This is a genomic window from Mycobacterium sp. GA-2829, assembly GCF_001499965.1.
Lineage (GTDB): Bacteria > Actinomycetota > Actinomycetes > Mycobacteriales > Mycobacteriaceae > Mycobacterium.
In genome coordinates this window covers 56,686-114,356 of sequence record NZ_LQIT01000013.1, presented here as the reverse complement: position 1 = coordinate 114,356, position 57,671 = coordinate 56,686, and the positions used below count along the sequence as shown (strand labels likewise).

The 57,671-nt window shown below is 67.6% G+C and carries 47 protein-coding genes and 1 tRNA gene (1 of these 48 running past the window's edge); 18 read left to right on the top strand and 30 right to left on the bottom strand.

Annotated features, from left to right (window positions below; translation table 11 throughout):
* The first annotated feature begins 7 nt into the window (after positions 1-7).
* Positions 8-2,818: an FAD-binding and (Fe-S)-binding domain-containing protein gene (locus AU194_RS10500; RefSeq protein WP_059089167.1), complete on the top strand. Its 2,811-nt coding sequence runs from the start codon at positions 8-10 to the stop codon at positions 2,816-2,818.
* Positions 2,819-2,885: 67 nt separating this feature from the next.
* Here the strand turns inward: AU194_RS10500 and AU194_RS10495 are convergent, their stop codons facing one another.
* The 10 genes from AU194_RS10495 to AU194_RS10450 form a co-directional block, all read right to left on the bottom strand.
* On the bottom strand, positions 2,886-4,274 hold the full coding sequence (locus AU194_RS10495; RefSeq protein WP_059089166.1) for a 2-oxoadipate dioxygenase/decarboxylase family protein: 1,389 nt from the start codon (positions 4,272-4,274) through the stop codon (positions 2,886-2,888).
* 26 nt (positions 4,275-4,300) lie between these two features.
* Positions 4,301-5,515, bottom strand: coding sequence for a CaiB/BaiF CoA-transferase family protein (locus AU194_RS10490; RefSeq protein ID WP_059089165.1), 1,215 nt, complete (start codon positions 5,513-5,515; stop codon positions 4,301-4,303).
* 62 nt (positions 5,516-5,577) lie between these two features.
* Positions 5,578-6,150, bottom strand: a complete 573-nt coding sequence (locus AU194_RS10485; protein ID WP_059089164.1) for a cysteine hydrolase family protein — start codon at positions 6,148-6,150, stop codon at positions 5,578-5,580.
* A 107-nt stretch (positions 6,151-6,257) separates the two neighbouring features.
* Positions 6,258-7,181 carry a 2-hydroxyacid dehydrogenase gene (locus tag AU194_RS10480; protein ID WP_059089163.1) on the bottom strand — a complete coding sequence of 308 codons (924 nt, stop codon included), beginning with the start codon at positions 7,179-7,181 and terminating at the stop codon, positions 6,258-6,260.
* Positions 7,178-8,368: a mandelate racemase/muconate lactonizing enzyme family protein gene (locus AU194_RS10475; protein ID WP_059089162.1), complete on the bottom strand. Its 1,191-nt coding sequence runs from the start codon at positions 8,366-8,368 to the stop codon at positions 7,178-7,180. The genes AU194_RS10480 and AU194_RS10475 overlap by 4 nt, the downstream gene beginning before the upstream one ends.
* Positions 8,368-9,132: a crotonase/enoyl-CoA hydratase family protein gene (locus tag AU194_RS10470; RefSeq protein WP_369804073.1), complete on the bottom strand. Its 765-nt coding sequence runs from the start codon at positions 9,130-9,132 to the stop codon at positions 8,368-8,370. Before AU194_RS10470 ends, AU194_RS10475 begins: the two co-directional genes overlap by 1 nt.
* Positions 9,133-9,137: 5 nt before the next feature.
* Positions 9,138-9,896 carry an SDR family oxidoreductase gene (locus AU194_RS10465; RefSeq protein WP_059089160.1) on the bottom strand — a complete coding sequence of 253 codons (759 nt, stop codon included), beginning with the start codon at positions 9,894-9,896 and terminating at the stop codon, positions 9,138-9,140.
* 32 nt (positions 9,897-9,928) lie between these two features.
* Positions 9,929-11,131 carry a thiolase family protein gene (locus tag AU194_RS10460; RefSeq protein ID WP_059089159.1) on the bottom strand — a complete coding sequence of 401 codons (1,203 nt, stop codon included), beginning with the start codon at positions 11,129-11,131 and terminating at the stop codon, positions 9,929-9,931.
* 106 nt (positions 11,132-11,237) lie between these two features.
* Positions 11,238-12,464 carry a CaiB/BaiF CoA-transferase family protein gene (locus tag AU194_RS10455; RefSeq protein WP_231743274.1) on the bottom strand — a complete coding sequence of 409 codons (1,227 nt, stop codon included), beginning with the start codon at positions 12,462-12,464 and terminating at the stop codon, positions 11,238-11,240.
* A 57-nt stretch (positions 12,465-12,521) separates the two neighbouring features.
* Positions 12,522-13,031 (bottom strand): MarR family winged helix-turn-helix transcriptional regulator, encoded by a 510-nt coding sequence (locus AU194_RS10450; protein WP_157575990.1) that lies wholly within the window; start codon positions 13,029-13,031, stop codon positions 12,522-12,524.
* A 167-nt stretch (positions 13,032-13,198) separates the two neighbouring features.
* On the opposite strand from AU194_RS10450, the gene AU194_RS10445 reads away from it, so the two are divergent.
* Together AU194_RS10445 and AU194_RS10440 are read left to right on the top strand one after the other, a co-directional pair.
* Positions 13,199-15,121 (top strand): GAF domain-containing protein, encoded by a 1,923-nt coding sequence (locus tag AU194_RS10445; protein ID WP_231743272.1) that lies wholly within the window; start codon positions 13,199-13,201, stop codon positions 15,119-15,121.
* A 221-nt stretch (positions 15,122-15,342) separates the two neighbouring features.
* A complete protein-coding gene (locus AU194_RS10440; protein ID WP_059089158.1) occupies positions 15,343-16,782 on the top strand; it encodes an MFS transporter in 1,440 nt (479 codons plus the stop codon).
* A 53-nt stretch (positions 16,783-16,835) separates the two neighbouring features.
* On the opposite strand, the gene AU194_RS10435 is transcribed toward AU194_RS10440, so the two are convergent.
* From AU194_RS10435 to AU194_RS10420, 4 genes are all read right to left on the bottom strand, one after another.
* Positions 16,836-17,321 carry a hypothetical protein gene (locus AU194_RS10435; RefSeq protein ID WP_157575989.1) on the bottom strand — a complete coding sequence of 162 codons (486 nt, stop codon included), beginning with the start codon at positions 17,319-17,321 and terminating at the stop codon, positions 16,836-16,838.
* Positions 17,322-17,367: 46 nt separating this feature from the next.
* Positions 17,368-18,834, bottom strand: a complete 1,467-nt coding sequence (locus tag AU194_RS10430; protein ID WP_197417582.1) for an MFS transporter — start codon at positions 18,832-18,834, stop codon at positions 17,368-17,370.
* Between the two features lie 64 nt (positions 18,835-18,898).
* Complete coding sequence (locus tag AU194_RS10425) at positions 18,899-19,396, bottom strand: flavin reductase family protein (RefSeq protein WP_059089155.1); 498 nt, start codon at positions 19,394-19,396, stop codon at positions 18,899-18,901.
* A complete protein-coding gene (locus AU194_RS10420) occupies positions 19,380-20,735 on the bottom strand; it encodes an NtaA/DmoA family FMN-dependent monooxygenase (protein ID WP_059089154.1) in 1,356 nt (451 codons plus the stop codon). Before AU194_RS10420 ends, AU194_RS10425 begins: the two co-directional genes overlap by 17 nt.
* A 111-nt stretch (positions 20,736-20,846) precedes the next feature.
* Between AU194_RS10420 and AU194_RS10415 the strand changes: the two genes are divergently transcribed.
* A complete protein-coding gene (locus AU194_RS10415) occupies positions 20,847-21,542 on the top strand; it encodes a FadR/GntR family transcriptional regulator (RefSeq protein ID WP_231743271.1) in 696 nt (231 codons plus the stop codon).
* 378 nt (positions 21,543-21,920) lie between these two features.
* Here the strand turns inward: AU194_RS10415 and AU194_RS32975 are convergent, their stop codons facing one another.
* The 4 genes from AU194_RS32975 to AU194_RS31745 form a co-directional block, all read right to left on the bottom strand.
* Entirely contained in the window at positions 21,921-22,178 is a 258-nt protein-coding gene (locus tag AU194_RS32975) for a DUF6527 family protein (RefSeq protein WP_369804072.1), read from the bottom strand.
* Between the two features lie 62 nt (positions 22,179-22,240).
* Positions 22,241-23,620 carry a ThiF family adenylyltransferase gene (locus AU194_RS10410; RefSeq protein WP_082698568.1) on the bottom strand — a complete coding sequence of 460 codons (1,380 nt, stop codon included), beginning with the start codon at positions 23,618-23,620 and terminating at the stop codon, positions 22,241-22,243.
* Positions 23,617-24,006 (bottom strand): E2/UBC family protein, encoded by a 390-nt coding sequence (locus AU194_RS10405; RefSeq protein ID WP_059089151.1) that lies wholly within the window; start codon positions 24,004-24,006, stop codon positions 23,617-23,619. The genes AU194_RS10410 and AU194_RS10405 overlap by 4 nt, the downstream gene beginning before the upstream one ends.
* A 67-nt stretch (positions 24,007-24,073) precedes the next feature.
* Positions 24,074-24,484 carry a hypothetical protein gene (locus tag AU194_RS31745; protein WP_157575988.1) on the bottom strand — a complete coding sequence of 137 codons (411 nt, stop codon included), beginning with the start codon at positions 24,482-24,484 and terminating at the stop codon, positions 24,074-24,076.
* A gap of 130 nt (positions 24,485-24,614) precedes the next feature.
* Here AU194_RS31745 and AU194_RS32195 point away from each other — a divergent pair, with 130 nt between their 5' ends.
* Together AU194_RS32195 and AU194_RS31105 are read left to right on the top strand one after the other, a co-directional pair.
* Positions 24,615-24,992, top strand: a complete 378-nt coding sequence (locus AU194_RS32195) for a hypothetical protein (protein ID WP_059089149.1) — start codon at positions 24,615-24,617, stop codon at positions 24,990-24,992.
* On the top strand, positions 24,989-26,125 hold the full coding sequence (locus AU194_RS31105; RefSeq protein ID WP_197417581.1) for an ImmA/IrrE family metallo-endopeptidase: 1,137 nt from the start codon (positions 24,989-24,991) through the stop codon (positions 26,123-26,125). Before AU194_RS32195 ends, AU194_RS31105 begins: the two co-directional genes overlap by 4 nt.
* Before the next feature lie 374 nt (positions 26,126-26,499).
* Here the strand turns inward: AU194_RS31105 and mobF are convergent, their stop codons facing one another.
* The gene (gene mobF, locus AU194_RS10390) at positions 26,500-29,283 is read right to left on the bottom strand and encodes a MobF family relaxase (protein ID WP_157575992.1); all 2,784 of its coding nucleotides are present in this window, start codon (positions 29,281-29,283) and stop codon (positions 26,500-26,502) included.
* A gap of 475 nt (positions 29,284-29,758) precedes the next feature.
* Here mobF and AU194_RS10385 point away from each other — a divergent pair, with 475 nt between their 5' ends.
* From AU194_RS10385 to AU194_RS31735, 7 genes are all read left to right on the top strand, one after another.
* The gene (locus AU194_RS10385) at positions 29,759-29,938 is read left to right on the top strand and encodes a helix-turn-helix domain-containing protein (RefSeq protein ID WP_157575987.1); all 180 of its coding nucleotides are present in this window, start codon (positions 29,759-29,761) and stop codon (positions 29,936-29,938) included.
* Positions 29,935-31,278 carry a site-specific integrase gene (locus AU194_RS10380; RefSeq protein ID WP_157575986.1) on the top strand — a complete coding sequence of 448 codons (1,344 nt, stop codon included), beginning with the start codon at positions 29,935-29,937 and terminating at the stop codon, positions 31,276-31,278. The genes AU194_RS10385 and AU194_RS10380 overlap by 4 nt, the downstream gene beginning before the upstream one ends.
* A gap of 35 nt (positions 31,279-31,313) precedes the next feature.
* A complete protein-coding gene (locus tag AU194_RS10375; protein ID WP_059089148.1) occupies positions 31,314-31,661 on the top strand; it encodes a type II toxin-antitoxin system RelE/ParE family toxin in 348 nt (115 codons plus the stop codon).
* Positions 31,662-31,667: 6 nt separating this feature from the next.
* On the top strand, positions 31,668-31,991 hold the full coding sequence (locus tag AU194_RS10370; RefSeq protein ID WP_059089147.1) for an XRE family transcriptional regulator: 324 nt from the start codon (positions 31,668-31,670) through the stop codon (positions 31,989-31,991).
* 652 nt (positions 31,992-32,643) lie between these two features.
* Positions 32,644-33,573, top strand: coding sequence for a DUF4062 domain-containing protein (locus AU194_RS10365; protein WP_059089146.1), 930 nt, complete (start codon positions 32,644-32,646; stop codon positions 33,571-33,573).
* A gap of 496 nt (positions 33,574-34,069) precedes the next feature.
* A complete protein-coding gene (locus AU194_RS31740) occupies positions 34,070-34,387 on the top strand; it encodes a hypothetical protein (protein ID WP_157575985.1) in 318 nt (105 codons plus the stop codon).
* A complete protein-coding gene (locus AU194_RS31735; RefSeq protein ID WP_157575984.1) occupies positions 34,384-34,626 on the top strand; it encodes a hypothetical protein in 243 nt (80 codons plus the stop codon). The genes AU194_RS31740 and AU194_RS31735 overlap by 4 nt, the downstream gene beginning before the upstream one ends.
* Before the next feature lie 864 nt (positions 34,627-35,490).
* Here AU194_RS31735 and AU194_RS10360 read toward each other — a convergent pair.
* The 5 genes from AU194_RS10360 to AU194_RS10340 all read right to left on the bottom strand — a co-directional run bounded on the left by AU194_RS10360 (position 35,491) and on the right by AU194_RS10340 (position 44,793).
* Positions 35,491-35,567: transfer RNA gene (locus AU194_RS10360), tRNA-Met, on the bottom strand.
* 134 nt (positions 35,568-35,701) lie between these two features.
* Positions 35,702-37,090 carry an FAD-binding oxidoreductase gene (locus AU194_RS10355; RefSeq protein WP_059089145.1) on the bottom strand — a complete coding sequence of 463 codons (1,389 nt, stop codon included), beginning with the start codon at positions 37,088-37,090 and terminating at the stop codon, positions 35,702-35,704.
* 101 nt (positions 37,091-37,191) lie between these two features.
* The gene (locus AU194_RS10350) at positions 37,192-40,617 is read right to left on the bottom strand and encodes a BTAD domain-containing putative transcriptional regulator (protein ID WP_059089183.1); all 3,426 of its coding nucleotides are present in this window, start codon (positions 40,615-40,617) and stop codon (positions 37,192-37,194) included.
* A gap of 43 nt (positions 40,618-40,660) precedes the next feature.
* Positions 40,661-43,678 (bottom strand): UPF0182 family protein, encoded by a 3,018-nt coding sequence (locus AU194_RS10345; protein WP_059089144.1) that lies wholly within the window; start codon positions 43,676-43,678, stop codon positions 40,661-40,663.
* An 86-nt stretch (positions 43,679-43,764) separates the two neighbouring features.
* Positions 43,765-44,793: a PDZ domain-containing protein gene (locus tag AU194_RS10340; protein WP_059089182.1), complete on the bottom strand. Its 1,029-nt coding sequence runs from the start codon at positions 44,791-44,793 to the stop codon at positions 43,765-43,767.
* Positions 44,794-44,884: 91 nt separating this feature from the next.
* Between AU194_RS10340 and AU194_RS10335 the strand changes: the two genes are divergently transcribed.
* A complete protein-coding gene (locus tag AU194_RS10335) occupies positions 44,885-46,288 on the top strand; it encodes a zinc-dependent metalloprotease (protein ID WP_059089143.1) in 1,404 nt (467 codons plus the stop codon).
* 4 nt (positions 46,289-46,292) lie between these two features.
* On the opposite strand, the gene AU194_RS10330 is transcribed toward AU194_RS10335, so the two are convergent.
* Positions 46,293-46,520: a hypothetical protein gene (locus AU194_RS10330; RefSeq protein WP_059089142.1), complete on the bottom strand. Its 228-nt coding sequence runs from the start codon at positions 46,518-46,520 to the stop codon at positions 46,293-46,295.
* 132 nt (positions 46,521-46,652) lie between these two features.
* Here AU194_RS10330 and AU194_RS10325 point away from each other — a divergent pair, with 132 nt between their 5' ends.
* Positions 46,653-47,504 (top strand): hypothetical protein, encoded by an 852-nt coding sequence (locus AU194_RS10325; protein ID WP_059089141.1) that lies wholly within the window; start codon positions 46,653-46,655, stop codon positions 47,502-47,504.
* A gap of 22 nt (positions 47,505-47,526) precedes the next feature.
* Complete coding sequence (locus AU194_RS10320) at positions 47,527-48,864, top strand: AarF/ABC1/UbiB kinase family protein (protein ID WP_059089140.1); 1,338 nt, start codon at positions 47,527-47,529, stop codon at positions 48,862-48,864.
* A gap of 19 nt (positions 48,865-48,883) precedes the next feature.
* Here the strand turns inward: AU194_RS10320 and AU194_RS10315 are convergent, their stop codons facing one another.
* Both AU194_RS10315 and AU194_RS10310 read right to left on the bottom strand, forming a co-directional pair.
* Positions 48,884-49,162, bottom strand: a complete 279-nt coding sequence (locus tag AU194_RS10315; protein ID WP_059089139.1) for a WhiB family transcriptional regulator — start codon at positions 49,160-49,162, stop codon at positions 48,884-48,886.
* Between the two features lie 460 nt (positions 49,163-49,622).
* Complete coding sequence (locus AU194_RS10310; RefSeq protein ID WP_197417580.1) at positions 49,623-51,743, bottom strand: ATP-dependent DNA helicase UvrD2; 2,121 nt, start codon at positions 51,741-51,743, stop codon at positions 49,623-49,625.
* 81 nt (positions 51,744-51,824) lie between these two features.
* On the opposite strand from AU194_RS10310, the gene AU194_RS10305 reads away from it, so the two are divergent.
* Positions 51,825-52,073, top strand: a complete 249-nt coding sequence (locus tag AU194_RS10305; protein WP_059089138.1) for a mycoredoxin — start codon at positions 51,825-51,827, stop codon at positions 52,071-52,073.
* Between the two features lie 4 nt (positions 52,074-52,077).
* On the opposite strand, the gene nudC is transcribed toward AU194_RS10305, so the two are convergent.
* Positions 52,078-53,013, bottom strand: coding sequence for an NAD(+) diphosphatase (nudC, locus tag AU194_RS10300; protein WP_059089137.1), 936 nt, complete (start codon positions 53,011-53,013; stop codon positions 52,078-52,080).
* Positions 53,010-54,104 (bottom strand): TrkA family potassium uptake protein, encoded by a 1,095-nt coding sequence (locus AU194_RS10295; RefSeq protein WP_059089136.1) that lies wholly within the window; start codon positions 54,102-54,104, stop codon positions 53,010-53,012. Before AU194_RS10295 ends, nudC begins: the two co-directional genes overlap by 4 nt.
* Positions 54,105-54,150: 46 nt before the next feature.
* Between AU194_RS10295 and AU194_RS10290 the strand changes: the two genes are divergently transcribed.
* Positions 54,151-54,546 (top strand): hypothetical protein, encoded by a 396-nt coding sequence (locus AU194_RS10290; RefSeq protein ID WP_059089135.1) that lies wholly within the window; start codon positions 54,151-54,153, stop codon positions 54,544-54,546.
* On the opposite strand, the gene AU194_RS10285 is transcribed toward AU194_RS10290, so the two are convergent.
* Positions 54,531-57,671 carry the 3' portion of an ATP-dependent DNA helicase gene (locus AU194_RS10285; RefSeq protein ID WP_059089134.1) on the bottom strand. The gene runs 123 nt beyond the window's last position, so the window shows 3,141 of its 3,264 coding nt (coding positions 124-3,264); its start codon lies beyond the right edge, outside the window; its stop codon occupies positions 54,531-54,533. The genes AU194_RS10290 and AU194_RS10285 overlap by 16 nt on opposite strands.

Here is a 57,671-nt window from a genome sequence, read left to right as displayed (position 1 = left end):
TCCTAGCATGCTACGGACTGAGGCGGTCGACTCCCTCGAGGCCGCACTACGCAGAGCAGGCATCGGTGACGTCCGCGTCGACGCCACCTCCCGCGCGGCGTACTCCTCAGACGCATCGCTGTACCGCGTCACCCCCAGAGCGGTCGTCTTCCCGGCCCATGCCGACGAGGTCGCCGCAGCGCTCTCCGTCTGCCGCGCCGAAGGTGTCCCGCTGACCGCACGCGGTGGTGGCACGTCGATCGCGGGCAACGCCGTCGGAGCAGGCATCGTGCTGGACTTCAGCCGGTACATGAACAACGTGGTCTCGATCGATCCGGATTCACGCACAGCCGTCGTCCAGCCCGGCGTCGTGCAGGCCGTCCTGCAGAAGGCCGCGGCCCCGCATCGCCTACGGTTCGGCCCCGACCCGTCCAGCCACACTCGCTGCACCATCGGCGGCATGATCGGCAACAACGCCTGCGGCTCGAGAGCTTTGGGCTACGGACGGACATCGGACAACGTCGCTGCCCTTCGCGTACTGACCGCATCGGGGGACGAACTGCGCTTGGGCCCGCAACGCCCAGCCTCTCCTCTGCTCGACGACCTCGAGTCCCTCGTCCGATCTGAGTTGGGGACTGTCAGAACGCAATTCGGCCGGTTCGGACGTCAGGTGTCGGGTTATGCGTTGGAAAACCTTCTGCCGGAGAACAAGTTCGACGTCACCCGCCTCATGGCCGGCAGCGAGGGAACGCTCGCCGTGTTGACCGAGGCCACCGTGAAGCTGGTCAACGAACCCGCCCATCGCATCCTGGTGGTACTGGGCTACCCCGACATCGCCACGGCAGGAGACGCCACCCCTGCCATCCTCGAACACCGTCCGACCGCATGTGAGGGAATCGATTCACGCATCGTCGATGTGGTCCGGGAACGCAAGGGCAACGCCGCCGTGCCGCCGCTTCCCGCCGGCGCCGCCTGGGTGTTCGTCGAGGTCGTCGGAGACACTCAGGCCGAGGCGATCGACCGGGCGCAACGTGTCGGAACCACCTGTGCAGCAATCGATCATCTGGTCGTGGTCGATACCTCCCGTGCCGCATCGCTGTGGCGGATCCGCGAAGACGGCGCCGGACTGTCAGCACGTAGTGTCCGCGGGCGTCCCGCGCACGCCGGCTGGGAGGACGCCGCCGTGCCGCCGGATCGGCTCGGCGACTACTTGCGTGACTTCGACGCCCTGATGAATGACTTCGATGTCACCGGGATGCCGTACGGGCACTTCGGCGACGGCTGCATGCATGTTCGCATCGATCTGCCGTTGGACCGCCCCGGCGGCGCACAGGTCTTCCGCGATTTCCTCTTTGCCGCAGCCCAGTTGGTCGCCGGGTACGGCGGTTCGCTGTCCGGCGAGCACGGTGACGGCCGGGCACGCTCGGAGCTCCTTCCGCTGATGTACTCCCCGGAGGCGTTGCGCCTGCAGGCCGCGGTCAAACATGCCTTTGACCCCGGAGACGTGCTGAACCCCGGTGTGATCGTTGATCCCGCTCCCCTGGATGCCGACCTGCGTGTCCCTGCCGCACGGCCGATCCGCCGGAACCTCGCGCTCGCCTACACCCATGACGGCGGCGACTTCAGCCAGGCCGTGCACCGGTGTACCGGCGTCGGGAAGTGCCGCGCCGACAACTCGGCTATCGGCGGAGTGATGTGCCCGTCGTATCAGGCCACCCGGGAGGAGAAGGACTCCACCCGCGGCCGCGCCCGACTATTGCAGGAGATGATCAACGGCACCGAGGTGACCGGCGGTTGGCGCTCCCCCGCGGTCCATGAGGCACTCGATCTGTGCTTGTCCTGCAAGGGATGCGCGTCGGACTGCCCCACCGGGGTGAACATGGCCGCCTACAAGGCTGAGGTGCTGCACCAGAGCTACAAGGGGCGGCTGCGGCCGGCGTCGCACTACTCACTGGGATGGCTGCCGCGCTGGGCGAAGCTGGCCGCCGTTGCCCCGCGCGCGGTCAATGCCCTCACGCGTCTCGGCGGCGCCGCAGCGCTCACCGCCGCCGGCGTCGACCGCCGCAGAAACATCCCACCGTTCGCGCCGCAGACCTTCCGGTCCTGGTTCGCCCAGAACGTCCCGGCTGACCACCCCGGCGACGACGTGGTGTTGTTCGTCGATTCGTTCACCAACTACTTCACTCCCGACGTCGGCATCGCAACCGTCCGGGTGCTGCAGGATGCCGGCTTCGCACCACGGCTCACCCGGAAGCAGCAGTGCTGCGGGCTCACCTGGATCTCGACCGGGCAGCTCGATGCGGCCAAACGCATCCTGGGCCGCACGGTGGAGGCGTTGCGCCCCTTCGCCGAACGCGGTGTGCCGGTGGTGGGGATGGAGCCGTCGTGTACGGCGGTGCTGCGCTCCGATGCCGCCGAACTCGTCGGGCCCACCGCCCAGGTGGTACAGAGCGCGACACACACACTCACCGAACTACTGACCGAACGAGGCTGGGAGCCGCCGTCATTGGCGGGCCAGCAGGTGGTCGCGCAGCCGCACTGTCACCACCATTCGGTGATGGGGTGGAGCCCGGATGCCCAGCTCCTGGCCGCCGCCGGCGCCGAGCTGACCAGACTCGGCGGATGCTGCGGCCTGGCAGGGAATTTCGGCGTCGAGAAGGGGCACTACGAGGTGTCGGTGGCAGTTGCCGAACAACAGTTGTTGCCCGCCGTGCGCAGCGCGGACCCGGACGCCGCGATTCTGGCCGACGGGTACTCGTGCCGGACGCAGCTTGCCGATCTCACCGATCGCCGCGGGGTGCACCTGGCTCAGCTGCTGGCTGCGCGGCTACCGAACTAAGAACGACGAATGGCCGGGCGGCCCCGCGCACCAGCGTCGGGACCGCCCGGCCAACCGCATTGACGCGTCAGCGCGCCTCCGAGGCCTCCAGCGCTGTGTGGGCCTCAGAGAGGTCCAGGCCCAGGGCAGCGCCACAGACGCGCAGCGAAGCCGCACTCTGGGCGGCGTACAGTTCCTCCGGCACCCCGACCTCCCGCTCGAGTGTGGCTGCCAGCCAGCCCATGTCGTAATCAGCGGCGGCGCGGTCGACGTCCATGCTGCCGTCACCGGTGAGGTTCGACTGGAAGATGCCGGCCGCGCTGCGGGGCAGGAAATCCTCGTAGACGATCGGGACCGCTTGCACCGTCCCTTCGGCGATCAGTCCCTCCAAGTCGGTGGCACCGGTCCGCTCCCCGACCACACGATAGGTGAAGTAGCCCAGGCCGGCGCGGCGCAGACCCGCTTCGTCCCTGGGGAAATCGGATGCCTCCCACACCGTCCGGCCTGCGTCCTGCCACGACAGCCCGGTCGCGGTCAGCTTGTCGGTCTCGGCCATCAACGCGTCGTAGCGCTGACGTCCCAACGGCGTCAAAGCGATTCCACGCTGCTCCACCTCACCGAAGCGCACCCGGGTGGTGCCATCGACAATGCTCCCGTCCGGTTCACGGAACGCCCGGACCTCGTCCAGCGCCCGGAATGACGTCTGCCGCAGGAGCACGTCGGGACCGTTCCAGCGGGGCGGGCCCTGGACCTTGTCGATCATCTGCAGGCCTCGTTCGGCCAATCGGCGGTAGAGCTCGTCGATGTCGAGGACACGCGGGGTGAGGTGGTTGATGTGGGTGCGGGTGACCCCGCCGATGTCGGCCGCGACAGCCGAGATCTCCGAGAGCTCCTGGTACCAGGCGCGGTCGGTGGGTTCGGAGGTGAGCTTGAAGGCGGCGGTCGCCTGGGTGACGAACCGGTCCGCGTCCGCCTCTTCCAGGCCTCCGTTCGCGGCGGCGGCGTCCGCCAACTGCAGCAGCTCCTCGCTGAAAAGCGTTCGGGCCTCGAGGAACTTCTGCAGCCGCGCCCGAAGATCCGCGGAGAAGAACCGGTCGTCGTCGACGGCCAGCATCGACGTGAAAACCCGGAACGGGTTGAGCTCCAACTCTTCCGGATCGACCGGACGGAAAGCGGTGGACACCACGGGAACCGGCACGTTGCCGGTGTCGCGCAGGTCGTAGAAACCTACCGGGCGCATCCCGAAACCGGCGAAGATCCGCCCGACCTGGCGCAACTCGGTGGGAGTACCGACGCGGATGGCGCCGTGACGTTCGGCGCTGACGCGCTGGTCGCCGCCGAGTTCCTCGTTGACCTCGTTGGTCACCTCCACCAGCGTGGTGTAGGCCGGCACCTCCCGCCCGTACATATCGGACAGGGCCGCGGCGAACCGGCTCCGCAGCCGTGCCACCGGCTGGAACGTGGTGCTCGTCGTCATCTGATGCTCCCTTTCGTCCTGTGCCGTCACGACCCGGTGCTGACCGGTGCTTGCGCACCGCCCTGAACCACGACTCCGGACTCGGTCAATGCGCTGATGCGGTCGTCGTCGATGCCGAATTCCCGCAGAACCTCGACACTTTCGCCACCGAGCTCGGGCGCCGGGGTGAAGTCGACCTCCGCACTGCGGTACTTCACGGCGCTGCCGCTGAGCAGGATCTCTTTCCCGCTGTTGGGGCTGGCCACCGGCACCAGCATCTTGCGGGCGATGAGGTGCTCGTTGGTCGGCAGGTCCTCCACCGGTACGTGCGGCGCGATCGCCACGCCCGTCTCGACCGCGAAGGCAACCCATTCCGACAAGGTCTTGGTGGCTGCGACCTTCTTCATCTCGGCCTGCAGCTCCGCGGACTCGGTGTACTCCAGCACCGCATCGGTGGCGAACGCTTCCAGGTCGGGCCGGTCCAACGCGCGACAGAACCGCTTCCACAGCCGCGCCTCCGGGATGGCGAAGAGAACCTGCTTGCCGTCCTTGGCGGCGTGTACCTGGAACCGCGGACCGTAGTCGGCGAATGTCGGGCCTCGGCGCCCGTTGTTGGCGTACTGGATGAGGTCGCGGTAGCCGAACACCACGGCCGAATCGAACTGGGCGACATCCAGATACTCGCCCTCGCCGGTGGCCTGCTTGCGGAACAGCGACCCCAGGATGGCGATCGCGGCGTTCAGTCCGGCCACGCGGGGGCTGATGGGGATGTGCGAATCCGGGAACGTCTGGATACCGTCACGTTCTTCCAGACCGACGACGCCGGCGGCCAGGTCCGCGCTGTATCCGTGCGCGGCCAGGTCCCGGTACGGCCCGTTCTGCCCGAATCCGCTCATCTCGCAGAAGATGATGCCGGGGTTGTCCGCCTTGATCGTCTCGTACCCGATCCCGAGCCGCTCGTAGGTACCGGGCTTCGCCGCCGCGATGATGACGTCGGCCTTTGCCGCGAGTTCGAGGTAGAGCTTGCGGCCCTCTTCGCTGGCGCCGTCCACACCCAGGCTGCGCTTGTTGCGGTTGGGGTCCAGGAACATGTCACCGCGGTCGTCGATGAACGGCGGGTTGTTGCGCAGGTAGTCCCCATGTGGCGGGAACTCCACCTTGATGACGTCGGCACCCAGCTTGGCCAGTTCGTACCCGGCGATGCCGCTGGGCAGCATTCGCCCGATCTCCAAGACGCGGACGCCGGCAAGATGATTGAGCATGACTCACTCCTAGTTGACGAGAAGTTGATCGAAGTCGACGAGCGCTCAGTCGCGCTCGCGTGTTACAGCGAATCCGTCCAGTCCTGGACGGTCATCACATCGGCGTTCGCGGGGAACACGCTGTCCATGAGCATGCGATGAACCTGCTCGTCCCCGTCGCCGCAGCCGTCGGACAGAACGACGAGCCGGTAGTCGAGATCCGCGGCGGCCCTGAGGGTGGAGAGCACCACACCCGATGTCGTCACGCCGGCCAGGACCAGTGTCGTCACGCCGCGGGAGCGCAGCACGATGTCGAGGTCGCTACCGGCGAAGGCGCTGACGCGCTTCTTGACGACGGTGATGTCGGAGTCCTCGGCCGCCAGCGCCGGATGGACTCCGGTCGCCGGGTTCGTCTCGGTGAGGTCGAAGGTCGGCGCGATCGCCGAGAACATGCGGTTGGACGCGGCGACGTCCGGGAAGCCCGGCCGAAAAGCCAACCGGACGTGGACGACGTCGACGCCGGCTCTGCGCGCTGCTGCGGCCGCCTCGCGCAGCCGGTCGAGCATGGCGTAGTCGCCGCCGAACTTCGGCACGAGGACTTCCATGAGGTCCATCAGCAGAAGCGCTGTTCGGCCCTGCGGGAGCTGGTCGGTCATTGCTGTCCTTTCGAGCATCGGGCGGCAATACCGCAATGCTGGTCTTCCAGTTTCGAATTATTCAGTACTGTACTATCGGCGGGAGTGCGGGGCGAATTCCTCGGGCGTCAGTACTCTCCGGCCATGGCGTTGATCGGCTGCTCGCCGACCGCGATTCGGGCCAGCTGCTCGCGCACCAAGCGGTAGACCCGCGGCCACATCGCCGAACTCGCGCCGCCCACGTGCGGTGAGATCAACAGTCCCGGAACGTCGTACAGCGGGCTGTCGGGTGTGAGCGGCTCCGGATCCGTGACATCCACAGCAGCGGTGATGCGCCGCGACCGCAGCGCATCGGCGAGGTCGATGGTGTCGACGACGGGACCGCGTGCGACGTTCACCAGGAGTGCCCCCTGCTTCATCCGAGCGAAGAACTTGGCGTCGACCATGCCGCGCGTCTCAGACGTCAGCGGAACGATCAGCACCACGACGTCGGCGTCGGGGAGCAGGTCGGGCAGGTCAACCATCGTGTGGATACCGTCACGGGCGCTGCGCGCCACCCGGACCACCTCACATTCGAACGGGGTGAGCCGAGCTTCGATGGCCCTTCCGATCGAGCCGTACCCGATGAGCAGAACCCGCTTGTCGGCCAACGCCGGACGCCACACCGAATTCCAGGCACGGTTGTCCTGATCACGCACGAATCCCGGAATGCCACGCAGGGACGACAGAATCAGGGTGACCGCGAGTTCGGCGGTGGAGGTGTCGTGAATGCCCCGTCCGTTGCACAGTGTCACCCCCGCCGGTACGGCACTGCGGATGCTGTCGACGCCGGCGGTCAAAGTCTGCACGATCCGCAGCGAGGTCATCTGGCTGATCGCGTTGCGCACGCGCGAGCCCATGATGAAGGGCGGCACGAACACCTCGACCTCGCTGATCGATTCCGGCAGGCCCGCCTTGAGATCCACCTGTTCGACCCGGAGTTGTTCGGGGGTGTCCCCCAGGTTGGACGGATCAAACGGCAGCCATACCAACGGCTTGTCTCGGTGGCTCATGAGCCGTCCATCACCCCGGGCGCCAGTTGCACGCCCAGGCCCGGACCGCTGCCGGGCAGCACCTGACCGTTCTCCAGGCGCGGGCACACCGAGAAGAGGTCGCGGCTCCACGTGACGTACTCCATGGGTCCGGGCACCTGCAGGCCGGCCATCAGCGAATACGACACCTCGGGGAACAGGTGCGGTGAGACCGCCCGACCACTCGCGAGTGCGCCCTGACCGGCGATGAGCCAGCCGGTGACCCCACCCATCCGCTGCAGATCCGGCATGAAGACGGCGAGGTCGCCGGTGGTGACCGCGCGGATACCCTCCTCGGGCCCGTACCAGGATTCCCCACCGGCCAGACGTAGGTCGGGGCAGGCCGCGCCGACCTCCCGCAGCCCCTCCCAGTCGTGCGAACGTAGTGGCTCCTCGAGCCAGCCGAGGCGGTAATCCGCAAGGCGGGCAGCGGCTTTGACCGCCCGCTCGCGATCCCAGCCCTGGTTCGCATCGACGAGCAGCGTCACCGAATCCGGCAGCTGCGAGAGGACGGCCTCCACCCGCCGCAGATCCTCGTCGAGTTCCGGACTGCCGAGTCTGAGTTTGATGGTCGTGAACCCATCGTCGAGCATGTCGGCGACACCGTCCGCCAGTTCCCCGAGATCGTCGCCCAGCCAGAGCCGATCACTACCGTAGGCCTCGACTGCGGTTGCTGTTCCGCCGAGCATGTCGGTCAGCGGTGCGTCCAGGACGTGCCCGAGGGCATCCCAGCATGCGGTGTCCAGAATCGACAGGCCGATCATCGAGATCCCGGCGTGACCGACGAACGCCAGTGAGCGATACAGGTTCTGCCACAAGGTGACCGGGTCGGCCACGCTCGCCCCCTCAAGACCCGTCTTGGCCAGCCCCTGCGCCATGGTGCTGACCGCGGCGGCGTGCTCGGGGGTGAACGCGAAGGCATGTCCAACCCCGGTGGATCCATCGCCGGTGCAGATCCGGCACACGACGTGGTACATGTCCTCGGACAGGTAGTTCGCGGTGTTGACCGGATGCGCCAGCGTGGACCGCCTGACGCGCACATCGACGGACTCGATGCGAGCGGCCCGGTGCGGTGCCCCGGCGCTCGTGAACGGTGCGGCGACGAGATCGGCGAACGTGGACTGGTAGACGTCGACGGTGGTTGCACTCGGCAACGGCATGCTCGCCATCAGCGATCGGCCCAAACCGGTACGCGCTTCTCGAGGAATGCGCGCGACCCTTCTTGAGCATCCGCCGACTTCCGGACGGGGTCGACGATCTCTTCCTGACGCTCGAACCGCTGATCGATTGGCCAGGAGGGTGATTCGTTGATCACCTTCTTCGACGCCTTGAGCGACATGGGCGCGTTGGCCGCGACCTCGCGGGCCAGTTCCATCGCCGCGTCGAGTGCGCGACCGGGCTCGGCGAGCCTGTTGACCAGGTAAGTTGCCTTGGCTTCCTCGGCGCTGAAGTGGCGCCCGGTCAGGGTCAGTTCCATCGCGAGGTGGTAGGGCACGCGGGCCGGAAGGCGCATCAGACCGCCGGCATTGGCGGTCAGGCCGCGCTTGACCTCGGGCAGTCCGAAGACCGCCTCGGTCGAGGCCACCACCAGGTCGCAGGCCAGGACGATCTCGAATCCGCCCGCCAAGGCGTACCCTTCGACCGCGGCCACCAACGGCTTGGCGGGCGGCTTCGCGGTGAAGCCGGCGAAGCCGTAGCCCTCCACGTTCGGCCGTTCCCCGGCGCGGAAAGCCTTGAGGTCCATGCCCGAACAGAACACTCCCCCGGCGCCGGTGATGACCCCGACCCGCAACTCGGGATCGGCATCGAGGGTGGTGAGCGCGGTGTGGATCTCCTGCGCGAGCGCGGCGTTCATCGCGTTGCGCACGCGGGGACGGTTCATGGTCAAGACCATGACCGGGCCTTCCCGCGTGACCGACAACAGGCTTTCGATATCCGTCATCGGGCCGCCATCCGCAGGCCGCCGTCCAACCTGATCACCTCACCGTTGAGCATCGGATTGGACACCACGTAGGCGGCCAGGTCGCCGAACTCCTCGGGCCTGCCGAGCCGTTGCGGGTAGGCCGCGGGCGCGTGCATCTTCGCCTTCTGCTCGTCGCTGAACCGGCTCAGGATGGGGGTGTCGAACACGCCGGGAGCGATCGTGACGACCCGGATGCCGTGGCGCGCCAGATCTCTCGCGGCCACCAGGGTCATCCCCACGATGCCGGCCTTCGCCGACGAGTAGGCGATCTGGCCGATCTGCCCCTCGAAGGCGGCGGCACTGGCGGTGAGCACGCAGACGCCGCGGCCGTTCGGGGTCTCGGGCAGCGCGGCCATCCGCGCTGCGGCCTGGCTGAGCACGTTGTATGTACCGACCAGGTTGAGATTCACGATCTTCGTATAGTCCTCGAGGCTGCCGGGCGCGCCGTCGCGGCCGACGACGCGCACGGAGCCACCCTTGCCGGCGCAGTGGACCAGAGCCCGTAACTCGCCGAGGGTTTCGGCGCGGTCGAGGGCGGTCCCGATCGCGTCGGGCTGGGTGATGTCGGCGGCCACGAACTCGCCGCCGATCTCGGCGGCGACCTTCTCGCCCAGTTCCTCGTTGAGGTCGACGACGACCACGCGGGCACCCTGTGCGGCGAGCTTTCTCGCCGTAGCTGCGCCGAGGCCCGATGCGGCCCCGGTGACCAGTGCGGCTTTGCCGTTCACATCCATGATTGCTTCCTACCTGTCTGCGTTCTCGCGGCTCATACCCGCTCGATGATGGTTGCGGTCGCCATTCCGCCTGCGGCACACATGAGTTGGAGACCGAACTGCTGGTCGTTGTCCTCCAGGCCGTGCACCATGGTGGTCATCAGCCGGGCGCCGGAGGCACCGAGCGGATGCCCCAGCGCGATGGCGCCGCCGCGGGGGTTGAGTTTGTCGGCGTCGAATTTGAACTCCGAGTGCCAGGCCAGCGGCACCGAGGCGAAGGCCTCGTTGAGTTCGATGTGGCCGATGTCGGCCAGGTCCAGTCCGGAATTTTCGAAGATCTTGCGGGTGGCCGGTATCGGGCCGGTGAGCATGAGCAGCGGATCGTCGCCGACGGCGGCGGTGGCGACGATCCTGGCCCGCGGCTGCACGCCCAGGGCATCGGCGGCGCGCGCCGACATCATCAGCACGGCGCTGGCGCCGTCGGAGATCTGCGAGGAGTTGCCCGCCGTGACTTTCCAGTCCTGCTCGGGGAACCGCTGCCGGTACGTGTCGGTGTCGAAGGCCACCTTGAGATCGGCGAGCCGTTCGACGGTGGTCTGCGGCCGGATGGTCTCGTCGGCCTCCACGACACCACCGGGTGTGGTCACCGCGACGATCTCACGTCCGAACAGCCCCTGCTCCCGGGCAGCTGCGGCCCGCCGGTGCGATTCCGCCGAGTACTCGTCGAGGTCACGGCGCGACAGGCCGTAGCGCGTCGCGACGAGTTCGGCGCCGACACCCTGCGGGATGAGCCCGGGTGCGTACCGGTTCCGGACGCCCGGCCCGGAGAAGTCTCCGCCCGCCCGCGACGATCCCATGGGCACCCGGCTCATCGATTCCACACCGGCGGCGATGACGATATCGGCTGCACCACAGGCGATTTGATACGACGCCAGGTGGATCGCCTCTTGACTCGAGGAGCACTTGCGGTCGATCGTCACCGACGGGACATGCTCGGGGTAGCCGGCCGACAGCCAGGCCATCCGCCCCGGCGTGCCGGACTGCTCGCTGCCCTGGGTGACACATCCGACGATGACGTCCTGGACCGCGCCGGGATCGACGCTGGGGAACTGGTCCAGCAGTCCGCGCAGCACCTGCGCCAACAGGTCGGCCGGGTGGACCTCGCTCAACGCCCCACCGGCCTTGCCGCGACCGATGGCCGATCGCACACAACCGACGATCAGCGCGTCACGGGCCGCGTGGTCATCTACTGACATGGTTGGTCCTTCGTTCGAGAGAAATGCTCATCGGCATGACTGAGCAACCGACGGGGTGTGCACGCCCGGTCGGCAATGGCTGGTGGAGGTCGGTGGGACGTCGCGCTCAGGCGATGATGCGGTTCGCCTTCAATTCGGCGATGGCCGTCTCGTCCAGGCCCAGGTCCCCGGTGAGGATCGCCGTGGTGTGCTCACCGAAGGACGGCGCATCCGGACGGCTGGTCATCTGAGCATGCTCCCCGAAGCGGGCCATCGGACCCGGTCCCATCAGCGGTCCCAGTTCCCTTGACAGGAAAGGGATCACCGACCCGCGCTGACGGAAGTGCTCACCCTCGACGATGTCGGTCGCGTTGTTCACCGGACCCGAGGCCACCTCGAACTCGGTCAGCAGCTTCAGGATCACGTCGCGGGTCTGGGTCTTGGCCCAGTCGGCCAGGATCTCGTTGAGTTCCTCGTCGTTGGCCACCCGGGCTTCGTTGGTCGCGAAGCGCGGATCCTGGGTCAGGTCGGACCGGCCCATCGCGTCGAAGAGCCGGATCGCATTGCTCTGCGACGAACCGGCGATGGCCACCCACTTGCCGTCGGCGGTCTCGTAGATACCGCGCGGCGAGGCCCGCACGCCGGTGTTGCCGGCTCGCTCCTGGACCTCCCCCAGAGAGGAGTAGGCCAGGATCATGTCGGCGAGCATGCCCATCATCGGCTCGTACAGCGCGACGTCGACGTCATCGCCCTTACCCGTGACCTCGCGGCTGCGCAGCGCGGCCGAGACGGCGAAGGCGCCGGCCAGTCCGGCCGTGTGATCGCAGAGACCGAACGGGGCGCTGGTGGGCGGGGTCTGGGGCCAGCCGTTGACATAGGCGAATCCGGAGACCGCCTCGGCGACGGTACCGAACCCGGGGCGCGCACTGTCGGGGCCGGTCTGCCCGAAGCCCGAGATGTGCAGCACCACAAGGCCGGGATTGGCCCGGCGCAGGGTCTGGGAGTCCAAGCCCCACTTGGCGAAACGACCGGGCCGGAAGGCCTCGATCAGCACGTCGAAGTGCTGGCTGAGCTCCGCGAGCAACTCCCGGCCGCGCGGTGTGCGCAGGTTGATCCCGATCGACTTCTTACCCGAGTTGGCCCCGAGGAAGGCCATCGCGGTGTCGCCCTTCATGGGCAGCCAGCTGCGGCTGGCATCGGGTTTCTCGACGTCTTCGACCTTGACGACCTCCGCGCCCAGGTCGCCGAGCAGGCGGCCTGCGAACGGTGCGGCGAGGTTGCTGGCGACCTCGAGTACTCGGATACCCGCCAGCGGTCCTGGCCCGGCGTGCGTATCCAGTGCTTCCTTATCCACGGTGTGGCCTTTCACTTCGGTGCTGGTGTTGCGTGATTCTTGGGTTGCGGCTGGTGTCTAGGCCACGTCACCGCGTTCGCCGGTGGCGTCCTCCGGGAGCGCGGCGGGCTCGAGGTGAGCCAGCAGGTGCTCCCCGATCGCCACCATCTGGGTCCGCATCTCCGGGCTCAGCAGGTCGAGGAAGTTCTCGCGCACGCTGCGGGCGTACTGGGGCGCGGCGGCCTCCGCCCGCGCGAGTCCGGCGTCGGTGAGCACCGCCAGCCAGCCGCGACGATCGCCGGCGGGGACCTCGCGGCGGACCAGGCCCTCCTGTTCGAGCCGGCCGACCGCATGGGTGATCCGGCTGGCCTTCGAGTGGGTGACCTCGGCAAGCCGGCTCATGCGCATGGACCGTCCCGGCTCGCGACGCAGACGCCACAGGATGTCGAAATAGCTTCTCGGCAGCCCACTGTTGGATTCCAACTCGGCGTTGAGATGGGTGCTCAGTGCATCGAATGTCCGGTTGAACGCGCGATAGACCCGAAGCTCGTCGTCATCGAGCCAGTTCAGCTTCTTGTCGTCAACCACGGAATGTACGGTACTAAATAGTTCAGTGTTGTACTAGTGCTGGGAGGCCCCCAATTTCCGATTGGTTCAGGGCCACCGGCCGAGAGGCTGTTCAACCAGGGAGACGCCGTGGACCATGAGATGTGTGGGGTCGCCGACGACGGCGAGTCGCGGCAGGAGGAACGACATTGAGTCCACTTGTTGATTCGGCGACCGACCTCGTGCACCTGGCGTCCCACATCGCGCGCATCACCGCGCGCCCCGGCGCGACTGCGGACACCGTCGGTCGCGTCATCGCCGACATCCTCAGCCCCTACCTCCCGCAGCGCGTGGAACCCAACGACCCCGCCTTCCGGTCGGCCGTGCAGGCGCTGCTGCAGGAGACCTCCGCCGACCACCGCGCCCGTCAGGACCAGTACCGCGACCTGCTCGACGTCGTCGCGGACATGTCGGCCATCGATCAGTCCACGCGCTTGCACCGGCACGTCGCCGAGCAGGCCCGCCGACTCCTGCACGCCGACGTGACCTACCTCTGGCTGTCGACACCCGAGGGTGAGCACGCCTACCTCGGGGCAGCATCCGGAGAACTGACCAGTGAGCTGCGCGACCTGCGCATTCCGGCCCGAGAGGCCATGACCGGAAAGGTCATCGAGACAGGGCTGCCGTTGATCGTCGCCCGATATCTGGACGATGACGCGTTCACCCATCACACGAAGCTCGACCAGGCTGTGCGCGAGGAGCGGATCACCGCCGCCGCCGCGGTGCCGCTACCGACCGGGCCGCGCATCATCGGCGCGCTCATCGCCGCGAACCGGGACGAACGCACCTTCAGCCTCAGCGATGTCGAACTGCTGCGGATACTCGGGGCGCATGCCGCGCTGGCAATCGACCGGGTGGCGGTGGCCGAGGAGCGCGACCAGGCGTTGATGTCCTTGCAGTCGGACAACCTCGAGCTCACCCGCGGACAGGCGGCGTCGGTTCAGGTGCACAACACGCTGGCCCGAGTCCTGTTGACCGGCACCCAACTCAGCGACCTGGTCACCGGGCTCGTCGAGATCATCGAGGGTCAACTCGCGGTGTTCGACCGCGACGTTCGCATGCTCGCCGAGGCCGGCGGCTTCACCCCTACCGAGCACACCGACGAGCTCGTTCGCTCGGCCGCCGCCACCCACCTGACGCAGACCACGTCCGAACTCGCCGCGGTACCGGTCACCACCACCACAGGTCTGCACGGTGTGCTGTGCCTCCGCGCGCCGGCCGGCGTCACCCGCTCGGACATCCAGGTGATCGAGCGGGCCGTGGTCACCGCGGCCATCCTGCTGCTGCGTGCCGAAGCCGAGGCCGGTGCGGCGGGCTTTCGCCGTGACGACTTCATCAACGACCTCGTCTCCGGCAAGGAGAACCCCGCGCACCTGATGCAGCGGGCGGCGAAGCTGAAGTTCGATGTGCGGTCGCCGTACACCATCCACGTCGTGCGGGCCGATCTCCAGGATCGGCGGATCGCGTCGCTGGCCCACGAGGCGGCCAGGCCCAAGAACGGCCTCGCCGGGCTGTGCCATCGGATGCAGCCCGACGAGCGGCCGTCGGCGGTGGTGCTCCTCCCTGGCGAAGACGCCCGGAAGAACTCGCTGGCTCTCGCCGAGGCGATGCGGCGCGCGTCCGACGCCGAGGTGTCCGTCGCCGGTGCGGGCCCGGTTCGCGGCGGCTCCGACGTCCGCCGATTCTTCGAGGAGGCGCACGCCTGCAGCGACGCCATGCTCCGGCTGAGCGGCTACCGGTTGTCGGGCACCATGGACGACCTCGGGTTCCTCGGCCTGGTGCTCGGCCGGGACAAGAACATCCATGCGTTCGTGGAGGGCGCGCTGGCACCCGTCGTGAATTACGACGCCGAGCACCGCACCGAGCTGCTGCACACGCTCGACGCGCTGTTGTCGACCGATGGCGGGCCGACCGCCGCGGCCGAGCTGCTGCATGTCCACGTCAGCACGGTCAAACAACGGATGCAGCGGCTGCAACGGCTACTCGGTGACGATTGGCGCAGCGTGGACCGCACCCTGGAACTCCGGCTTGCCATGAAACTCCACCGCATCGGTGTGGGGGCGAGCTCGTAGAAGAGCGCATCCCCGGCGGACCGAAACAGGGATCAACTGTGTCTTGCGCGGACATAGAGCGCGGTGGGTTACGTCCATAACCTCACTGTGGTGTACCTCACCAACATCTTGACTCTGTGCCACGCAGCGTTGCTGGGCACGAGGCCACGCGCCGCTTTCCAGGACCGATTTCCTGTTGACGTCCTCGCGGGAACATCATTGATCGATCGGAGGAACGAGGCATGACCACCAAACCCCACGTCGCGGCCCGCGGCGGAACGAGCGCACTGTCGACGTTGATCGTCGTCGTGGCGTCCGTGTTCGCTTACAAGGGGTTGGAATCCGTGCTGTCGCCCGTGGTTCCGATCATCCAGGAGTCCCTCGACGCCACCGAGGCGCAGATCGCCTGGGTGCTCACCGCGGTGCTGCTGACCGGCGCGGTCACCACCCCGTTGATCGGCAAGTTGGCCGACATCCGGGACAAGAAGACCGTGTTGCTCTGGGTGCTGGCGATCATCGCGCTCGGCGTGGTGATCTCGGGGCTGTCGGTGAACGTGCTGATGCTCACCGTCGGCCAATTGTTGCAGGGCATCGGCCTCGGCGTCGTTCCGTTGGCCTTCGCCATCATCCGCGACACACAGACCGAAGAGCGCGCCAAATCCGGCAACGGCGCCGTCATCGCGTTCATCTATGCCGCAACCGCTTTCGCGATGGTCGGCTCGGGCATCCTGGTCAGCTGGCTGCCGTGGCGCTGGGTGTTCTGCATTCCACTGGTGCTGATCGCCATCATCTTCGTCGCGTCGTGGAAGGTGCTGCCGTCCTGCCCGCCGGTGCACCATGGCAAGGTCGACTGGACCGGCGCCGTAGTGCTCGGCGCGAGCCTGTCGGTCATCCTCGTCGCCATCACCGAGGCGCCGACGCTGGGCTGGACGTCGATGAAGTTCGGCGCGGCCGTGCTGCTCGGCTTGGCCCTGCTGGGAGTCTTCTGCGTCGTCGAACTTCGCACTCGTGAGCCGCTGGTCGACCTTCGGGTGCTCGCGACCCGGCCGCTGGCGGTGGCCTGCCTGGTCTACGTGCTCGGCGGTTTCGGGGTCAACATGATGTTCCTCGCCATGCCCATGCTGGCCCAGCAGCCCGCCTCGACCGGATACGGGCTGGGCGCCACGGCATTCACGACCAGCCTCATCCTGCTCCCCATCGGTTTGGCGGGCGCTGTCGCGGCTCCGGTCACCAGCTGGCTCGACGCTCGCATCGGCAGCCGGGCAACCCTGATTGCGGCGGTGCTGACCAACGGTTCGTCGTTCGTCGTGCTGTGGTTCGCCGGCGGCAGCGTGGCAGTGGTCGTGATCGCCTCGATCTTGATCGGCGCGTCAGGCGGCGTCTGCCTCACTCAGGCGATGAACGTGGTGACGCTGCTGGCCCCGGCCGACCAGGTCGGCGCGTTCAGCGGACTGGCCTTCGTCGTCAAGGCGGTCGGCGGCACCCTCGGGGTGCAGCTGTGCGGCAGTCTGCTGTCCACCGGCAGCGACGGCGGCTCCCCCGCCTGGTCGTCGTTCACCAACGTGTTCATCGTCGGCATCGGCCTCACCGTCCTGGTGGCAGCCTCCTGCCTGCTGCTGCCGCGAACGTTGGGAGCCAAGGCCGCACCTGTCGACAACAAGGAGCGGGTGGCCGCCGAATAGCGCTCAGCCAGAGAGAGATCCGCCCCGGGCACATCTGCCCGGGGCGGCTTTCTTTACGGCCGGACAGCGCCCGCGGACGCCGCCGTCACTAGACCCAGCCCGGTGGCGATCTCATCGGCGAGGTCGCTCGACCGATCTGCCGGCAGCGGCAGCAGCATCGCCCCGTCGGCGATTCCACACGTGTGCAGATCGGTGATGAGACCGCGGAGACCGGCGGCCGTGCCGACGTAGAGCAGCGACGGCAACACTCCGACCGTCGATACCGCGTCCAGTCGGGCGAAGGCACTGCGGGCTTGGGCCGCCGTATCGGCGACCAGCGCGTAGACGTCGACGACGACCGGCACCGGATCAGTTCCGACCGGGCGGGCGCGCTCGCGGGCATCCACCGCCCGTCGACCCGCGGCGCGCAGATCGCCGGCCTCCACACGTACGCACCTCGCGGGCAGGCTTTCCACGTCGATGGACGTGTCGAACGCCGACCTGGCGATCCACGCCCGCGGTTCAGCGGAGGTGTCACCGGACGGTGTGGGTGACAACATGATCAACGGAAACCCGCTCCTACCGGTCGATTTCATTGCCGTCCTCCTATGGGGATACTGCGTCGGCCTTCTCACCAGCGCCTGAAGTTGCAGATGGTTCGTCCGTACGCCGGGGGCGCATCAGCGACACCAGCGTGGCGGCCAATCCGAGCCCGGCGGCCACCAGCAGGGCCACCCGGAACGCGGCGGTGAAGATCTCGGCGGAGCTGTCCGCGACATCGGACAGGGTGCCGCTGTAGGCTGCGCGTCGTTCGACGTCATCGAGTGGCGCCGCGACGATGGCCAGGAAGACTGCGGTGCTGAGCGTGTAACCCACGTTCTGGATGCACTGGCGGGCGCCGTTGGCGAGGGCCCGCGAGTCAGGGGTCACCGACCCGAGGATGTCGTCCGTGTTCGGCGCCATGAAGAGCCCGACGCCGGCACCCACCACGCCCATGCAGACCGGCAGCCATATCTGGGTGGTCAATGAGAACGTCAGCCCCACAAGGCCGATGGTGACAAGCGCCGCGCCGGTCGTGGCGACGACGCGGGCCGGGAATCGAGCGCCCAACATACCGGAGATGGGCGTGGCGGCCGTCATCGCCAAGGCCAATGCGAGAACCTGCAGACCGGTCTCTGCGGCCGAAAGCCCGCGGGCCGCCTGCAGATACAGCGACATCAGGGCGACGACGGCGTAGTAGCTCATCCCCAGGAAGAACACCGACCCGTAGGCCGGCCCGCGAACAGGGTGCCGAAACAGCCGGAGGTCCAACAGCGGATGCGCGCAACGATGTTGCGAGACAATGAACAGCGGCGTGGTCATCGCGAAGATGATCATGCTGACCGACGCCAGAGGGTGGGTCCACCCGAGCAGGCCACCCTCCGTGACTCCGATCACGAGGCCGCCGAGGAGGCAGGACACGAGCAGCGCACCGATCCAGTCGAATCGCTGCTGTTGCTGCGGTTTTGGTGATGATGGGACCGCGCCCACGGCCAGTAGCAGGCTGAGCACACCCAGTGGCACGTTGAACCAGAACACCGACCGCCACCCGAGCGAGCTGGCGAGCAGGCCACCCACTCCGGGTCCGAGCACCTGACACAACGATCCGAGCGTGAAGTTGACACCGATGGCGGCCGCCAGCCTTTCCCGTGGCACGGCAGCCGCCACCAGGGCGACGATGTTGCACATCATGGCGGCCGCACCGAGTGCCTGCAGACAGCGCAGGGCGATCAGCACCTCGATGGTCGGGGCGAACCCGCACAGCAAGCTGGCCACGGTGAGGGTGCCGAGGCCGGTGAGGTACATGCGGCCGTGACCCCATACATCCGAGATCCGGCCGAGGATCAACACCATCACGGTGAAGACCACCAGGTAGGACAGCAGTGTCCAGGATGCGGCACCAGGCGATGCGTCGAAGTGCCGCGCGATGGTCGGTAAGGCGACCTGGATCGTGGCGATGTTGACGCCGGCCAAGGCCGAAGCCGCGCCGGCCGCCACCAGCAACCTGACGTTCGTCTTCGGGGGACCGGCCACCGGCGTCATCGCACGTGTCGCATCCAGGGGTGACCCTGCTCAGCGGCAACGGGTTTCAGTGTGTTCATACCGGGCTCAACGACCGGAACGAACCGTACTCCCCCTTCAGGAAGACCAACGGGTCCGAGCCGGTGAGCACGTTCAGATCGTCGACGCGACCGATCACGATGTGGTGGTCCCCGGCTTCGTGGACCACCTCGACGGTGCAGTCGACATACGCGACGGCACCCGTGATGATCGGGTTGCCGGCTTTCGATGGGCGCCAGTCGACTCCGTCGAACTTGTCCGTCTTGCGGGCGGCGATCAGTCGGCAGACGTCCTGCTGCTCGGCGCTGAGCACGTTCACGCAGAACCGGTCGCCGGACTCGCGGAGGGCACGCCAGGAACTCGACGACCGGTCCGGCAGAAAGGCAACCAGCGCCGGCTGCAACGACACGGAGGTGAATGAGCCGACGGTCATGCCGACGGGGTGGTGACCGCTCATCGCGGTCACCACCACCACCCCGGTTGGGAACTGACCGAGTACGCGGCGGAAGACGTCGGGATCAACCGACGGCGACATGTTCGCGCTCCGACTGCTCGGCGTCCCAGGCACCTGGGCGCTCGAGTCCGAGGTGGCTGCGCAGAGTCGAGCCTTCGTACTCCTCGCGGAAGTAGCCGCGCGACACCAGTTCCGGGACCAGCAGTTCGGTCACCAGATCGAATCCGCCTGGCATGAACGGGGTGTTGATGTTGAAACCGTCGCAGGCGTGGTTGTCGTACCACTCGATCATCCGGTCGGCGACCTGCGCGGGCGTGCCGGTGATGGCCTGGTGACCGTGGCTGCGGGCGTTGACATGGATCAGGTCGCGCAGTGTGTACCCCTCGTCCAGGACGAGTTTCTTCGTGTTCTCGTACCGGCTGCGGCTCTGCACCTTCGGTCCGACGAACCACTCCGCAGGGATCTTCTCGTCGAGGTCGAGTTCGCTCAGATCCATCTCGAGGCGTTCGCCGATGTTGATGCGGCCGAGGTCGGTGTTGACGTAGGAGGCCAGATCCGCCTCCAATTCGCGTGCCTCGGCCTCGGTTTCGCCCAGGATGGGCACGATGCCCGCGATGATCTTGACGGTGCGGGGATCGCGACCGAACGAGCGTGCCTTGTCCTTGAACATGTCGTAGAAGGCGACCGAGGCGCCGAATTCGGGCTGCTGGGTGTAGATCGCATCGGCATATTTGGCGCCGACGTTGGTGCCGGCGTCCGATGATCCGGCCTGCACGATGATCGGCCGGCCCTGCGGTGAGCGGGGGGTGTTGAGCGGGCCTTCGACCGAGTAGAACTCGCCCTTGTGGTTGATGGCGCGAATCTTGGTGGGGTCTGCCCACATACCGCGTGCCCGGTCGTTGACGACGGCGTCGTCGCTCCAGCTGTCCCACAGCGCGAACGCGACGTCGAGGAACTCGGCCATCTGCCGGTAGCGATCCTCCCCCGAGGGCATGGTGTCCAACCCGAAGTTCCGCTGCCCCATGCTCGAAGAGACGGCGTTGAAGCCGACCCGGCCGCCCGAGAGCTTGTCCAGCCCGGCGAACTGGCGGGCCACCGAGAAGGGCGGGAGGAAGGTGGTGGACGCGGTGCCGACCATGCCGACGTGGCTGGTGACCGCCGACAGTGCGGCCATCACGGTGACCGGCTCGTAGTGACTGGCGATCGTCGGGTCACTGCCAGGGAGCGGTCCCGCGCCGGCGATGTCCCCGAAGAACACCATGTCGAACTTGGCCGCCTCGGCCTTGCGCACCAGCTCCTTGATCAGACCGAACTCGCCCCACCCCTCCATCCGGCTGCCAGGGCGCCGCCAGCTGTCGTAGTGGTATCCGGCGACCGCCAGTAGGGCCGACAGCACCATGTTCTCGGATCGCTTGGCCATTGTGTTCCTTTCGACGAGCTTCAGCGCTCAAAATCAACAATCCATATATATAGATTGTTGGTTTTTCAGTCAAGGGGCTGGGGTGGGGCGACTGTCGTTACGATGCGGGGTATGGCGTTGGCAGGTGGCAAGGCGGCACGGGTCGTCGCAGGTCAGATCGTGCGCGACATCACCGCGGAGAAATTGGCCCGGCTCCCGGCCGAGTCCGCACTGCTGACCCGGTACGGCGTCAGTCGACCGTCACTACGTGAGGCGATGCGGCTGCTGGAGATGTACGGGGTCATCACGCTGAAGCCCGGTCCCGGTGGGGGCGCGGTCGTCAATCAGGTTGCGAGCCAGGAGTTTGCGACGAGCACGTCGCTGTACTTCCACCTGCTCGGGCTGACCGTCGGCGACCTCCTGCAGACCCGGCTCAACCTGGAGCCGCTGATGGCGCGCATGGCCGCCCAGAAGGTCAAGGACGGCGGCGTGTGGCAGTACACCGAATCGGACGCCACCCCGGATGACGGTTCGCGCGTGCAGCGATCCGAATTCCATCTAGCGATCGCCGAGCTCGCGGGTGACCCGATCCTCGTGTTGTTCGCACATGCGCTACGCGACATCACGGTTCACGCGTTGACCGAGGACAGACTGCGGACGGTGACGATGAGCGATCTCACCGTGTCGCACGAGGAGATCGAGGCCGCGATCGCCGCCGGCCAACCCGCCAAGGCCGAAAGACTGATGCGGACCCACACGCAGGACTTCATCGAACTGCTTCGGATGCACGTTCCGCACCTGCTCAAGCAGGTCATCGACTGGGGCTGATCTGGCGGCGCTCGGTGCGGGCGCGGGGCGACTCGGAATGGCGCGCACTCCCATCCGATCCCGCGAAGTCCTTGAATAGGAACGTTCCAAAAGTGTCGGGCATAAAACGGCCCGCGGAGTGATCTCCGGGGGCCGTTTTACCGGGTAGCGGAAACACGATTCGAACGTGCGACCTCTGGGTTATGAGCTGGCTTCCGGGGATTTCTCGAGACTCGCTAAGTCTCATTTGCGCAGGTCAGAGGTCGGCTCGTATCGCCTCGTTGCACCGATTTCGGGGGGTTTCGCAGAGTTTTGTTCCCAAGTCCGTTCCCAAATGGGGTTTGCTGGAGCATGGTCGAGCCAGCAAATAAGTCATCGCGGGTGGTGTCCGGCCGCGGGCTAGCGAACCCAGTGCACGCGCCCGCGTCGGATGACGTAGTGACACCGGTACGTTCCGTGGCGCTCGTCGACGCTGGGAGTCAGCGACAGGGGGGCTTCAGCAAGGATCTTCCACGCAGGCCAGGCGTGGCGGTTCAGCGGCACCAACACTCGGTGGCGCCGCGCGCAGGGGCAGTCGAAGACGAGCCATTTTGGGTGTTCGGCGCTGCCGACCAGCACTGCCCGGCGGGGGTGTAGCTGGGCCGGGACGTCGCTCATGCGCGCCACGATCAGATTCACCGCCCACCGCCGCCAGGGTGGCCAGATCCTTCGGATTCGGTTCAGGATGCCCATCCCAAACCCCAGTAGCGGGCGGTGTCGCCGAAGTTTGATGGTGTGCGCGTGCCGCAGTAACAGTCCGGGGTGGGATGTTGGTGGTTGGTCGAGATGGCGCGGTCGTGGATGCGGAGGAGGATTTCGCTTGGGCGGGACTCGACGCCGTAGCCGACGAGTCTTTCGAGGAGCTCGTTGACCGCTGCGGCGGCCACTGCGGTGGTGAAGGCCACCACCGCAGGTTCGGTGCCGCCCAAGTCAGGGACGTACCCGTCGCGGCGGCGCCGCTGGTATTCCTCGGGTGACATCTCCTCGGCCGCGGCTACCTCCGGGCGCACGCGGCCCCGGCACAGCAGGCAGGCTGAGCGGGAGTCCAGGATAGTGACGCGTCCGGTGATGTCGTCGACCCGGCCAGCGCCGTCGGAGCTGATCTTGACCCCGCAGTCGATCACCAACGTCAGGTACGCGTAGGCGAACCGGGATAGCCGCATCCGCCCTGCTTCGTCGTCGGTGCAGCCGAACACCACGTCGGCGCCTACGATGCGCTCGGCGATCTCGCGCTGGCATACCGATCCCTCGATGCACTCGACGACCGCGTCGGGGGCGATGTCACGCAGGTGATTTCCGAGCACCTCGACCTTGAACCGGTCGACGTCGCGCAATGTCGACCCGTAGACCCGGGTGGTGTTGGTGTCGCAGAGTTTGTCGGGGTCGACGAGGACGAAGTTGCGGACACCGAGGCGCACCAGCTGCTCGGCCACCGCCGAGCCGGTGCCTCCACAGCCGATGAGCGCGACGCGCAGATCGCCGAGCACGCGTGGGATGTCGGGGCCGAAGGCTCGGACATGCCGGTCGTGCAGGGAAGGCAGCGGGGGGTACCGGACGTCGTCGGCGCGGAGCACTTCGAAGCGGTCAGCCGGAATGACGATCCGATCGATGTTAGTAGTCGTGGTCCCTTCCAGCCGGCCGGTGAAGCTCAGCTGTCCTGCTCGCATCGAGGTGATCAGCGAGCCGTAGAGCCCGCTTTCACTGCGGGTGGTGAACACTGGCATCAGCTGCTCATCGACGCGCCGGTCGTGCGGACTCGGCCGCGGACTGGCCGCCTCACCAGGGTGTGTGTGCACCCAGATCGGCACGCACCGGTGAGTCTCGGCGTCCTTCAGTGCAGGCATATAACCCTCCGAGCCAACTACCAAGGACCGGTCGTCGCGGTGCCGGTAGGCCTGTTCGGCGGCCGGGTGCAACTCGACGCCCAGCAGTCGTAAGCCTCCGTCGGCCAACCACGCTGGCCGCGCCAACAACACCGCGGCGGTCTCCACCGGCTGCCTGGTCATCCCGCGAAGCTCGGCAACCACATCCGGGTGCAGCACCAACGTTGTTGTAGTCATGCCGCCGACCTTGCAGCTTTGGCCAACTCGTTGCGCAACAGCGCCATGAAGGTGTGCAGGCCATCCACGCCCGCGCGCCACATCCCTGGTTCGAGGTGACGCGACCACCGCTGCCAGCTGCGTCCGCAGTAGATCTCGGTAACTTCAGTGCCGGGTATCGCGAGCCCACCGCTGGTGGTCAGCGCCGGAGTGACCCACCACATATCCGGGGCGGCGTCGGGGTAGAGCGCCGCCAGCCGGAGCATGACGTCGACGCTCGGTTCATTGAGTCCAGCAGGCAGCGGGAACGCGCCCAACAGCACGCAGAGCATCCCGCCGTCCTCGAACACACGGTAGGAGATCCCCTCAGCGCTCAAATACTCGTGATCAGAGTCGGGCAAATTCATCGGCGCGGCCCCGCCGAGTGTCCGGGGTTGACCGACGACGGCGCGCTGAAGAACCGCATCCCGGCGGTCAGTTCCACCACTTCGCCCGGAACGATCTTGACGTCCTGGGCGTCGGCGACATCCAGCCACAAGTCCCGGTCGGCGCCGATCGGGGGCATGGGCAGTTCGCGCAGCTGCTGATCGTCATCGGGCCGGCGGGCACCGAGTAGGCCGTGCGGTCGATGTGGATGGTGATAGTGCGCGGCTGGGTAAACAGGCGCATGCCGGGCGTCACCGGGATCGCGACCCCTTCGGCGAGCAGACGGTCGGGTGCGTCGACGACATCGAGCCACAACTGCTGGTCGCTGCTCAGCGGGGGCCGCGGCAGCCGGCGCAGGTCAGCGGTAGTGACGACCTTCTCGGCGTGCAGCTGGTACTGCCGGCCGTCGATGTACACGGGAACCGAGTGGGGATGGCGGGCGGGGGATGGTGACGTCATGAGAGAACCTTTTCTGGTCATGTTAGGCCTCTGAACAGCTCAAACTGCGCTAGGCTTAACGTGCTTTGTTAAGAACAAGGCCAACGGTAGCACGATTAGCGGATGGATTCTTTACCAAAATGGTTCAGAAATGAAGGTGGCGTGGTCCCAGCCGGAACTGGCAGCCCTCTGTCGATCCGAATCGGCGTTGCGCACCGCCTGGCCGCAGCAGGCCGACGACGTCATGGTGATGCTGACGATGATCTCCTCGGCCACCACGCTCAATGCGCTGAGCCACCTGCGCAGTCTGCGAGTCAATGTGGCGCTCGCAGACGAGCCCGGGTATGCGCCCGTGTTGAGCGTGCAGTACAACGAGGTCCAGATGAGAGGAACACTGGTGAATACACATGGCAAGCCATTGATCATGCACGCAGTGGCCGCCGCGCCGTACTGGCGAGACGTCGACTGCATCCGCGTCGAGTCGATGACCATCGTGTCGCAGGGCTCACGACGGCGGGTCGGATCATGACCGTTCCGCGCCGACCCTTTCCGAACAGCACTGACCAGCCTGCCGATTTCGAACCCGACTGGGCCAAGCCGCCCGGCGAGATCATCCTGACCGAATTGAAGGCAAGAGGACTCACGCAAGCCGAATTCGCGGTTAGAACCAGCCTGAGCGCGAAGCATATCAATCAACTTATCAAGGGAATAACCACCCTTTCGCCGGAAGTAGCAGTAGCTTTAGAGCGCACTCTCGATATACCGGTCGATTTCTGGCTAAAGGCCGAGGCAAGATGGCGTTCGCGCCAAATACGCGTCAATTCCCGTGCGCGACTGACTGAGTACGCGGACTGGTTTGAAAAATTTCCCCAACCGGTACTAATCGCGCAGCGCTTAATTTCACATGCAGATTCCCTCGAAGTGCGAGTAGAGAAATTACTACGGTTCTTCGGCGTCACTGATACCGAAGCCTTCAATACCGTCTGGTTGCGCCGCCAGGTCAACTTCAAACGAAGTCAACGGTTTGACGTAGATCCATACGCAACAGCGTTGTGGGTACGGTTGGCAGAACGCGCCGCCGAAAGCCGCGCACCGCAAGCAAATAAGTATGACCAGCGACGACTACGTGCCGTTCTGCCGAGTATCCCTCCGCTCACCCGCTCTTCTATGCCTGAAGCTTTTTTGGCCATTCGCAAAGAATTGGAGTCGGCCGGAGTCCTCTTGGTATATATGCCAGAAATCGCTGATACACGAATATGCGGAGCGTCCCGATGGCTTCAGACTGGGCACCCAATCATTGCTTTGACAAATCGCAATAAGCGTATTGACAGCTTCTGGTTCTACCTAGCCCATGAAATCGGACACATACTTCTGCACCCCGGGCGCGAAACATTCATCGACCAACTCGATAAGTCGTTAGACGATGATAAAGATGAACTGGAAACCGCAGCAGATTCTTTTGCGCAACGATTTTACATTCCAGAGTCTGAGCAGCCGCGGCTCAACCACATGTCGGTGGGAGAATTGGAATACTTCGCCGACGAACTGAAGGTCGCCCCAAGCATTGTGGCGGGCCAGTATGGACGTCTGCACAACAAATGGGCCGCGGTCAGCAAGATGCGACCTACGATCCGTTTGGACGCAATGCTTTCCGACTTATAACCTAACCGTGGCGATCTCTGCAACGATTCGCGAAGTCATGACTCACCTGTTGACAGCGGCTCGACGTTGCCGACCCTGAAACGTCTGTGCACTGGGGCACTCAGATCGCCGGATAGCTTCGCCACATGCCTACATTTGGTGCTGCAGCGATCGACCGGCTCAATCATTACCGAGTAGCCTTTCGGCGATCAGTACGCCGTCTGATGGTTACACGATAGTGCCGCCATCCGCGGTTGTGATATCTGCGTCAACTTCATTGGGCGCCAGCACGGGGTTGCGGCGCCCAATACAGCTGAGGCTCCATTCGACGGTTGATCCTTCCCCGCGCACGCCACCCCGGCCAACCCCGACAATCCAGCGTTCTCCCCCGCGGGTCAGAATTCCAACCCGCTACTGGTCGACCGACCACGAGCCACGGTGTGGCCCTGTGACCGTTGCGACCGCGCGTCGGACAACGTCTTTTGTTTCGTGTCCAGAACTTCCTTGGTAGCAACATGACGCTGCAGAAGTTTGACAACGGAACAGGGCAACTCGCCAGCGGGGGTCTGCGCAGCAACGCTGAGTGCGGTCGCTGGACGGTCAGATTTAGCCACGGCGATGCCGGACAGCAGTTCTGCGGCCTGGCCGCTGTCGTCGCGACGCACAACCGGCATCCCGGCGTCGTCGGCGACGGGGCTGTGGTGGGTTTCGTTGCCGCGTCCGTAGAGATAGGTGGTGTTGGTGTCGCGGCCGCGGGTCATTGCCACGTAGAGCAGGGCGCGGGTGGTGTTCTCGCCGAGAACGGCATGGCTGGTGTCGGCTGTGACTCCTTGGGAGCTGTGCACGGTGACGGCGTAGCCGAGGTTGACATGCTCGCGCACGTAACCGGCTTCGAACGCTGTGCGCGCGCCGTCGTCGAGACGCTCGGCGGCCAGCCGGTTTGTGCTCGGATCGACGGCGGCGACGCGCCAGCGGTTCCCGTTACGCACCGGCCGATCCCGAACCGGAATATTGCCGACGCGGTGCAATGAAATCGAGGCATCGTTGGCGCGGGTCACGATCACATCGCCGACACCGATGCGGTGCCCCCGAGCGCCCACCACGGTTTCGGTACCGGCGCTGTGGTGGTCGCGGTGCAGGCGTTCGTTGAGGGCGTCGGCCATCTCGGTAGTGCTGCACACCAGCAGGGGGTCCTTGCCCGCGGCCAAGTCGGCGCGGTAGCCCACCAGCGCATCTATGGCCATGGTGATTTGATCTCCGCTGCGCAAGCGGTCATGAAGTAGATACCAGTCGATGGCGCGCCGCACCTGGGCGGGGTTGCCGTCGCGCAGCGCAAGTGATGCGGTGCGCTCGGCTGGGTCGCGCATCCGCCACACCTCCGAAAGCTTCTGCGTCCACGGCAGGTCATCGCAGAGTTGTGCGAACATCCCGCCACGCGCCTTGACCGGCGCGAGTTGATGCGCATCTCCCACCAGGACGGTCTTGGCGCCCGCGGCGGTGGTGGCGGTCAACAGCCGGCGCAGGTCATCGGTGCCCACCATCCCGGCCTCGTCCACGACGACGAGCGTCGATGGGGCGAGTTCTAATTCGTTACGCTGCAGCATCAATAACGCTTTGGCGATGGTGTAACCCGTGTCGCCGGCGCCTTCGCGAACGGCGACGTCGACGGCCTTGCCCGTCGGTGCGAGCACCACCACCGTTCCACCATGGCGGCGCTTCACCGCGGTATTAAGGGAACGGAGCGACGTCGTCTTACCCGCCCCGGCCGGCGCCGACAACGGTTGAACAAGCCACGGCGAGCGACCAATGTTCTCCACCGCGCGCTTCTGATCCGGCGAAAGACCGGCAGTGTCTTCCTCTTTCACCCACAACAGCGAGCGATCGTTCCGGGCGTCCACCAGGTCAAGGACCGCGCGCTCTTCGGCGAGGATCCGATCGAGGGTGAACCGCTCGTGGCCCTCCCGCTGATGCGCCGCCCGCGGGGCGGTCAGCCTGATCCCCACCTCGTCGACCGCGGCCTCGACCAATTCGCGTGGCGACTGGTCAGTGTCCACGGGCAGCTGTGCCCCGACGATTTCTACGAGGTCGGCGCGGGTGAAAGCCGCCTTCTCGACCTTCTCCGCAGCCGCGGCCAGGCGCACACGGTCGAACGGCGTCCGCGCGGCCGCACGCCGCGCCGCGCGCGCCGCCTCGAACGCTGCACGGTCCAGTTGAAGGCCCCTCGCATCCGCGCGCCACTGCTCCACCAGCTGCCCCCAGGCCAATTCCTCGGGCTTACTCGGACGGGTCGCCTTCTGTGCGGCGGCCAGCTGCGCCGCCGACAACGGCCCCTCGACGACCGTGAGGTTGCCGGCGGCCCACTCCCGCAAGGCGGTCGATCGACGCGACCACGCCGTGATGGTGTCGCAGTCCACCCCGGCCAACTCCGCCATCCCCGTGGATGGGTCGACCGGCGCCCACTCGAACACCATGGAACGGTTCAGCTCCCGACGCAGGGTGGCTTGGTAGATCACTCCCGCGGCCCGGGCCTCGTGATACAGCGAGGTCCCGTCGATCGACACCAACTGCCCGTCGGCGCGGGCTTGCCGGTTGGGGACGATGACGTGGGTGTGCAGATGCGGGTCCCCGCACCGCGAGGTCTCATGCTGATACGCGACCGCCACCAGACCGGGCAGCCGCACCAGATCCTTCTCGCCGGTTCGCGGGTTGTGCACCCGCGTGTAGCCCGCGTGCATCGACAGATACTCCATCGCCTCACGCAGCGCGGTGTCATGCGCATCGGCCATCGCCTTCATCACGACATCATCAACGCGCAACGCCCGCACCAACGACACACTCTTGGGCGCACAGAAGGTCAGATCAAAGCCATGCACCCCGCGCTCCCCGAACGCCCGACCGCGCGCACCGCTCGGGGCGACCCCGTCATCGAGCCAGCGCGCCACCACCCCCGCGTCAGCCTCCCCGCCCGCGCGCTGGGCGTCGGTCAACCCGACCAACGCCGCCGCGCGGCGCGTGTCGCCGGCGCACAACCACACCGGAGTGCGGGTCTCGTGTTCGGAGTAGTACTCCCCCAGCCCACCGCCGGATCGGGCGCGGTTTTTGGACGCGCGCTCGGCGGCCTGGGCGGTGTCGATGTAGTAGTTGATCGACCACCGCTTCAACTTGGCGATCGTCAACACCGTCTCGCCCCTCCCGCCGGTGCCTGCGGCACGTGCTGCGCCACAGCCATTCTCGCACCTTGTGCAAATGTGCCATGCAGAAATTTGGGGGTGTCGGGGATGTGAGACGAGGTGGAGAGCCTGGGATAAGAGTAAGGGAGGCAGCGTGTTTGGAGACGCAACGGTATGCATGGTGATGCGGTTGACTGAAAGTGAGGCGATGGCGGGAAGGGGAGGATAGTGTGTAGTAAATCCGGGGGTGTGAAAAGCATTGCGACATTGAGCATTGCGTGACTCGTCGTGAGTCGATGCGCGAAAACTCTGCACAAACCTGTCGGTACCGCGAATTACAGTGATGTTGGGTGCCTGATGAACCTCAGCGCAGCCGAGCAGAACAGTCCGCGATGTGACGTCGGGGCGACAATTCCACACACGCGCTGCAGCACGTCGCACGAGCCGTAGCCCCACACAACTCCAGTGGAGGGTGGTGATCAAAATGGAAGACAACCCGTTCAAGGGACTCCCCCTGCTGCTCTCAGTGCCGCACGCCGCGCAGCTGCTGGGGATCAGCCGAGCAGCGGCGTATCGCCTTGTGAACTCCGGCGAGTTGCCGGTTCGCCGGCTGGGCGGCCGCGTCTATGTCGTGACCGCACGCCTGCGGGACATCGGGTCATGAAGGGCTCTGTGTATCACCGGGGCGCGAAGTGGTACTACAAATTCCGCTCCCCGCAACGCGATCCCGCCACCGGCGCCTATCCCTGGATCACCAAGGGCGGCTTCGACACCGAGCGAGAGGCGTGGAAGGCCTGCCGTGACGCGATGCGCGACGCGGACCGCGGCCGCATCGTCAAACCCTCCACCCGCACCGTCGGCGAGTTCCTCACCGAGTGGCTCACTGCGGTCGAACCCACACTCGACGCCACCACCTGGCGCAGCTGGAGCGACTACGCGCGGTGGTACGTCATCCCGCACATCGGCGGCGAGCGCCTCCAACGACTCGACGAACCCACCTTGCTGAAGCTCTACGCGAAGCTTCTCGCCGAGGGACGCGTCAAACGCGACAACGACTCGGTGATGTACGCGTACTGGTCGAAGCGCGTCGCGCGCGGTGCCGAGCCCACACCGCGTGCGGTGTCCGAGGCCTGCGGCACCTCGATTCACGCCGCCCGCGCCGCGGTGCGCCGCTACCGCTCCGGGATCGTGCCAGAACCGACGCCGCGAGGTCTCGCACCCAAGACGGTCCGCAACGTACATGCGTTTCTGCATCGTGCTCTGGTCGATGCGGTCGCGTGGAAGTTCCTCACCGACAACCCCGCAAGCAATGTGAAGCCGCCACGACGGCCGCGTACCCGCCGCCAGGTGTGGCGGCCGGAGGAGATTCAGACCTTCCTCGCGTCGGTGCGCCACGACCGGTTCGGCGCGCTCTTCCTGCTGGAGCTCACGACGGGTATCCGGCGCGGCCAGATCTGCGGGCTGCGGTGGTCGGCGGTCGACCTCGACGCCGGCCACATCGCGGTCCACGACAACCGCGTAGTGGTCGGCGGCCAGGCCCGCGACAAAGCGGGCGGCAAGACGCGCAACGCCGATAAGACCATCTCGATTGACCGCGCCACCGTGGCTGCACTGCGCCGTTGGCGTGAGGTCCAGGACGGCGAGCGGGCGTTCTTCGGGACCGACTATCACCCCGGCGGTTACGTGTTCACCTACGAAGACGGTCGGCCGTTGCACCCGGACTCGATCCGGCAGCGGTTCGACCGCCTGTCGGCCGCAGCGGGCCTGTCCCGCATCACCTTTCACGACCTGCGCCACTCGTACGCCACCGGCGCCCTGCGGGCCGGGGTCAATCCGAAGATCATCAGCGAACGCATCGGCCACGCCAACGTCGGCTTCTTCCTCGAGACGTATGCCCACGTGCTGGAGAACGACGACCGGGAGGCCGCCGAGCAGGCGGCCGGGTTCCTGATCGGTGACGCGTGGGCCGACGACGAGGACGCCGACCCGACAGACCTCGATTGACGGGACCCGCCGAATATAATGCTGGGGTTATACTAATGGCGTGGGTGGTGCTCCTGCTGGAGGAGGTCGAACGGTGGTACTTCACGCTGGACGACGACACGATGACGGCGGTAACCGGGGCCATCGACTTACTCGAGGCGGAGGGGCCCGCCTTGGGCCGGCCCACGGCGGACCGGGTGAACGGCTCGAAGTTCCACAACATGAAGGAGCTGCGTCCCGCTGGGACCAGCGTCCGCATCCTGTTCGTCTTCGACCCGCAACGCCAGGCGATCCTGCTGCTCGGCGGGGACAAGGCCGGGAACTGGCGAAGCTGGTACGACGAGAACATCCCGATCGCGGACGAGCGTTACACCAGATGGCTGGCGATCGGTTGCCGGAGGTGAGTAGCCATGGCGCGCAACTGGCGTGAGATCCGGGCCGAAGCGGTGGAACAACGTCGCGTGGACCCGGCGCGCGCAGACTCGGCCCGCAAGGAGATGCACGAAGCCGTCCAGGCCTACCGTCTCGCGGAGATTCGGAAGGCACACGGTCACGCTCGCCAGGCCGATGTCGCGGCGCTCATGGGTGTCTCGCAGGCGCGGGTGTCGCAACTGGAGAGTGGCGACCTGGCGCACACGGAGCTGGGCACGCTGCAGTCCTACGTTGCCGCCCTTGGTGGTCAGCTGCGGGTTATCGCTGAATTCAGCGGGAAGAGCGTCGAGTTGTCGACGTGACCCGCGGCGGTTTGCCCGTCAGGAGCACCGAAGACATCAACTAGCGAGCACGTCTCCATTACCAGTTGCGCGGGTTAACTTCATACGACGCCGCATTGGGGGTTCTCGTCGGCAGCGATCGGGCAACGCTCGCCTATGACGCAACACGGGATGCAACAACTGACGGGCTCAATGAGAGCTTCGCGCGTCGAAGGATCCTGGCTTCCACTGATGCTGGCAGCCAGCCTGAGATAGTCGCCACAACCTGTCGCCGTCGCTCATCGCGAACTACTGAGTCGAGCAAGCGCTCCCTTAGATGAGTCCAGCTGTCTCGGAATCGAAAAGGCCATCACCCCAACGGGAAGTCCGGAGATCGGCGCCAGGGCTGCACCGACGAAGCGGCGTCTTAATAGTGTGCGCGATGAGGCCGACGCGATGACGTGCAGCCATCTCCAATGCAGTCCGTGCACAGCCGGCTGCCCAGTTCGCTTCCGAGCACGATCTCTTCCAGCCTCGCATCTCGGGCGCCGACGCGGAGCTGCTCGAAGGGGTCCTCGTCGGCAGCAAGGGCACTGACGCCACCTTCTCGAAGCTCCCTCGGTCGCACAGATATCGAGAGACACGCCCAACGACACGGCGAGAAGTATCGTACGACCGCTAATAGGGTCATTGTGTGAAGAAGCGGTATCAGGTGTTCGTAAGTTCGACGTATAAAGACCTCACGGAAGAGCGCGCGACGGTCATACAGATGATCCTCAACCTGAACCACTTCCCAGCCGGCATGGAAATGTTCCCAGCCGCGAACGAGGACCAGTGGAAGCTCATAGAGCGAGTCATCGATGAGAGCGACTATTACGTTGTCGTGGTAGGAGGTCGATACGGTGAAATGGACGAGGTTTCGGGCATAAGTTTCACCGAGCGCGAGTACGACTACGCCGTGAGTACTGGCACTCCAGTGCTCGGCTTCTTGCATAGAGAGCCTGAGACGTTACCGGCTTTGAAGACTGATCAGAACGACGACGCCCGAAAGAAGCTGACGGCCTTCCGAGAAAAGGTGGAGGGGTTGCCAGTCAAATATTTCACTAGTGCAGCTGAGCTCGGCGGCCAAGTCGCAGTCAGTTTGATGAACCTTATGGACTTGCAGCCAGCCGTCGGGTGGGTACGCGGCGACACCGTGCTTAGCCAGGACGCCGAGAAAGAAATCCTGACGCTGCGAGCCCAGCTGGCCGAAGCGCGGGAGAAGTCACAGACTCTTGTGGCCGAGAAAACTCACGCGATGGACCCGACCAAACTCGCGCAGGGCGAGGACCTGGTTGGCTTCCCGATACGGGTGTACTCCAAAGCTTGGAATGACGATTCAGATATGTGGATCTGGCCGGAGACCACATGGAATGACGTGCTGGCCGCTATCGGCCCGGCCATGTTCGATGAAGCGACTGAACAAGAGATAGAGGAGAGATTCGAGGTTTGCCTCTTCCAGAGCAAGATGAGTGAGAAGGACCGCCGAGCGGTCAGAGGTGTAACCAACCGACAGATTCAGTGTCAGCAGAAGGACTTTGAAACGGTCCTCGTTCACTTCAGAACGCTTGGCATCGTCGAGTAGGGCACGAAGAAGCGCGTTCCGAGCGACACAAACCGGTACCTCCGCCTGACACCTCTTGGCCGGGAGAAACTGGCAGCCCTAAAAGCGGTCACGAAGGACGAGAACGCTGACGAATCGTCCTCAGACACGCCAGCGCCAACCCAGAAAGCCGTCGAGAAGGCAGCCAAGAAAGCGTCCCCGAGGAACGCCACCAAGAAGGCAACCTGATTCGGGAGTGCCTGGTCCACCGCGTATCGTGCTCTAGTTGCGTGCTTGCCGGTGCCTTTGCTGCGGCGAACCTACGTCGCGCTGATCTCTAGTTGTTGTGGCTATTGGCGGTTATTCTCCAGTTGAAGCGCCAAGGCTGCGGTTCCATTAACCTCAACTCTCTTGCGCCCGCGATGCTGATGCGCATGCAAGGATGTGGGCCCAACTGGGACCTCAACACGCCTGACCGGGGTTATCCTCAGCAGCGGCGACGCGCTCCGCCATTGGCGGTCGAGAGGGGACCATTCAGGTGTGGAATTCGGAACTCATTCAGTTCGGGATTGCTGCTCTAGGCGCGGTCGTTGCCTTGGTGGCGAGCGATTCCGTTCGCAAGTTGATTCGCGCGATCTTCTCAAGGCCGAGAAAAACGTCGGTCCTACTGCAGAACGCTAAGGGAGATTCTGTAGAAGAGATCGTCGTCGACCCAAAACTCGACCGTGACCAGCTCAATGCATGGATACTTGGCTATCTTGCGTCGGCAAAGACTGAAGATGGCAACGAGGGAACGAACTCTAACCCCACCCCCCATCGCAAAGACGACGGAGATCCGAAGGGAGGCATTAAGTGACGGCGCCTCCTCCGTCGGGAGACGCGCTTCCGCGGGTTACCCCCGTCTCGCCATTTTTCAAATTGGTGTTCCTAGTCATCGTCTCGCTGACCATCGCGCTTCTCGGAGTCAACGTTGCTCTAGCGCTGTTCGTCGATAATCCGAACGATGCAACCAAAGATGTTATCGCGAGCTGTTCGAACCTCAGCAAAGCCGGTTTTGGAGCCATCTTCGGCCTCGTCGGAGGCAAGCTCGCTTAACGCTTCGGTTGACCGCCGACTTTTAACCTGCAGCATCGCCCCGGCGAACCTTGCTAACTCTCAGAAGTGCAAATGACGGCGGATTGACCTGCGCTGCCGTCGTGCTATGGGTGTCCAGAATGTCGTGCTATGGGTGTCCAGAATGTAACGTATGATCTGGTCATCGAAGTGCTGCGCACCCTTTGCCTAAGGTTCTAGGGCCATCGTATTTCGCTGAACAGCAAAAGGTGGTTCATGTCGGCATCTCCAGTCAAATATGGCACGCAATTGCACGTCTGGCTCATTAGTCCCGAACTGACACCCGCCGCTCATGGCTGTGCTGGCTCGACTTGAATCAGCCGGGGTAATCCCACGGCGCGCGACCGCTTGCCAACGGGCTTTACCGCGTGTACGCACCGGTCGAGCGCGTCCGCACGTTCACCGAGAGCGGCGGCGCGCCGTGAAAACAGTCAGGCACGACTGCGAGACCCTTGTCGGTGGTTCGCCGCGACACGGATGTCTCCACCAGCTCGGGGCGTTCGAGCGTTGTCGACGCCGCACCCTATTGGCGAACTGGCGGCGCTCCTGACTAGTGACCGGTTCTCGCAGTGTGCGCGACCGCAAGCGCCGACGCAAACCAGAAGCAACTGGAGGAACGCCAGCCAAAACTGGAATCCACCAACCAGCGCTTAGTGGTCAGAAGACAACTGCGTCCGCGCGGAAGCTACCGCGGCCGACCCAGTGCTTTTCGCCGGCCGGCAACCGCTAACCCTCGCGCGTTCCCAATCCGTTCCCATCAAGGTCTTTGCGTTGGGAATGTTCCCAAAAGTGTTCCCATCGGGCATGAAAACGGCCCCCGGAGTGGTCTCCGGGGGCCGTTTTACCTGGTAGCGGGGACAGGATTCGAACCTGCGACCTCTGGGTTATGAGCCCAGCGAGCTACCGAGCTGCTCCACCCCGCGTTGGTGAACATGAGGTTACCCAAGCACGCCTCGGTATTCCAAATCGGGCGTCTACCAGCACTTTGAGCGCCTCACCCGACCGCGAACGTGCGCAGACGCAGGTCGCAGAACGCGCACGTTCGCCGACGGCGAAATCAGGTGCGGACCACCTGGCCCGTGCGGAACACCCCCGCCGGGTCGTACCGCTCCGCCAACGCCGCCAGCCAGTGCCTGACGTCCTCGGTGTACACCCGCGCCGCCCGGCCCGGATCCGTCGACGGCGCGAAGTTCGGCAGCTGCCCACCGGTCGACCACGGCGCCAGCGTTCGCATCACCGCCGCGGCATGCGCCGGCACCACCTCGGCGATCTCCGGCACCAGCGCCCCGATCGTCGTCAGCGCGAACGCCGCATCCCGGTGGCACAGCGCACTGCGATGCTGCGGCTCCCGCGCCAACGCACCCCCGAGGTGGCGCACCTCCACAATCACCTGCACCGACTCCGAACCCGGCCCCGCGACGCCCACCAGCGCCTCGGCGGCCGCCGGATCGAAACTGTGCAGCAGCGAGTGGTCCTCGTACACCGGCATCGGGTCGACCGGATCGGCATGCACCGCCCCGATCGCCGCATACGGCAGCACCCCGACCGTGTCCATCACCGCCGGCGCGACCGCCCGCATCGGCGCCAGGATCCGCTCGGCCTCGGCGAAATCACCGACCGCGGCGTAACGCACCGCCACCGTCAACCGGCCCGCCAGCGGCTCGGGCACGCCCGGCAGCGGCGGAAGCTGTTGCAGTGCAACGGAGGTGTTCACCGTCTCCGGCAACCCACCGCACCACTCCGCCCACGCCCGCAGCACCGCCGCCGCGTCAGCGCCATCGAAAAACACTGCCCCGCCGTAGAACTCGGGAATCGGCAGCAGGTCGAACTCCACCGACGTGACGATGCCCAGCGTCGCCTTCCCCCCGCGCAGACCCCAGAACAGATCGGCGTGCTCCTCGGGCGTCACCCGCAGCACTTCCCCTGTGCCGGTGACCAATTCGAACGCCCGCACATAGTCCGATCCGGCGCCGACCGTCCGCACCAGCGGCCCGATCCCGCCACCGGTCAGGAATCCCACCACCCCGACACCGGGGGCCGATCCGAGCACCGGCGCCAGGCCATACGGGCAGGCGGCGTCGAGTACCTGCTGCCACCGCACCCCGGCGCCGACCCGCGCGCGACGGTTCATCGCGTCCACCGCGCACGCCGTCATGCCCGACGTGACGATCAGGACCGTGTCCCCGTCCACCCCGATCGCGCCGTGCCCGGTGGACTGCACGGCCACCCGCAGCCCACGGGCCGCGGCGAACCGGACCGTCGCGGCGACGTCGGGGGTCGAGGTGGCCAGCACCACCGCGGCGGGGCGCACCGCGGCGGCGACGTTCCACGGGGTGCACCGCTCGTAGCCGGCCTCCCCCGGCAGGGCCACCGGTGCGGCGACGTGGTCGCGGATGTCGGCCACGGGGTCGGCCAGCTCGTCGCGGGCGACGTCGGTCAGAGTCATCGAAGTCCTTTCACAACGCTGTGCGTGATGTCGGGCCACAGCGTGCGGCACCGCGCTTGGCGTCGGCTTGGTGCGCTGGCCAAGGGGGCTCCAAGCCCCGCTCAGGTGAGCTTGCGGGCCAGGTCGGCGACACCGCGCATGCCCAACGCCTCGGCGTCCGCGGCGACCGCGCGGGCCATCGCCGCCCGCTCCGGCCCATCCGTGGCCAGTTCGCACCGCAGCAGACGGCACCGCAGCAGCGTCGGCGCGGCGCCGGTGCGGGTGGCGATCGCCTCGGCCTCGGCGAGGTCGGCCAGCGCGCGCTCGGCGTCCCCGGTCAGCGCGTACAGCCGCGCGGTGGCCAGCGCCACCGGACCCACCACGCCGACCTGCCCGATCACCGCGATGCGGTCGGTGAACGGGATCAACTCGGCCAGCAGCGTCGGTGCGTATTCGGCGAACCCGTAGTCGCACGCCAGGTGGGCCAGCAAGGTGGTGTGCCCGAGGGTGGTCCACACATGCTCGCGGTGCGCTTTGACCGCCCACGCCTGCAGTCGCACGGCCGCCTGGGCGCGCGCCTCGTCGCCGGACTCGACGGTCAGCAGCGCGGTGTGCACCAGGCCGACCATCCCCTGTCCCCCGCTCTCGGTGTCGGCGCGCAGGCCCGGCCACCCCGGAGCGACCGGTTCGCCCTTCTCGCGGATCAGCGTCACCGCGGCCACCAGACCGCTGCCCGCCTCGTACAGTTCGGTCTGCTCGTGGACCTCCGCCGCGATCCGGTGGTGGCGTTCGGCTTCGGCAAAGTCCCCGCGCCACACCGCCAGCACCGCCTCCATCCAGCGCAGCTGTGCGCGCAGCACCGGCAGCCGCAGCTCTTCGCTCCCCGAAATGCCCTCGCGCAGATGCTTTTCCACCAGGCCGATCTCGGTCAAGTTCGCCGCGGCCATCGTCGCCACCGAGTGCGCGATGACGGTGTCCTCGCGGGATCGGCTGTGCCCCAACTCATCGAGCTCGTCGACCCACTCCAGCGTCCGGTGACTGTAGGCGGCCACCCCGGAGTAGGTGATCAACCGACCCATCAGGACGTCGGCGATGATGTCGCGGTCACCGGTGACGGCGGCCAACTTCGCGGCCCGTTCCAGATGGCCGGCCGAGACCCCCGCGTCGGGGTGGTAGCAGTGCCCGACAGCCAGCGCCGCCCGCACCCGCGCCCCGGCCGCCGGGTCGCTCTCGGCCAGTACCGCGGCCCGCTCCAACAGCGAAAGTAGTTCTCCCGGATCATGACCGGGCGCCAACCACGGCCAGCCCCCGCTGGCCCGCAGCAGCGCGCTCGCCAACCGCCCGGTCGTCGCGGCGCGCCCGGTGCGCACCGCATCTCGCAGCTGTGCGGCGACGGTCTCGAGGACCAGCCGGCCCCGGCCCGCGCGCGAATGTGCCTCCAGCAGGGCCACGGTCAGCCCGTCGCGCTCCTCCTCCGACCGCGCCGCCGCGGGCAGCCGATCGTAGGCGTCCAGGGCGGCCTGCCACCACGCCGCCGCGATGTCCGAACTCCACCGCGCGGTGGCGTCCTCGGCCGCCAGCCGGCACGCCTGCACCACCGCGGCGGCGTCGACGAGCGGTTGTGCGGCGATGAGGTGCTGGGCCCGGCGGGTCAGCGCGCCCTCGGCGGTACTGCCGTCGAGCACGTCGGCGATCTTGGCGTGCAGCCGTTGCCGGCGCAGCGGCGGGATTCCGGCGATGAGATGGTCGCGCAGCAGTCCGTGCGCGAACGTGTAGCCGTCGCCGGTGTGCGCGGCGATGACGATCCGCTCGTCGGCCGCGGCGTCGAGGTGGTCGGCCAGGGTGTCGACGTCCATCCCGGTCGCGCGCGCGAGGACCGGCACGGCGTCGGAGTCCAGGGCGTCGCCGATGACCGCTGCGATGCGCAGTACCTGTACGACGTCGGGCTCGAGCCCCGCCAGTCGGCGGTCCAGCACCGATTTCACCGCGACCGGGATCTCGCTGCCCACCCGGTCGGCCTTCGGCAGCCGCGCGTATTCGGACACGAAGAACGGGTTGCCGCCGGTGCGATGGGCCAGCAACGCCGCCTCGTCGTCGGACACCGGATCGTCGGCGACCTGATTCGCCAGTGCGACAACGTCTTCGGTGGACAGCGCGGGGACGGCCACGTGCCGGTTACGGACGCCTCGGGCGACGGTGGTCATCAGCCGGGACACCTCGGCGCTGTGGTCGCCGTCGCGGACGGTCAGGATCATCGCCACCGGCCGGTCCCGCAGGGCGCCCGCGATGTAGGCCAGACACGCCGCCGACGTGGTGTCGGCCCACTGCACGTCGTCGATCACCACCGCGAGGGTGCGCGGATTCGACTCCAGCAGCGTCTGAATGCGTTCGTAGACACGGAATCTCACGGTGTCCGGGTCGGTGTCCTGCGGCACCCTCCCCACCTCGTCGGGATCGGCGCCCAGCGCCCGCACCAACTGCCGCATCGGCCACCACGGCGGCGTGCCGCGCTCGTCGGGGCAGCTGACCCACACCATGTCGCCGCCGTCGGCGACCACCCGCTCAGCGATCTCCTCGGCCAACCGGGTCTTGCCGATCCCTGCCGGACCCGACAGCACCAGCCACCGCGACGAGCCCGCCGCGACATCGGCGAGCACGTCTGCGGCCAACGACAATTCGCGGTCACGCCCGATCAGGGCGCCGCGCCGCGGCACCCCCGGCCGCGGCTCCGGTTCGAACGCGGGTGCGGCGGGGGTGGCCACCTCACCGGCGCCGGTCCACTCCGGGGAGCGGGGCCAGGCCGCCAACTCGGGTGCCTGCCGCAGCATCGCGGTCTGCAGATCGCGCACCTCGCGGCCGGGCTGCACGCCGAGTTCGTCGTCGAGCAGGGTGGCGTGGCGGGTGTAGACGTCGAGCGCGTCGGTCACCCGGCCGGCCCGGTACAGCGTGAGCATGTGCAGCCAGCACCCGCGGTCGGCCAGCGGTGCGGCCGAGCGCAATTCGGCCGCAGCCGTCAACGCCTGCGGCACCCGGCCCAGCGCGAGTAGTGCGGTGATCCGCGCGTCGAGACAGTCCGACCGCAGCTGATCGGCCCTGGCCGCCTCGTCGGCCACCCACGGTTCGTCGGCCATATCCGCCAGCAACGGTCCGCGCCAGCAGGCCAGCGCCTCGTCGGTCGCGGCGAGCGCGTCGGCCCACTCCCCGCCGTCCACGGCGGCCGCCGCCTTCGCGCACGCGGCAGCAAACAGCGCGAGGTCGAGCTGACCGGGTTCGACGTCGAGGTAGTAGCCGGGCGGCTGCCGCACGATCGGCGACGCCACATGGCCGTGGCTGCCGTCGCGCAGGGCGCGGCGCAGGTTGGAGATGTAGGCCTGCAGGCTGGCCGTCGCGCTCCCCGGGGCGTCGTCACCCCAGACCGCGTCGATCAGCCGGTCGACCGACACCACCCGCCCGGCCGCGAGCAGCAGCACGGCCAGCACCGCGCGCTGCTTCGGCGGGCCGATGTCGACCGGGCAGTCCGCATGCACAACCTGCAGCGGTCCCAGCAAGCGAAACTGCACCCGACGAGCTTAAGGGCAGTTCCGCTTCGGCTCAGCGCGTCTCGCGGTACTTGTTCATCGCGTCGTCCAGCCGCTGCAGCGCCTCGCCGTAATCAGCGAAGTTGCCGGTGCGCTGGGCGTCCTGCAGACCGCTCATCGCCTCCTGCACCTCCTGCAGCGCCGAGGCCTTGGCCTCCGAGAGCTGCTGCGGTCCCGAGGGACCCGGGACGGCGGCCGCCGGCGGCGGGGCCGGCGCGCGACCGGCCTGATTGCCGCCGGGGGTCTGGGCGGCGGGCTGCTGACCGTCGGCGGGTGCCTGCGGGGCGGCCTGACCGTCGGGCAGGTTGGCCGGCGCCGGGCCGACCGCCGTGGCGTCCGCGCCGGGACCGAACAGATCGGTCAGCGCGTCACGCACCGTCGGGCCGTACCCGACCTGGTCGTTGTAGAACATCGCGACGCGGATCAGGCGCGGATACGTCGACGCCGCGTCGCTGGTACCCGGCGAGGCGTACACCGGCGCGACGTAGAGCAGACCGCCCGGGCCGACCGGCAGGGTCAGCAGGTTGCCCCACCGGATCCGGTTCTGGTTGTCGCGGCCGATCACGCCCAGGTCCTGGCTGACCGCGGTGTCGGTGCTGATCGCGTTGAACGCCAGCTTCGGACCGTTGACCTGACCCGGAATCGTCAACACCGTGATCTGGCCGTAGTTCTCCGGATCCGAACTCGCGCTCATGTACGCGGCGAGGAAGTCGCGGCGGAACCGGTTCATCGCACTGGTCAGCTGGAACGCCGCCTGACTGTTGTTCTCGGCGAGGTCCTTGGCCACGATGTAGTACGGCGGCTGGAAGCTGCTCGCCGTCGGGTTCGGATCCAGCGGCACGTCCCAGAAGTCCGACGTCGAGAAGAACGTCACCGGGTCGTCGACGTGGTACTTCGCCAGCAGCGCGCGCTGCACCTTGAACAGGTCCTCGGGGTAGCGCAGGTGGTCGCGCAGCTCCGCGGAGATCTCGCTCTTCGGTTTGACGGTGTCCGGGAAGACCTTCATCCACGCCTGCAGCACCGGGTCGTCCTCGTCCTGGGCGTACAGCGTGACCGTGCCGTCGTAGGCGTCGACGGTGGCCTTCACCGAGTTGCGGATGTAGGAGACCTGCTTGTTGAGCGCCAGCCGGTTGACGGCCACCTCGTTGGAGTCCGCCGTCGCCGACGACAGCGAGGTCAGCTCCGAGTACGGGTAGTTGTCCAGCGTGGTGTAGCCGTCGACGATCCACACGATCTTCTTGTTGACGATCGCCGGGTACACCGTGGTGTCGGTGGTGAGCCACGGCGCGACGGCCTCCACCCGGTCGGCGGGGTCGCGGTTGAACAGGATCTTGCTGTTCTCGCCGATCACGGTGGAGAACAGGAAGTTCCGCTCGGCGAACTTGGCGGCGAACAGGCTGCGGGTCAGCCAGTTGCCGATCGGCACGCCACCGGAACCGGTGTAGGTGTAGTTGCGGGTCTCGACGTTGTTCTCGTAGTCGTATTCGCGCGGATTGCCGTTCTCCCCGACGATTGCGTAGTCGTCGGTGGTGCTGGCGATGACCGGGCCGTAGTAGATACGCGGCTGATCCAGCGGTGCGGGGCCGGGCGAGACGATGGCGCCGTTGGCGCCCACCACGCTCGCCAGGAACTCCGGGTAGCCACCGTTCTGGTTGGGGTCGTTGGCGATCCCGCGCACCGTGTTCGCCGGGGAGGCGATGAACCCGTTGCCGTGGGTGAACACGGTGTGGCGGTTGATCCAGTCGCGCTGGTTGTCGATCAACCGGTCCGGGTTGAGTTCGCGGGCGGCGACGACGTAGTCGCGCAGGTTGCCGTCGTCGTCGCGGTAGCGGTCCATGGCCAGCTGCTCGGGGAAGAAGTAGAAGTTCTTGCCCTGCTGGAACTGGGTGAACGCGGGACTGACGATGTTCGGGTCGAGCACGCGGATGTTCGAGGTGGTGGCCCGGTCGGCGGCGACCTGCTGCGCGGTCGCCGGGGCGTTGCCCGGGTAGTCGCGGTAGGTGACGGTCTCCTCGGTCAGCCCGTAGGCCTGCCGGGTCGCGGTGATGCTGCGCGAGATGTACTCGCTCTCCTTCTGCGCGGCGTTCGGCTTGACGCTGAACTGCTCGACCACCAGCGGCCAGCCCGCGCCGACCACCAGCGACGACAGCAGCAGCAGCACCACGCCGATCGCCGGGATCCGCAGGTCGCGCAGGAAGATCGCGGAGAACACCGCGACCGCGCAGATCACCGCGATCGCCAGCAGGATCAGCTTGGCGGGCAGCACGGCGTTGATGTCGGTGTAGCCGGCGCCGGTGAACGGTTTACCGCCGCGGGTGTGGCTGAGCAGTTCGTAACGGTCCAGCCAGTACGCGAATGCCTTGAGCAGCACCAGGATGCCGACGAGCGTGACGAGCTGGATGCGCGCCGAGCGGGTCAGCGCGCCGCTGCGTCCGGTGAGCCGGATGCCGCCGAACAGGTAGTGCCCGAGCAGGTTCGCGATCAGCGCCAGGAACGTCGCGACGAACAGGTAGCTCAGCACCAGCCGGTAGAACGGCAGATCGAAGGCGTAGAACCCGAGGTCGAGCCCGAACTGCGGGTCGGTGACACCGAAGTCGCCACCGTGCAGGAACAGCTGGATGCGCACCCAGTAGCTCTGCGCGACGATGCCGGACAGGATGCCGATGAACGCCGGGATGCCGAGACCGAACAGGCGCAGCCGCGACATCACCGTGGTGCGGTAGCGGGCGATCGGATCGTTGGGGCCGACCGTCGGGACGAAGACGGGCCGGGTGCGATACGCCAGTGCCAGACCGGCGAACACGATCGCGCCGATGAGCAGCGCGACGATCAGGAAGACCACGACGCGGGTGACGAGCACCGTGGTGAACACCGAGCGGTACCCGAGTTCCCCGAACCACAGCCAGTTGACGTAGGTGTCGACGAACCGTGGTCCGATCAGCAGCAGCACCACCGCGACGAGGGCGACACCGATCAGGATCCGGCTTCGTCGCGTCAGCTTCGGCATCCTCGCCGGGGGCCGCATAGCCACTTGAAGTCTCCAGTTTCACTCACGGGAAAGGGGGGACGTCGTCACCGACGTGCCCTAACTCTACGCATGGACCCCCCGCTGGGCAGTCAGCACCGTGGCGGTTCGCCACCAGCGGAAATCGCGTTGAGCCCGTCGACAGCGTCGGTCAGCGTTCCCACCTTGACAAGCTCGAGCCCGTCCTGCGGATCCGATTTCGCCTCGGCGCAGTTGTCGGCGGGCACCAGGAACACCGTCGCACCGGCTTCGCGCGCGGCCAGCATCTTGTGGGTGATGCCGCCGATCGGCCCCACCTCGCCGTCGCCGTTGATGGTGCCGGTGCCCGCGACGAACTTGCCGTCGTTGAGGTCGCCGGTGGTGAGCTTGTCGATCACCGCGAGGCTGAACATCAGCCCCGCCGACGGACCGCCGATGTTGGCCAGGTTGAAGCCGATCTTGAACGACGCCCACGGCGCGTCGACCACGCCGATGCCGAGGTAGCCGTAGTCACGGTCCTCGTTCTTGCCGAGCGTGACCGTCGTGGTGCCGAGCGGGTCGTTCTCGTCCTTGCGCCGGAAGTCCAGGACCACCTGATCGCCGGGTTTGGTCGCCTTCAGCAGCGCCTGGAACTCCTCGACGTTGGCGACCGGTTTGCCATTGACGGCGTCGATCGCGTCGCCGTCTTTGAGCTTGCCCGCCGACGGCCCAGGGTCGGTGACGCTCTGCACGGTGACCGCGCGCGGGTACTTCAGGTACGACAGCGCGGCGTATTCGGCGTTGTCCTCGGAGTTGCGGAAATCGACGGTGTTGGCCTCGTCGATCTCGTCTTTGGTCTTGTCGGGCGGATAGACCAGTTCGCGGGGCACCAGCTGTTCGCGTCCGGACAGCCACAGAGTCAGCGCCTGACCGAGCGTCAATCCGTCGCGCTGCGCCACCGTCGTCATGTTCAGATGCCCCGAGGTGGGCTTGACCTCGGTCCCGATGATGTCGACGACCTCTTTACCGTCGACCTCGCCGAGGGTGTTGAACGTCGGGCCGGGACCCAGCGACACGAACGGAACCGTCACCGCAGAGAGCAGCACGCCGAACGCCACGACCGGGACGAGCGCGATCAGCAGCGTCATAATCCGCCTGTTCACGCCGCCCACAGTAAGGGAGCACACCCACCGTTCACTGACAGCGTGACCCGCCACACCCCATCACCCGGCGTCGGTGAGTACCGTTGACGACATGGCTGACCTGCCGTTCGGCTTCTCCGCCGGCGACGACCCCGACCGAGACAAACCCAAGAAGGACCCCGACGGGGGGTCCGGTTCGGGCGGTTCGCCGTCGGATCCGTTCGGCGGGATGTTCGGCCAGGGCGGCGCCGGATTCGACATGTCCGACCTCGGGCAGATCTTCACCAAACTCGGTGAGATGTTCAGCGGCGCAGGCGGATCCATGGGCGGCGGCCAGCAGTCCGGACCGGTCAACTACGACCTCGCCCGCCAGCTGGCGTCCAGCGCGATCGGCTTCGTGGCACCGGTGCCCGAGCAGACCCGGACGGCCATCGCCGACGCGGTGCGGCTCGCCGAGACGTGGCTCGACGGGGTGACCCCGCTGCCCGCGGGCACCACCCGCTCGGTGGCCTGGACGCCGAGCGACTGGATCGACCACACGCTCGAGACGTGGAAGCGGCTGTGCGATCCGGTGGCCGAGCAGATCTCCACGGTGTGGGCCTCGGCGCTGCCGGAAGAAGCGCGCGCCATGGCCGGCCCGCTGATGGCGATGATGTCGCAGATGGGCGGGATGGCGTTCGGCTCGCAACTCGGACAGGCGCTCGGCAAGCTGTCCAAGGAGGTGCTGACGTCCACCGACATCGGGCTGCCGCTCGGCCCCAAGGGGGTCGCGGCGCTGCTGCCCGAAGCGGTCGAGGCGTTCTCCGAAGGGCTCGAGCAACCGCGCAGTGAGGTGCTGACGTTCCTCGCCGCCCGCGAGGCCGCCCACCACCGGCTGTTCAGCCACGTGCCGTGGCTGTCGAGTCAGCTGCTGTCGGCGGTCGAGGCGTTCGCGCGCGGCATGAAGGTCGACATGAGCGGGATCGAGGATCTGGCCCAGGGCATCAACCCGGCCGCGCTGACCGACCCGACGCAGATGGAGCAGCTGCTCAACCAGGGCATCTTCGAACCGAAGGCCACCCCCGAGCAGGTCGCGGCGCTGGAACGGCTGGAGACACTGCTCGCGCTGATCGAGGGCTGGGTGCAGACCGCGGTGAGTTCCGCGCTGGGCGACCGCATCCCCGGCACCGTCGCGCTTTCGGAGACGATGCGCCGGCGGCGGGCGACCGGCGGCCCGGCCGAGCAGACGTTCGCGACCCTGGTCGGGCTGGAGTTGCGGCCCCGCAAGATGCGCGAGGCCGCGACGCTGTGGGAGCGGCTCACCGAGGCCGTCGGCGCCGATGCGCGCGACGGGGTGTGGCAGCACCCGGATCTGCTGCCCTCATCGGCCGACCTCGACGAACCGGCCGCGTTCATCGACCGGATGGTCGGCGGCGACACCAGCGGCATCGACAGCGCGATCGAAGAGGCCTTCAGCGACTTCGACGCCGACCGTGCCGACGACACCGACCCCGACGACGGAGACCCGAAGAGCTAGCAGGCTACTTCCAGTGCTTCCCGCCGTGATGCCAGTCCCACGGTCCATGGCCGGGATTCCAGCCGTGCCACGGTTTCCAGTCGACCCAGCCCGGCCCTGATACGCACGCGGTCCAGATCCAGCCGTTCCAGCACAGTCCGGGGTCGTCGTTGGCGGTCGCGTTTCCGGCGCCGACCAGTGCGATTCCCGCTGACACCGCGAGCGTGGCCACGGTGACGAGGAGTTTCCTCATGGCGCACACCTCCTCAAGGTGTGCATCAAGTCTAGGCCGGTCACCGGCCGCGGACGAGGCTCCACAACGGGTTATCCACAGGCCTGGGGACAACCGCGCCGAGGCCGGTCCGGCCCGTGGCATCGTCACCCCATGTCCGCTCTGCCGAGCTACGTACTCGACCCCGCGCTGCCCGTCCTGCTGCGGCCCGACGGCGCCGTGCAGGTCGGGTGGGATCCGCGCCGCGCCGTGCTCGTCCGCCCGCCCGAGGGGTTGACCGCCGCGGCGCTGGCCGACCTCGTCCGCACGCTGCAGCCCGGGATGACGATGCCCGACCTGTATGCCGAGGCGCACCGCCGTGGCACCCCCGACCCTGCGGACCTGGCCGTGCGCGTCGCCGCGCTCACCGAAGCCGGTGTGCTCACCGTCGCCGCCGCGCACCGCAACCGCACCCCCACCGTGCGGATCCACGGTCGCGGACCGCTGTCGGATCTGCTGGTCGCGAGCCTGCGCTGTTCGGGAGCCCGCGTCGGGCACACCCGCGCACCGAAGGCGCCCGCCCCACCCGAGACCACCGACCTCGTCGTGCTGGCCGACTACCTGGTGGCCGAACCCCGGGTGGTGCGCGATCTGCACTCCGCACAGACGGCGCACCTGCCGGTGCGGGTGCGCGACGGGTGCGGGCTCGTCGGGCCGCTGGTCTTCCCCGGCCGCACCAGCTGTCTGACCTGCGCCGACCTGCACCGCAGCGACCGCGACGCGGCCTGGCCCGTCGTCGCGGCCCAGCTGCGCGGCACCGTCGGCACCGCGGACCGGGCCACGGTGCTGGCCACCGCGGCGGTCGCGCTCGAGCGGATCCACCGGGTGCTGCGCGCGGTCCGGGAGACCGGGGACCCGTCTGCGGCAGCCGACCCCGATGCCACGAACACCACCTGGGAATTCGACGTCGGCAGCCACACCACAGTCGTGCGGCGGTGGTCGCGGCATCCGCGCTGCACCTGCTGACGTCGGTATCACCCCCGCCGTCGTGGATGATGGTCTGGTGGCAGACATCAAGCGCGGGCGCGCCGCCCGCAACGCGAAGCTGGCGAGCCTGCCGGTCGGCATGGCCGGGCGCGCGGCGTTGGGCTTCGGCAAACGGCTGACCGGTAAGTCACGCGACGAGGTCAACGCCGAACTGATGGACAAGGCGGCCCAGCAGTTGTTCACCGTGCTCGGTGAACTCAAGGGCGGCGCCATGAAGGTCGGACAGGCGCTCTCTGTGATGGAGGCCGCGATCCCCGAGCAGTACGGCAAGCCGTACCGCGAGGCGCTGACCAAACTGCAGAAGGACGCCCCACCGCTGCCCGCGGCGAAGGTGCACCGCGTCCTCGACGCCCAGCTGGGCACCAAGTGGCGCGAACGCTTCGCCTCCTTCGACGACACGTCGATCGCCTCGGCCAGCATCGGCCAGGTACACAAGGCCGTCTGGGCCGACGGCCGTCAGGTCGCCGTCAAGATCCAGTACCCCGGCGCCGACGAGGCCCTGCGCGCCGACCTCAAGACCATGCAGCGCATGGTCAGCGTGCTCAAGCAGCTCGCACCCGGCGCCGACGTGCAGGGCGTGGTCGACGAACTCATCGAGCGCACCGAGATGGAGCTCGACTACCGGCTGGAGGCGGAGAATCAGCGCGCCTTCGCCAAGGCCTACGAGGGTGACCCGAAGTTCGTGGTGCCCAAAGTCGTCGCCAGCGCCCCGAAGGTCGTCGTCCAGGAATGGATCGACGGGATCCCGCTGTCGCACATCATCCGTGAGGGCACCCAGGAGCAGCGCGACCTGATGGCCACCCGGCTGTTCGAGTTCTGCGATGACGCCCCGAACCGGCTCGGGATGGTCCACGGCGACGCGCACCCCGGCAACTTCATGCTGATGCCCGGCGACAAGATGGGGATCATCGACTTCGGCGCGGTGGCACCGATGCCCGGTGGCTGGCCCGTCGAGCTCGGTCGGCTCCTGCGTTACGCCGTCGACAAGGACTACGACAAACTGCTGCCGACCATGGAGCAGGCCGGGTTCATCCAGAAGGGGCAGCAGGTCTCCATCCGCGAGATCGACGACATGCTCAAGCAGTACGTCGAGCCGCTGGAAGTGCCGGTCTTCCACTACACCCGCAAGTGGCTGCAGCGGATGACGACGCTGGAGTTGGACAAGGCGGCGGGCCAGATCAAGACCGCCCGCCAGATGGACATCCCGCCCAAGATGGCGATCCCGATGCGGGTGATCGCGTCGATCGTGGCGATCTCGTGTCAGCTGGATGCGCACGTCGACACGCGACGCATCGCCGACGAGATGGTGCCCGGATTCGCCGACCCCGACGCGTCGTAGCGCCGGGGTCGGACGAATGTCACGCGGCGACAGAGCCTTTCGCGTTCTTGCGCGGGCGGCCACGCGGACGCTTGCGGGCGATGACGGTGCCGCGTTCGAAGATCTCGCCGCCCCACACGCCCCACGGTTCCTGACGCTCCAACGCCGCCGCCAGGCACTCCCTGCGGATCGGGCAGTCCGCGCACAGCGTCTTGGCGCGTTCGAGGTCCCCGGGGTTCTCGGCGAACCACAGGTCGGGATCTCCGACGTGGCACGGCAGTTCGGGTAACACTCTGTCGAGGCATGTCTCCACAGACATGAACTTCCTGCTTCCTGGTCGTTGGTTCCTCGGCCATCTGTCTTGGCTGGATCTGCAGACCAGGTCTTCGGGGGAAGTCCCGAAAAGACTGTGGCCACGGATCCGGCGACTGCGGGTCCGTGGCCATTTCGGCTTGATGGGGGCTTACCTGAGGTGAGCCCCGCTCCACGGACGTCGGGTCGCGGCAGTAGCGGCACGGCGCTTACGCTGCGCGGGAATGGCAGCGTGCGGTGCCGGGGCGTGCCATGCCGCAACGGAGATGGGTGCGACGGGTCGGAGGGTGCGCGCGGCGCCGGCGACGGCTACGCCGCTGTACATGAAATTGCTGTACATGATTTCGGGCACTCTCCTTTCCGCTCTCCGCCCAACGTGTGATCTTGAGGCTAGAGCCTAACAGCGAAACCGCACAACCTTTTTTCTACCAGCGGTTTTGGCGCGATTTTTGCGATGGTTGGCAGTCTCAGCCGCGCGCGTGCACCAGAGCGAGGACGTCGGCGCCGTACTGCTCGAGCTTGCGGGCGCCGATGCCGGGGATCGCGACCAGCGCCGCCTCGTCGGTCGGCAGCGATTCGGCGATCGCGATCAGCGTGTTGTCGGTGAACACCACGAACGCCGGCACTTTCAGTTCCTTGGACACCTTGAGCCGCCACTCTTTGAGCGCGGCGAGCAGGTCTTCGTCGATGTCGGCCGAACAGGTTTCGCAGCGGCGCAACATTATTGACGCCGGTGTCGTGAGTTGATCGTTGCAGACCCGGCAGCGCGGGGTCGGCCCCTTGGCGCGACGCGGGCGGTTCGCCGACGATTCGTTCGCGGCGTGCGGCGCCACCCCGTTGAGGAACCGCGAGGGCCGACGGCCCTGGCGTCCGCCGGGTGCGCGGGCCAGCGCCCAGCTCAGCGTGAGATGCACACGCGCTCTGGTGATTCCGACGTAGAGCAGTCGACGCTCCTCCTCCACCGGTTCGCTCTCGGGACCGTGGGTGAGCGCGTGCGAGATCGGCAGGGTGCCGTCGGCCAGCCCGACGAGGAAGACCGCGTCCCACTCCAGGCCCTTGGCCGCGTGCAGCGACGCCAGCGTGACGCCCTGGACCACCGGCGGGTGCCGGGCGTCGGCGCGTTGGCGCAGTTCGTGGACCAGCGCGCGGATGTCGAGGTCGGGGCGCAGCGCGACCTCCTCGTCGACGAGTTCGGCCAGCGCGGTGAGCGCCTCCCAGCGTTCGCGGGCGCGGGTACCGGCGGGCGGCTCGGCGGTGAGCCCGAGCGGTTCGAGCACCGCGCGGACGACGGCCGCGAGGTCACCGTCACCGTCGATGTCGCGTTCGGCGGCGCGCTGCAGTGCGACGAGGGCCTGGCGGATCTCCTGGCGGCTGAAGAACCCCTCGCCGCCGCGGACCTGGAACGCGATCCCGGCTTCGGTGAGCGCCTCCTCGTAGACCTCCGACTGCGCGTTGATGCGGTAGAGCACGGCGATCTCGGCGGCAGGGGTGCCCGCGTCGAGCAGCCTGCGGATGTCCTTGGCGACGGCGGCGGCCTCGGCCACCTCGTCGGGGTGTTCGGCGAAGGAGGGGTTGGGGCCGGGTGGACGCTGGCCGACCAGGTGCAGCCTGCTGCCGGCCATGCGACCGCGCGCGGCGGCGATGACACGGTTGGCCAGCGACACCACCTGCGGCGTGGAGCGGTAGTCGCGTTCGAGCCGGATCACCGCGGCGTCGGGGAAGCGGCGGGAGAAGTCGAGCAGGTAGCGCGGGGTGGCGCCGGTGAACGAGTAGATGGTCTGGTTGGCGTCGCCGACGACCGTGAGGTCGTCCCGGGGGCCGAGCCACGCGTCGAGCACCCGCTGCTGCAGCGGGGTGACGTCCTGGTACTCGTCGACGACGAAGCAGCGGTAGCGGTCGCGGAACTCGGCGGCCACGGCGGCGTCGTTCTCGATCGCGGCGGCGGTGTGCAGCAGCAGGTCGTCGAAGTCGAGCAGGGCGGTGCCGTCGTTGCGGGCCTTGAGCGCCTCGTACCCCGCGTAGACGGCGGCCACCTTCGCCGCGTCCATCGGGACGTCGCGCCCGACCTTCGCGACGGCGGCCGGGTACGCCTCGGGGCTGATCAGCGACGCCTTCGCCCACTCGATCTCGCCGGCGAGGTCACGCACGTCGTCGGTGGCGGCCTGGATGCGGGCGCGGTTGGCGGCCTGGGCGACGACGGAGAACTTGCTGTCGAGCAGCTGCCAGCTGGTGTCGCCGACGACGCGTGGCCAGAAGTAGCGCAGTTGCCGGCGGGCAGCGGCGTGGAACGTCATGGCCTGCACCGCACCCGTGCCGACGCCGCCTGCCTCCTGGTCGAGTGCGCGCAGCCGCGCCCGCATCTCCCCCGCGGCGCGGGAGGTGAACGTCACCGCCAGCACCTGCCCGGGTGCGACGTGGCCCGCGGCGACCAGGTGGGCGATGCGGCGGGTGATGGTGCGGGTCTTGCCGGTGCCCGCGCCGGCCAGCACACAGACCGGCCCCCTGGGCGCCAGCACGGCCTCGCGCTGTTCCTCGTCGAGGTCGGCGAGTAACCGCTCCCGCGACGAGGTGGGGACCTCGACTGGCATGCGGTCCATCTTGGCAGGGCCCACCGACAACCGCCCGTCCGTGTCGGGCATGTCGGGGCGGTCGGTAACGTTGCAGGTCTTATGAGTGCTGCTGACACGCTGACCATGTACACCACCACGTGGTGCGGCTACTGCGTCCGATTGAAGAAGGCGCTGCAGGCCGAGGGCATCGAATGGACCGAGGTCGACATCGAACGCGACCCCGCCGCCGCGGACTTCGTGATGAAGGTCAACGGCGGCAACCAGACCGTGCCGACGGTGAAGTTCCCCGACGGTTCGGCGCTGACCAACCCGAGCATCAAGGACGTCAAGGCCAAGCTCGGCCGCTGATCAGTCAGTCGGCGTACGCCCAGGACTCGATGATCTCCCGGGCGATCGAGATCGACCCGGGCAGCAGCAACCGCGACGAGGAGTTGCCCGCCGCGGCGTTCCAGTCGCCCTGTTCGAGCGCGGTACGCACCTCGGCGCGGGTGAACCAGCCCGCCTCGGCGATCTCCCCGTCGTTGAACGCGAACGGCTGCTCCGGGTCGCCGACCGCGTGGAAGCCGACCATCAGCGACCGCGGAAACGGCCACGGCTGGCTGCCCAGGTAGCGCACGTCGGTGACGGTGAGGCCGACCTCCTCGGCGATCTCGCGCACCACGCAGGATTCGAAGGATTCGCCGGCCTCGACGAAGCCGGCGAGGATCGAGAACAACCGCTCCGGCCACAGCGTCTGGCGGGCCAGCACGGCGCGGTCGTGGCCGTCGTGCACCAGGCAGATCACCGCGGGGTCGATGCGCGGGAACTCCTCGTGCCCGTCGACCGGGTTGACCCGCGACCAACCGGCTTTGACAGGTTTGGTCGGGGCGCCGTCGACCGGGCTGAAGCGGGCGTGGTCGTGCCAGTTGAGCAGCGCGGTCGCGGTGGCCACGAGCTGTGCGCTGGTGTCGTCGAAGATCTGGCCGGCCCGGCGCAGGTCGAGTACCTGGGTCTCGGAGCCGTCGTCCGGCGGCTGCAGCGCGGACCGCACCGCCCATACGTGGCGGCCGTCGCGCAGCCGACCGAGGAACACCGCGTGGTCGGGCGGGCTGTCGCCGAGTGCGCTCGCCGGGCCGAGCACGACCTGGCCGCCGGCGATCAGCACCTGGTTTCGGTTGTCGACCCGCAGCAGCAGCGCGTCGGCCCACCCGACGGTCGCGGCGTCGATGTCGGTGCGCAGCGCGTCGACGCGGTCGGCGCCGACGCGGGAGAGCAGCGGGATGTTGCGCAGCTTCTGAAAGTCGCTCATCGCTCGGCGTCCGCGCTGCGGATGTAGAGCAGCCGGTCACCGGATTCCAGCGCGTCCACCTCGGGGGCGTCCACGCGCACCAGACCGCCGTCGCGGACGACGCCGAGCACGATGTCGTGCAGGTGGCGGGGCGAACCGCCCACCTCCTTCGGGCTGACCTCGCGTTCGGCGATTGCGAACCCGGCGTCGGGGGTGAGCAGATCCTCCATCATCTCCACCACACTGGGGGTCTGCGTGGCGATGCCGAGCAGTCGCCCGGCGGTCTCGGAGGACACCACCGTGGAGTCGGCGCCGGACTGGCGCAACAGGTGCTGGTTCTCGGCCTCGCGGGCAGCGGCGATGATCTTGGCGTTGGGGGCGAGTTCGCGGGCGGTGAGCGTCACGAGCACCGCGCTCGCGTCGTTGTCGGTTGCGACGATGATCGATTTGGCGTGCTGCGCGCTGGCCAACCGCAGCACCTCGGCCTTGGTCGCATCGCCGTGGACGGTCACCAGACCCGCGCTGCGCGCCCGCTCCAGCGCCACGCCGTTCTCGTCGACGACGACGATGTCGGCGGGCGCCACCTCGTCACCGACCATCGCGGCCACCGCCGTGCGGCCCTTGGTGCCGTAGCCGATGACCACGGTGTGATTGCGCACTCTGCTCCTCCATCGCTGGATCTTCAACGCCTGGCGCGACTGGCTGGTCAGGGTCTCGACCGTGGTACCGATCAGCACGATCAGGAAGGCCACTCGCAGCGGGGTGATCACCAGGACGTTGATCAGCCGCGCCTCCGGGGTGACCGGGGTGATGTCGCCGTAGCCGGTGGTCGACAGCGACACCGTGGCGTAGTAGATGCAGTCCAGCAGCGACAGCGGATCGCTGGTCTCCGGCGAATCGTTGATGTCGCGGTAGCCGTGCCGGTCGAGGTAGACGATGATCACCGCGGCCGCCAGGGCGCCGGCGGCGTAGATGATGCGCCGGATGATGCGCTGGGTCGGGCTGATGAACGGTTCGGGGATCTTCAGCACGTCGACCAGCGCCGCGTCGGGCCGACTCGTCAGATCCTGTTCGATGGCGGCGAGGCGTCGCCGCAGGCGTCCCTTAGCCACGAGGGTCCGTCACCGGGTGGGGCTGCCGCACCAGCACAATGTAATCATGACCTCCCCCTCAGCCGTACCGCAGCGCAACGCCGGGTCGAAGCTGGCCAACCGGATGGCGGCGATGCTGCTCGGCATCGGTGCCCTGCACTTCATCGCGCCCAAGCCCTTCGACGGCATCATCCCCGCGGAGTTGCCCGGCAGCCCCCGGTTCTACACCTATGCCTCCGGCGTGGCCGAACTCGGGGTGGCCGCGGCGCTGGCTGCGCCCCGGACGCGCAAGGCGGGAGCACTGGCCGCCATCGCGTTGTACGTGGCGGTGTTCCCCGGCAACCTCAACATGGTGCGGCTGTGGTGGGACAAGCCGTGGCCGATGCGCATCGCCGCGCTCGCCCGTCTTCCGCTGCAGATCCCGATGATCACCCAGGCGCTGAAGATCTACCGCGCCTCCTGACCGACCGGGCCGCGCGCCGCGTCGAGTAGCGCGGTGAGGTCGTCGACGCCGGGCAGATCGTCCGGGCGCACCGTGTGGTTGGCCCGGATGTAGTGGAACGCCGCACGCACCTGGTCGACCGGGCGGCCGCTCAATTGCGCCCACGCCAACCGGTAGACCGCGAGCTGGATCGCGGCCTGCTGAGCGGCCTCCGGGGTGGCCGGCGGTGATCCGGTCTTCCAGTCGACGACAGTCGCGCCGCCGTCGTCGTCGCCGAACACCGCGTCGATCCGGCCGCGCACCATGGTCTCACCGAGAACCATGTCGAACGGCACCTCGACGTCCAGCGGGGTGCGAGCGGCCCACGGCGACAACATGAACGCCTGCTGCAGTTCGGTGAGGCGTTCGGCTTCGAGGCGCCGGGTGTCGCCGTCGACCGCACCGGGCAGATCGTCGAGGTCGAACAACCGCTCGGCGCCGAAGTAGCGCTGCACCCAGTCGTGGAAGGCGGTGCCGAGCGACGCGTTGGGGTCCGGCGGGACGGGCAGCCGCCGGTTCAGCCGGGACAGCACCGCCTCCGGATCGTCGCCCAGATCGACGAGCGTGCTGACCGAGACCTCGGCGGGCAGGGTCGGCGGCGTCTTCTGCGCCGCGCGTTCACGTTCGGCGAGAAGCGCGTCCACGTCGGCGGCCCACCCGTCGACGTCCTCGACCGGAACGTCGGGGTCGGCCATCGCGCGCGCCACCAGGTCGGCGCCGCGGTCGACGTCATTGCGCCGCTCCCCCGCCGGATCCGCGGGCCACGTGACCTCTTTGACGGTGTCGCGCAACGGGTTCTTCTCCCCGTCGGCGGGTGCGGGCGCCCACTGGTCGATGACCCCGCACGGCGTGCCGTCCCGCTCGGCGCGTTCGATGATCTCCTTGAGCTCCTCGAGGAACTCCGACGGGCCGCGCGGTTTGCCCTCGGTGGCGCCCCAGTGGTGGCCCGACAGCAGCAGCGTGTCCTCCGCGCGGGTCAGCGCGACGTACAGCAGGCGCCGCTCCTCGTCGGTGCGGCGTTGTTCGAGGTGGCGTTTGTGGTCGTTGATCCTGTCGGACAACATCTTTCGATCGTTGACGTCGGAGCTGTCGAGCACCGGCACACCGTGGTCGGTGGTGGTCGCCCGGTCCCCGCGCAGCAGCGGCGGCAGATCCGCCGGATCGGTCAGCCAGGTCCGGGCCTGCGCGGTGGACGGGAAGATGCGGCCGCTCAGATGCGGCACCGCCACCACCTGCCACTCCAACCCCTTGGCGGCATGCACGGTCAGCAACTGCACCCGGTCGGTGGAGACCGCGAGATCCGCCGGCGCCAGACCGTTCTCGCGCTCCATCGCCACGTCGAGATAGGCGAGCAGCCCGCCGATGGTCGCGCCGGGTCGGCTCGCGTAATCGGCGACCACGTCCACGAACGCGTCGAGATGTTCGGTGCCCGACCACCCCGACGGCACCGGCATCCCGGCGCGGGCCTCGACGTCGACGCCGAGGATGCGGCGCACCTCGGCGACGAGGTCGGGCAGCGCCATCCCGAGATGCCCACGCAACGAGGTCAATTCGCGGCCGAGCGCGACGATGCGGCCATACCCTTCCGGCGAATACCGTTCGGCGGGACCGGGATCGCAGATCGCGTCGGCCAGGCAGGCGGCGTCCGCATCGGGCGCGACCTGCGCGACGATCTGCGCGGCCGTCGCCTCGGGACCCGGCCCGCCGTCGTCGAGTTCGAGCGCCCGGCGCCACAGCGCGGCGAGGTCGCGGGCGCCCAGGCGCCACCGCGGACCGGTCAGGGTGCGCACCGCGGCGGCGCCCGCGGTCGGATCGGCCACCAGCCGCAGCATCGCGACCACGTCCGCGACCTCGGTGACCCCCAGCAGACCCGCCAGGCCGACCACCTCGACGGGCACACCGCGCGCGGTGAGCGCATCGGCCATCGGTGCGGCATCGGCGTTGCGACGCAACAGCACCGCCGCGGTCGGCGGGCCCTGCCCCTCCTCGCGCGGCGCGTGATACCGCCGCGCGACCTCGTCGGCCACCCAGTCACGTTCCGCGGCAACATCGTTGAGCAGCGCCAGCCGGGTGGTGCCCGCCTCGGCGCCGGGACGCGGCCGCAGCGACCGCACCGCTACCGACCGGCCCCGCGCCTCCGCCGACACCGCGTTGGCCAGATGCAACGTGCTCGGCGGATTACGCCAACTGGTGCGCAACTCCAGCACCCGGGCCGGGCTGCCGTCGGAGCGCGGGAAGTCGGTGGCGAACCGCGGCAGATTCGTCGCCGACGCGCCGCGCCACCCGTAGATCGACTGGATCGGATCACCGACCGCGGTGAGCGCCAGACCGTCGTCCACGCCGCCGCCGAACAGCGCCGACAACGCCACCCGCTGCGCGTGCCCGGTGTCCTGGTACTCGTCGAGCAGCACCACGCGGTAGCGGGCCCGCAGCTGCGCACCGACCTGCGGGAAGGCGGCGGCGAGCCGGGCGGCCGCGCCCATCTGCATCCCGAAGTCCATCACTTTCTCGTCCTGCATCCGCCGGTGCAGCGCATCGATCAGCGGGATGAGCTCGGTGCGCTCGGTCTGGGTGGCGAGCATGCGCAGCAACCACTGGCTCGGCCCCCGGTCGCGCTGATACGGACCCGCGGGCAGCGTGTGCACCAACCGCTCGAGTTCGACGTGCGTGCCGCGCAATTCGTCGGTGTCGACGAGGTGTTCGGCGAGCTGTCCGGCCAACCGCAGCACCATCTGCGTCACCGCCGCCGGCGTCTTGTCGATCTCCAGCGGGCCGGGATGCTCGCACACGACGCGGTGGGCCAACTGCCACAGTTCGGTCTCGCCGATCAGGCGGGTCTCCGGCTCGATCGGTAGCAGCAGACCGTGCTCGCGCAGCAGTGTGCCGGCGAACGCGTGGTAGGTGCTGACCGTCGGCGGGTCGTCGGTGGTGTCGACCCCGGGCACCAGCCCGGCGCCGGCCAACCGCGCCAACCGGGTGCGGACCCGGCGCAGCAACTGGCCGGCCGCCTTGCGGGTGAAGGTCAACCCGAGCACCTGCCCCGGCGTCGCGTACCCGTTGGCGACGAGCCACACCACCCGCGCGGCCATGGTCTCGGTCTTACCGGC

Excerpts from the sequence above, each read along its gene's own strand:
- AU194_RS10460 (WP_059089159.1), bottom strand. The coding sequence starts at position 11,131 with ATGTCAGTAGATGACCACGCGGCCCGTGACGCGCTGATCGTCGGTTGT.
- AU194_RS10475 (WP_059089162.1), bottom strand. The coding sequence starts at position 8,368 with ATGGCGAGCATGCCGTTGCCGAGTGCAACCACCGTCGACGTCTACCAG.
- AU194_RS10485 (WP_059089164.1), bottom strand. The coding sequence starts at position 6,150 with ATGACCGACCAGCTCCCGCAGGGCCGAACAGCGCTTCTGCTGATGGAC.
- AU194_RS10370 (WP_059089147.1), top strand. The coding sequence starts at position 31,668 with ATGGCGCGCAACTGGCGTGAGATCCGGGCCGAAGCGGTGGAACAACGT.
- AU194_RS10415 (WP_231743271.1), top strand. The coding sequence starts at position 20,847 with ATGGCGTTGGCAGGTGGCAAGGCGGCACGGGTCGTCGCAGGTCAGATC.
- AU194_RS10375 (WP_059089148.1), top strand. The coding sequence starts at position 31,314 with ATGGCGTGGGTGGTGCTCCTGCTGGAGGAGGTCGAACGGTGGTACTTC.
- AU194_RS10440 (WP_059089158.1), top strand. The coding sequence starts at position 15,343 with ATGACCACCAAACCCCACGTCGCGGCCCGCGGCGGAACGAGCGCACTG.
- AU194_RS10420 (WP_059089154.1), bottom strand. The coding sequence starts at position 20,735 with ATGGCCAAGCGATCCGAGAACATGGTGCTGTCGGCCCTACTGGCGGTC.
- AU194_RS32975 (WP_369804072.1), bottom strand. The coding sequence starts at position 22,178 with ATGAGCGACGTCCCGGCCCAGCTACACCCCCGCCGGGCAGTGCTGGTC.
- AU194_RS10355 (WP_059089145.1), bottom strand. The coding sequence starts at position 37,090 with ATGACTCTGACCGACGTCGCCCGCGACGAGCTGGCCGACCCCGTGGCC.
- AU194_RS10325 (WP_059089141.1), top strand. The coding sequence starts at position 46,653 with ATGTCCGCTCTGCCGAGCTACGTACTCGACCCCGCGCTGCCCGTCCTG.
- AU194_RS31745 (WP_157575988.1), bottom strand. The coding sequence starts at position 24,484 with ATGACGTCACCATCCCCCGCCCGCCATCCCCACTCGGTTCCCGTGTAC.
- AU194_RS10380 (WP_157575986.1), top strand. The coding sequence starts at position 29,935 with ATGAAGGGCTCTGTGTATCACCGGGGCGCGAAGTGGTACTACAAATTC.
- AU194_RS10290 (WP_059089135.1), top strand. The coding sequence starts at position 54,151 with ATGACCTCCCCCTCAGCCGTACCGCAGCGCAACGCCGGGTCGAAGCTG.
- AU194_RS10490 (WP_059089165.1), bottom strand. The coding sequence starts at position 5,515 with ATGCTCAATCATCTTGCCGGCGTCCGCGTCTTGGAGATCGGGCGAATG.
- AU194_RS10465 (WP_059089160.1), bottom strand. The coding sequence starts at position 9,896 with ATGGATGTGAACGGCAAAGCCGCACTGGTCACCGGGGCCGCATCGGGC.
- AU194_RS10500 (WP_059089167.1), top strand. The coding sequence starts at position 8 with ATGCTACGGACTGAGGCGGTCGACTCCCTCGAGGCCGCACTACGCAGA.
- nudC (WP_059089137.1), bottom strand. The coding sequence starts at position 53,013 with ATGAGCGACTTTCAGAAGCTGCGCAACATCCCGCTGCTCTCCCGCGTC.
- AU194_RS10480 (WP_059089163.1), bottom strand. The coding sequence starts at position 7,181 with ATGAGCCACCGAGACAAGCCGTTGGTATGGCTGCCGTTTGATCCGTCC.
- AU194_RS10310 (WP_197417580.1), bottom strand. The coding sequence starts at position 51,743 with ATGCCAGTCGAGGTCCCCACCTCGTCGCGGGAGCGGTTACTCGCCGAC.
- AU194_RS10405 (WP_059089151.1), bottom strand. The coding sequence starts at position 24,006 with ATGAATTTGCCCGACTCTGATCACGAGTATTTGAGCGCTGAGGGGATC.
- AU194_RS10330 (WP_059089142.1), bottom strand. The coding sequence starts at position 46,520 with ATGAGGAAACTCCTCGTCACCGTGGCCACGCTCGCGGTGTCAGCGGGA.
- AU194_RS10385 (WP_157575987.1), top strand. The coding sequence starts at position 29,759 with ATGGAAGACAACCCGTTCAAGGGACTCCCCCTGCTGCTCTCAGTGCCG.
- AU194_RS10335 (WP_059089143.1), top strand. The coding sequence starts at position 44,885 with ATGGCTGACCTGCCGTTCGGCTTCTCCGCCGGCGACGACCCCGACCGA.
- AU194_RS10435 (WP_157575989.1), bottom strand. The coding sequence starts at position 17,321 with ATGTTGTCACCCACACCGTCCGGTGACACCTCCGCTGAACCGCGGGCG.
- AU194_RS10315 (WP_059089139.1), bottom strand. The coding sequence starts at position 49,162 with ATGTCTGTGGAGACATGCCTCGACAGAGTGTTACCCGAACTGCCGTGC.
- AU194_RS10425 (WP_059089155.1), bottom strand. The coding sequence starts at position 19,396 with ATGTCGCCGTCGGTTGATCCCGACGTCTTCCGCCGCGTACTCGGTCAG.
- AU194_RS10305 (WP_059089138.1), top strand. The coding sequence starts at position 51,825 with ATGAGTGCTGCTGACACGCTGACCATGTACACCACCACGTGGTGCGGC.
- AU194_RS31105 (WP_197417581.1), top strand. The coding sequence starts at position 24,989 with ATGACCGTTCCGCGCCGACCCTTTCCGAACAGCACTGACCAGCCTGCC.
- AU194_RS32195 (WP_059089149.1), top strand. The coding sequence starts at position 24,615 with ATGAAGGTGGCGTGGTCCCAGCCGGAACTGGCAGCCCTCTGTCGATCC.
- AU194_RS10495 (WP_059089166.1), bottom strand. The coding sequence starts at position 4,274 with ATGACGACGAGCACCACGTTCCAGCCGGTGGCACGGCTGCGGAGCCGG.
- AU194_RS10410 (WP_082698568.1), bottom strand. The coding sequence starts at position 23,620 with ATGACTACAACAACGTTGGTGCTGCACCCGGATGTGGTTGCCGAGCTT.